A 57,671-nucleotide genomic window follows, 5' to 3' on the forward strand; every position below is an offset into this window, starting at 1 on the left:
CGCTTCTGCTCCGCCATCCATGGCTCTAAGCACCCAACCAAAAGGCTAGGTGCTCACAAACTCCAACCTCAAACCTTGTCGTAAAGTTTGGAGCCAGACTCCACGAACTCCCGTGACTTGGCCTCCATGCCGGCGTCAATTGCTGAAACTTCGTCAATGCCCTGCTCTGCTGCGTAATCCCTCACTTCCTGCGAGATTTTCATGGAACAGAACTTCGGCCCGCACATGGAGCAGAAGTGGGCCACTTTGGCGGATTCCTTGGGCAAGGTTTCGTCGTGGTAGGCGCGGGCGGTGTCCGGGTCCAGGCCGAGGTTGAACTGGTCTTCCCAGCGGAACTCGAAGCGGGCTTTGGACAGCGCGTTGTCGCGGATCTGGGCGCCTGGGTGGCCTTTGGCGAGATCGGCAGCGTGGGCGGCGATTTTGTAGGTGATGATGCCGGTTTTCACGTCGTCTTTATTGGGCAGGCCCAGATGCTCTTTCGGGGTGACGTAGCAGAGCATGGCGCAGCCATACCAGCCGATCATCGCCGCGCCGATGCCGGAGGTGATGTGGTCATAGCCCGGGGCAATATCCGTGGTCAGCGGGCCGAGGGTGTAGAACGGGGCCTCGTCGCAGCATTCCAGCTGCTTGTCCATGTTCTCCTTGATCAAGTGCATGGGCACGTGGCCGGGGCCTTCGATCATGCACTGGACGTCGTGTTTCCAGGCGATCTTGGTGAGCTCTCCCAGGGTTTCCAACTCGCCAAATTGTGCCGCGTCGTTGGCATCGGCAATCGATCCCGGGCGCAGGCCGTCGCCAAGGCTGAAGGAGACATCGTAGGCCTTCATGATTTCGCAGATGTCTTCGAAATGCTCATACAGGAAGCTTTCCTTGTGGTGCGCCAGGCACCACTTGGCCATGATGGAGCCACCCCGGGAGACGATGCCGGTAGTGCGTTTGGCAGTGAGTGGCACGTGGTGTAATCGAACACCGGCGTGGATGGTGAAGTAATCCACGCCCTGCTCTGCCTGTTCAATTAACGTATCCCGGAAGATTTCCCAGGTCAGGTCTTCCGCCACGCCGCCCACTTTCTCCAGGGCCTGATAAATGGGCACCGTGCCGATGGGCACCGGGGAGTTGCGGATAATCCACTCGCGGGTTTCGTGGATGTTCTTGCCGGTGGACAGGTCCATCACCGTGTCGGAACCCCAGCGGATGCCCCAGGTCAGTTTTTCCACTTCATCTTCGATGGACGAGGTCACCGCCGAGTTGCCGATGTTGCCGTTGATTTTCACCAAAAAGTTGCGACCGATGATCATCGGCTCGGTTTCCGGGTGGTTGATGTTGGCGGGAATGATGGCTCGGCCGCGGGCCACTTCGTCCCGAACAAACTCGGGGGTGATTTCTGGCGGCAGGTTGGCACCGAAGGACTGGCCGGGGTGCTGTTCCGCCAGCAAGCCGTTGACCCGGGCTTCCTGCAGTTTCATGTTTTCCCGGATGGCAACGTATTCCATCTCCGGCGTAATAATGCCCTGGCGAGCATAGTGCATCTGGGATACGTTTCTTCCGGGCTTGGCGCGCAGTGGCTTTCGCTCGTCCATAAACCGCAGGGGATCAAGCTGAGGGTCTTTCATGCGGCGGCGGGTGAATTCGGAGGTGTAGCCGTCCAGTTGCTCTACATCGCCTCGCTCGGCAATCCAGACGGCACGAACCGGCGGCAAGCCCTTACGCAGATCAATAGTGGCTTCCGGGTCTGTGTAGGGCCCGGAGGTGTCGTACACCACCACTGGCGGGTTCTTTTCGCCACCCATTTCAGTGGGGGTGTCGCCCACGGTAATTTCCCGCATTGGCACCCGCAGATCAGGTCGGCTACCCTGCACGTATATTTTTCGTGAGCTTGGTAATGGTTTGATTGCTGCGGAGTCTACTTTTGCGGAGTCGCTGAGGTATGCTGGTAAGTCCGTCATGAAATGCTCCCGGTTGCTCTTGTGGTATCGGGTCGCGTATGACGGAGTTGCGACAAATTGCCCTACAGGCATAGTGTCGCGGTTCATCTGGTCTTAATCCCTACGCCGATATTATCCGGATCAGGTCGCGGGTTCTGCGTTGCAATCTCAGCCGATTGCCGGTTTCCGGCAGATCAGCACCCCGTCAAGACGCGATTCTGAATTCGTTTGTCCACAAAATGCGTGGACTTAGCAAGTCTAGAGACGGGAACGATTATTGTCCATAATGGTCAACCAATACCTTTGGGTCATTGCCGGGCAGATTCCCGGAGTCAGTATTTCAGGAGAACCAATGAAAAAACGTTTACTTCCAGGATTGATCACCCTGCTCGCAGCCCAGCCTGCGCTTGCTCTGGATCTGATGGAAACCTACGAGAAAGCCCTGTCTTATGACTCCGGCATTGCCTCTGCCATGGCACAGTTCCAGGCCCAGCAGGCAACCAGCGATGTCAGCAAGAGCGCCCTGCTGCCCAAAATCTCGGCGGTTGGGTCAGCAAGCTACACACGTTTCGAGCCCAGGAATATACCCGGGGGGGCAAACGCCGATGAGCTGACGCGGCAACTCTTCTCGGGAGACAGTTATCGAACCTACCGCTACGGCGTCGAGCTGACCCAGCCACTGTTCCGGGCTCAAGACTGGTTCAGCTACGAAGCCAGCCAGTTCCAGACCGAGGCGGCCGAGGCCCAGTACAACCTGGCCCAGCAACAACTGATTCTGGATGTGGCAACCGCCTACTTCGATGTCCTGCGCACCAAGGACACCGTCACAACCGCAAAAGCGACTGAAACGGCCATCCAGCGCCAGTACGAACAGGCCCGGGAACGGTTTGACGTGGGGCTCATTGCCGTCACCGAAGTCTATGAAGCGCGTGCCAGCTACGACGATGCCAGGAGCCAGCGCATCGCCGCCGACAACGACCTGAATGTGGCCAGGGAACAACTGGCCCGGTTAACCGGAGAATATCCGGACGCCATGGAAAATCTCAGGCAGAATTTTCCGCTCGGGCGCCCGGAGCCCATGGATCCGACTTCGTGGGAAGCAACCGCGGTGGAGCAAAACTGGTCTATTCAGGCGGCCCTGAGGCAACTCAATGCCAGCGAAGCCAGCCTGAAAGCGGCAAAGTCCGGTCATTTGCCAACCCTTGAGCTGAGCGCCTCCTACCAGGAAACCAGTCTGGAGAACGCCCTTTTTACCCAGCAGGAGCGCAGCCAGTCCGTTGCCTCACTGTCACTGACCATCCCGCTCTACACGGGCGGCGGCACCCAGGCCGGCGTGCGCCAGCAGCGCTCACTGGTCACCGTGGCCGAACAGGATCTGAACACCACACGCCGAGATGTACAGGTGAACACCCGCAGCCTGTTCCTGACCGTTAACAACAACGTGGAAACCGCATCCGCCCTTGAGCAAACCATCATCTCCCGCCGCAGTGCACTGGATGCAACCCGCGCCGGCTATGATGTAGGTACACGGAACATTGTGGAAGTGCTGGATGCCGAACGCGCTTACTACGTGGCGCTGCGGGATTACGCCAACGCCCGGTATGACTACGTGATCAACACCCTGCAACTGAAGCAGGCGGCAGGCACCCTGAGCCCGCAGGACCTGATTGATCTGAACAACTGGCTCAGCGAAGGCGCCCGGGGCATTGAAGCCCTGGCCGAAGAAGGAAAAACACTGGACGACCCGATGCAGTAAGCGGGCTAACCGTGCTGAATTCCGGGTGCCAGCGCGGCACCCGGAGTTACAACCGCTCCGTAATACCCTCCACGACCTTATCCAGCGCACCCCGGTTCTTGTTGACTACCGCCAATGCCCGCTCACCGTATGCCTTCAGCGCCTCCGGATCGTCTATCAGTGAACAGATCGCCCGCGCCAGCTCATCCGCATTTTCGACCAGCTGGACACCCTGATCATCCAGTAAGCGCTGATAGATTGTCTCGAAATTAAACACATGAGTGCCGGAGAATACCGGAACGCCCCAGGCCGCAGGCTCCAGCGGATTGTGCCCTCCCTGCTCGATCAGTGAGCCGCCCACGAAGGCGAGGTCACTGGCTCCGTAAAGCATCATCAGCTCTCCCATGGTGTCGCCAAGATACACCTCCGCACCAGCGGGAGATGCTCCTGTTGACCGGCGAACCACGGAAAAGCCCCGCTCCTGCGCCAGGCCGGCCACCGTATCAAACCGCTCCGGATGCCGGGGCACAATGATGAGTAAGGCATCCGGGTGCTGGGCCAGAATCTGGCGATGAGCCGCCAGCAATTGCTCGTCTTCTCCCGTGTGGGTGCTGCCGGCAATCCAGACGGGGCGCTCACCCAGGGATTTCCGGAAGCTGACGGAGGCCGCACGGACATCATCAGGAATGTCCACATCGAATTTTACGCTGCCGGTAACTTCCACATTGCCCGGGGCCACTCCGATACGACGAAACCGCTCCGCGTCTTTTTCGGCCTGCGCGGCCACCCAGCTGATGCTTTTGATAATAGGTGCTGCCACGCCCCGAACCCGTTCATACCCCCGGGCAGATCGTTCAGACAGGCGGGCATTGATCAGAAAAACAGGCACCCGACGGTGTCGGCACTGGCGGATCATATTGGGCCAGATTTCCGTTTCCATGATCACCAGGATGCGGGGGTTAACACGATTCAGGAAGCGCCGAATACCTCCTGGCGTGTCGTAAGGAGCATAGGCATAGGCTACTCTGTCACCAAACATCTTCCGGGCCTGGGCCAGCCCGGTATCGGTCATGGCTGTCATCAGAATGGTCGCGCCCAAATTGCGGGCCAACAGGCGCCGCACCATGGGGCCGGCGGCAATGGTTTCACCGACCGAAACCGCATGCACCCAGATCACCGGGCCGTGCAGTTGGGGCGCCAGCCCAAGGCGATGTTGCCAGTCTTGCCGCAACGCCGGCGCCTTGCGGCCTTGCCACCAGAGCCGGACAAGGATAAACGGCAGGGCGAGCCGGATCAGCAGGGAATAGATAAACTGGAACACGCAGGACTCCCGGCAAAACAGTGCGTTATCATAGGGATAAATTTGCTGTGGACGGGCATCTTGCCCCCCGGTAAAACGTTTGTCGATGCAGGATTCACGATTTTGAAAAAGAAGTACCGCAAACTCCCCAGAAACACCGACTACTCAGCTTACCGTCATCCCCGCTGGTGGCCAACCTGGCTGGGCATTGCGGTGATGTGGCTGGCTGCGCAGTTACCCATTCGTTTTCAGTGGTGGCTGGGAAAGATGATCGGCCTGGTTGCCTGGAAACTGGCGAAGAGCCGGCGACATATTACCGAAACCAACATCCGGCTGTGTTTTCCTGAGCTGAACAAGCACCAACAGGACGCACTGGTGCGCAATGCCTTTATCGCCAACGGTATTGGTGTGATGGAACTGGGCATTGCCTGGTTCCGAAACCCGGCCAAACTTACCGGCATCACGCAGGTGCATGGTGTGGAGCATCTTGAGAAGGCACTGGAAGGCGGCCACGGCGTGCTGCTTCTGGGCGGCCATTACAGCACGCTGGACCTGGGGGGCAGCCTGGTTACCGAGTTTATTGAAGCGGACGTGATGCAGCGGGACCACAACAACCCGCTGATGAACGCGGTGATGACCCGTGCCCGGGGCCGGCGCTATGGCACGGTGCTGGGCGCCAAGGACCTGCGCGGCTTGTTCAAGTGCCTGAAGCAGAATCACGCGGTGTGGTACGCCACCGACCAGGATTACGGCCGCAAAGACATCGTTTTTGCCCCTTTCTTCGGCATTCCGGCCGGCAGCATTACCGCCACGTCCCGGATTGTGGAGCGCAGCAAATGCAAGGTAGTGCCGTTCAGCCACTTCCGCCGCGAAGACAAACCGGGCTACGACATCTATTTCCAGCCGGCGCTGGAAAATTTCCCGACCGGCGATGACCTGCAAGATGCTACACGCATCAACGCCATTATCGAACAGGAAATCCGCAAGGCGCCGGATCAGTACCTTTGGATGCACCGCCGCTTCAAAACCCGGCCGGACAAAGACGACCCCGGCTTCTACGGCCGCAAACGCAAGAAAAAAGGCTAGTCCCTTGGAAGACGATGCGCAGGCGCCGGTCATCTGGCTGATTACCGACAACAAACCCGGCCACCGCAACCAGTTGCGAGGCCTTGCCGGGCGTTTGCGCGCACTAACGGGCGCAAAGCTGTATTGGTTAAACGCTGCGGATTACACCGTGCCGCTCTGGCGGGCTTTGCTCGGGCTCGCTCCCACTCTGGACAAGGCCTTGCCCCAACCTGACCTGATTGTTGCGGCGGGTTCCGGCACTCACCGGCTGCTACTGGCCCTGCGCCGGTACCGCAAGGCAAAAACACTGGTACTGATGAAACCAGCCTTTCCCCTTAACTGGGTAGATGGCGCCATCATTCCCGCCCACGACGACGTAAAACCTTCAAAAACCGTGCTGAACACGGAGGGCGTCATCAATGCAATCACGCCGCTGTCCGAACTGACCGGCAAGCCGAACGCACTCATACTCGTCGGTGGTCCCTCGGAGCACTTTGACTGGAACAACGACACAATCACCTCGCAGATCAGCGACCTGATTGCCCGATACCCCCGGTGGCACTGGACCATCAGCGATTCCCGGCGCACACCGGAGGCTCTTTACCGGCGACTGACGGAACTTCAAAGTGAAACCATCTCGGTTGTTCACCACAGCCAGACCTGCGACGACTGGCTGAAATACCAACTGGCAGATTCCCGGGCTGTCTGGGTAACGCCAGACAGCATGTCCATGGTGTGTGAAGCCGCCACCTCTGGCGTTCCTACCGGCATTTTCGACCTGCCCCCCCAGGCGGGTAGCCGGGTGGTTAATGGCATTAGCCGTTTAGCCAGGCTCGGGCTGGTCGCCCACTGGAGCGACCATGCCAGCGTAATGGCAGAACACCAGCCACAACACCCGAGGCTATGGGAAGCCGATAGGGCAGCGCGCTGGATCATCGATCGATTTCCGCGCCTTCTCGAGCCCAGACAAAACAAGGAGCAACGACCGTGAAAATACTGCAGGCCTTGCCCGCCTTGTACAGCGGTGGCGTGGAACGTGGCACCGTAGAGTTTGCGGCAGAACTGGTCAAACGCGGCCATCAGTCATTCGTGGTCTCCAACGGTGGACCAATGGCCGAACAGGTTCGCGGCCAGGGCTCGACTCATATCCACATGCCCATTCACCGTAAAACACCCGCCTCGTTCGGGCAGGTTTTGCCGATGCGCAAACTGCTACAAGAGCTCAAGCCAGATATCGTGCACGTGCGCTCAAGGATGCCCGCATGGATTGTCCACCTGGCCCTGAAAACACTACCGCAACATGAGCGCCCAGCCATTGTCTCCACCTTTCACGGTATGTATTCCGTAAACCCCTACAGCGCCATCATGGCCAGGGCAGACCAGGTGATAGCGGTTTCCAATTGTGTCCGGGACTACGTACTGGAAAACTTTCCTGTTCCGGAAAACAAACTGACAGTAATCCAGCGCGGCGTAAACATCGACGCCTTCCGCAACCGCGCCATCAACGACCAGTGGCTTGATATCCTGCTATCGCGGTTTCCACAACTGGCTGGCAAGAAGATCATCATGATGCCCGGCCGGATTTCCCGCTGGAAAGGCCAGCTGCATTTCATGGAAGCCATGGCCAGAATCGTGCGCCAACGGCCGGACTGTCACGGCATCATCGTTGGCGGCGCAGAGCCCGGTAAGGAAAGGTTTCTGCAAGAACTGGAAAAAGAACGCAGCCGTCTGGACCTGACCGACAAGGTCACCTTCCTGGGCCAGCGCAACGACATGACCAACCTGTACCTTCTGGCCGACGTGGTGTGCCACATGTCCACCAAGCCCGAGCCGTTCGGGCGGACAGTAACCGAGGCCCTGGCGTCCGGCACACCGGTGGTGGCCTACAACCGTGGCGGCGCCGCAGAAACCCTGCAGGCCTGCTTTCGGGAAGGGCTGGTTACACCAGATGATACCGGGGCGTTTGCCAGTGCCGTGCTGGGACTGCTGGATAAGCCCCGGCCGGAGATTGAGTTGCCGGAGCGGTTTTTGTTGCGGGCGCAGACGGAGGGGACTTTGGGGGTTTATGAGAAGGCGCTTCGGGAGCGCCCAAGTTGAGAATCGCATTGCTGCTGGCTACGCCCGGTAGCGGCTGGGGCGGCATGGAAAAACACTGCACCGAACTTGCACAAGAGCTTGTGGAACTGGGGCATGACGTCCACGTTCTGGCCCATAGCAACTATCAGGACAAGTTCCCTGAGCCAGTCCGCTTTCACCCCTGCCCTATGACCCTGGGGCGAAGAAACCCATGGCTTCGCTGGAAGCTCCGGCGCACGTTGCAGCATATCCGCCCAACCATCGTGCATGCCCATGGCAATAAGGCAGCCACCCTGGCCGCACTCACAAAACGGCCTCACTGGCAAACGATCGGCACGGTTCACGGCACGAAATCCAACGTCCGCCCGTTTACCTCACTCGATAAAGTCATTGCGGTGAGCCAGGCTATCTATGATCAGATTCAGCATCCCAGAAAGTATCTGATCTACAACGGGGTAAAACAACCAGACAGCTCCCCGGTCACTTTTCCCCTCAAGGGCTTCATCAAGGTTGTTGCTGCAGGACGACTCGAGCCAGTAAAGGGATTCGACAAACTCATCCAAGCCTGGGAGAGAGTCTGCTACATCACTCCTGAGGCGCACCTGACAATCTTTGGGGACGGAAGCCTCAAAGGGCAGCTGAACGAGCTGGTGAAATCACATGGACTCATCAACTCAGTAACCCTCGCAGGCTTCCATACCGATATCGGGAGCATCCTTCAGAGCGCAGATCTTCTGGTGATAAGTTCTGAACGCGAAGGTTTCCCGTACATCCTGGCAGAAACGCTTGTGGCTGGCTGCCCTGTAATCTCAACCCCAGTGTCAGGGTGCAGGGAACTGCTACCAGATACCGCTCTTGCAAGCGACAACACCACCGAAGCCATCGCGGAACTTCTATCCAGCGCCATCGAGAATATCGATGCATTGAGGGAGAGTCAGGAAGAGCTCTTCCGGTACGCGAACACACACCTGACATCCGGCGCAATGGCCGGATCTACGGTTGCGGCGTATCAGGCCTGAAGGATGACTGTTTTAACCCCGCCATAACCCGCGCTGCGACCAACTCGTGCCCGAATGCGGAAAGATGCGTTCCATCATCCATCAGCGCTCTACACCGGGCAGACCAAAGATCCTCGTACGCATCCGCGTAAACTGCATTCGATCTATCCTCAGCGATTTGGCGCAAAGCATCGTTGTACTGTTTGATTCGGGGGTTACGAGGCTCGTCGAGATTTGGAGAAGTCGCCACCAGCACAAACACTGTATCCGGAGCCGAGCTGACTACTTTCTGAATATTGCGGACATATTCCGGCAAGGGAACCTGTTCCACCGCTCCAAACCTGTCCTGAATCTGCCACTTGCGCGCCCACTTCTTGAACTTTTTCACTATCTTCCTGGCAATCTTTCGCCGGAGGCTATCCGGATAATAAAGTACGTAGGGTGCCCCTTTGAAGGTCAGCCAGGAGTCGACCAATCCGTATTGAATAAAGGCTACTGAATAGTTTGAAGCCGGATAATCCTCGTTGTAAAACAACAGCTCGCGGGTTGTGCTCATGGTATGCCCGCAGTTTTTGAGCTGCAGGGACAGGGTATCGCAGACGATTTCCGGCCAAAGCTTTACCGGGGTATCTTTCAGCCCCTCAGTATTGCAATCACCATAAGCTACCGCCCTTTTCATAAGATTTTTCCTGTTCGAACCACATGCCCAAGCCAAGCATGCATAATACGCACATCAAATCACCAACGTTGCATCAGAATGGTCACTCTCAATCTTAACAACTGTAAGCCGTTTGCTCAGGGCTATAACCGCTACTGCTTCCAACACCCGAACAACCCGGACAGGTGCGTGAAGGTTATCCGGCCAGAGAACATCAAAGCCCGTTATCGCCGTCAATCTCCGGTAAAACGAGTTCTCGGTACAGCACGACTGAACGATAACACCCAGGAGCTCAAAGCCCACGGGCAACCTGCCATCCGCCAGCTACTGCGGGTGAGCAAAGAAAGCATCGTGTGGTCTCACCTGCCCCGATTCTACGGCAGTGTTGAAACCACGTTGGGCACCGCCAATGAGAGCGAGATTATTCGATGCGCTGACGGTTCCGTAGCCCCGACGCTGGAATCACTGATTCGTGGCAACAAGGTAACTCCTGAGCTTCAGGAAGCAATCAGCCGGTTTGAAGCCTGGCTGGCAGATACCCGTATTCTCACGCGCAACCTTCTGCCCCACAACCTGGTCGTCACCGACCGCTCCGGCCAATCGGAGCTCTTTCTGGTAGATGGCCTCGGTGCGCCGACCATTCCACAGGCTTTGGCAGGGTTGCCCGGGTGGAGCGAACGTTACATCACCAGAAAAATTGCCCGTTTCCACACAAGATTGGCCTGGGAGCAAGATAATCGAGGTTTATCCTGGGAAGATTTCCAACGCTTAAGATAAAACCACGCCGCGCCCCATGGTAAGATAACGGGCACTTTTATCTGCAGAACTGGCAACTTTCACAACCCGGAGTGCGCACATGATTCACCCCGTCATTATGGCCGGAGGCACCGGCTCACGCCTTTGGCCTCTGTCCAGGCAACTGAACCCGAAACAGTTCCTGAAACTGACGGACGAGCGGCTGTCCATGCTGCAACTCACAGTCGCCCGGCTGGACGGTATGGAATCGGCCGATCCACTGCTGATCTGCAACGAAGATCACCGCTTTCTGGCGGCCGAACAAATGCGCCAGTCCGGCTACAAAGATGCTCGCATTATCCTGGAACCCTGCGGCCGCAACACCGCCCCGGCCATTGCCCTGGCCGCCCTGCAGCTGGTGAAGAACATCGACGAAGGCCAGAACCCGCTGATGCTGGTTTTGGCTGCCGACCACCTGATCAAAGACACCGCAGCTTTCCAGAATGGCATCCAGAAGGCTATTCCCCTGGCCCAGCAGGGCAAACTGGTGACCTTCGGTATTGTGCCGGGCCATGCGGAAACGGGTTATGGCTACATCCAGCAAGGGCCGGAGTTGGCAGAAGACAGCTTCAGCGTGAGTCGGTTTGTGGAAAAACCTGACCAGAAAACGGCCGAAGGCTACCTGGCCTCCGGCAACTATCTGTGGAACAGCGGTATGTTCCTGTTCGGAGCCCGCAGCTACCTGAAGGAATTGCAAAAGCATCGCCCCGATATCCTCGCTATCTGCCAGGCTGCGCTGGACGATGCCAGTGAAGACCTGCACTTCACCCGTGTGAACGAGAGTGTCTTCGCCGAATGCCCGGAAGACTCCATCGACTACGCCGTCATGGAAAAAACCAACAACGCCGCCGTGGTAGCTCTGGACGCAGGCTGGAGTGATATCGGCTCCTGGTCTGCCCTGTGGGAAGTGAGTGACAAAGACGCCAATGGCAACTGTTTCTCCGGCGACGTGATCGCCCACAACACTGAAAGCACTCTGGTGCGAGCAGACAACCGCCTGGTGGCGACCGTGGGCGTGAAAGACCTGGTGATCATCGAAACCAAAGACGCCCTGCTGGTTGCCCACAAAGACCAGGTTCAGGACGTGAAGAAAATCGTGGAAGCCATCAAGAACGATGGCCGGCACGAACACATGAACCACCGGGAAGTCTACCGCCCCTGGGGAGTGTACGACTCCATCGATAACGGCAACCGTTACCAGGTCAAACGGATTACCGTAAAGCCCGGCGCCAAGCTTTCCGTGCAGATGCACCACCATCGCGCTGAGCACTGGATTGTAGTGAGCGGCACCGCCAGGGTCACCAATGGTGAAAAGACCTATCTGGTTACAGAAAACCAGTCTACCTACATTCCGGTTGGCCAGGTCCACTCCCTGGAGAATCCTGGTGTGATTGATCTGGAGCTGATTGAAGTTCAATCTGGCTCGTATCTGGGCGAAGACGACATTGTGCGCTATGAGGACGTTTACGGCCGGTCATGAGCAAGCTTAAGTATTTTCTGATTGCCGGTTTGTTGCGAATTGCCGGCTCGCTGCCTTTGGGCCTGGCCCAGTTTATTGGCAAGTGGCTTGGACTGCTTGCCTGGAAGATACGTGGGAAATCGCGAAAAGTGACCGACACCAATATCCGGATCTGTTTGCCGGAGTTATCGTCGGAGCAACAGCGCGAGTTATCAAAGGACTCCATGGCACATACCGGCATGACAGCAGCGGAAATCCCCCTGATGTGGGAGTGGCCCGTGGATAAGTGCCTGGGGCTGATCCGCGAAACAAAAGGATTGGAGCTGGTCGATCGGGCACTTGCATCCGGTAAGGGCTTGATTCTTCTGGCACCACACCTCGGCAATTGGGAACTTGCGGGACTGTTTTTCTCCTCCCGCTACAAAATGGCAGCGCTTTACAGCCCTCCGAATATCAAGGAATTTGAAAAATACATGATCCGTGTACGTGGCCGCCTGGGTTCGGAGCTGGTACGCGGAGACCGCAAAGGGCTCATGCGCCTTATGGGCATACTCAAGGAAGGTGGCGTAGCCGGCATTCTTCCGGATCAATCGCCTCGAGGCAAAACCAATGCCTATGCCCCGTTCTTCGGCATGGAAGTGCGCACCATGACGCTAGTAAACAAGCTCATCCAAAAAACTGGTGCCAATGTGCTAGTCACCTTTGCTGAGCGCCTGCCCGACAAAAAAGGCTTCCGAATAATTGTTACGGAAGCCGTCTCAGGTAACGGTGACGACGACCCAGTGGTTGCAGCAACCGCACTCAATCAGTCCGTGGAAAAAGTGGTCCGCATGGCGCCCGCTCAGTATCAGTGGGAGTACAAGCGCCTGAGGCATCGGCCGCCGGGAGAAATCAATCCATACTATCCGGACCGTGTCTGTTAGCTTTTATCCTCTGGAAAAATGGTCCCTGCTTAATAAATTTGATGGAATCCCGAATGATGCACCGAGTTCAAGCCATTCTCTCTACCCTGTTGATGATAGGCTTGGGTGGCGCCCTTTTTTCTTCGAGCATCCTGGCCGGCGCAACCGCACTGCTAGCCCTCGCAGGAATCATACTGGTCGCTCGCAAATCTCTGGAGCAACATGGTTGGATAGTACCGAAAGAGCTCAGACTGATGCATTTTGCATTCTGGTTTTTCGTGCTGGTGAGTTTCTGCTCATGGGTCTTCGAAGGATTCAGTTATGAGGGAGGGAAAAACCTTGGAACACATGCCAGGCTGATATTGTTCTGGCCATTGCTCCTAGCCATCTCCTACTCCGGGATCAAGGCTCGCGGGATATTCACCAGTCTCGCACTGATCTCCATATCAGTGATTATTCTGTTCCTGATACCCTTGGTAGCAGGCAGCGGCACCTTGGAGAAACTTCTTGCCACTCGGTTTGGCGGGGGTGTGAACCCCATCAGCTTTGGCAACATCGCGCTACTCGGAGGCATGCTCACTCTTACCGGAGGACTATTCTTTGCCCGAAACAAACAGTATGTGCTTGCCATCCTAGTGTCCTTCATAGGTGTAACCGCGGTAGTTTTATCAATGTTTTCGGAAACACGAAGTAATCTGGTGGCCCTTCCGGTTCTTTTACTGCTTTTGCTGCCACTGCTCTCAAAAAAGCTCCGGATTGCAGGCGCAATTGCAATTATAGTCATCACTGTTGCCGCAGTAATAACTAGTGAAAGAATGTCCCAGTCGGTTGAAAGCCTCGTGGCTGCAGGAAGCTTTGACAGATCTATGGAAATCCGAATTGAGGCATGGGAACTCGCGTGGGACATCTTCCGAGCAGAACCGTTTTCCGGAGCCGGGCTCGGTGGCTATACGCGAGGTGCTGAAGCAGCAGTGGCGACTGGAGATATCCCCCCCGTTATTGGCATTTGCTGTACCGGACACGCTCACAATGACATTCTAAGTGCCGCAGCAACCAGAGGGATCCCGGGGATCCTGAGTTGGGCCTTCCTGATATTCATTCCACTCTCAGTGTTTGGCCGTCACATTTTTAATATGCATGCGCCGACCGCACACATTGCGGTCGCAGGTTCGATGGTAACTACAGGATATCTGTTATTCGGGCTGACGGAGGCAACATTTGAACGCAGTCTTTTTCTGACTTTCTACCTGCTGGTTATCGGCGGGTTAGCTTCGGCGCTGTTTACGGAACTGAGAGCCTCTTGCTACCGGGAACGCAAAGTCCGGGTTTCTGCTACCGTCATCACCAAGAACGAGGAAGACCATATAGCTGACTGCTTGCAATCCGCCCGCCTGGTGGCTGATGAGATCATTGTTCTTGACAGTGGCAGCTCTGACCGGACAGCGGAGATTGCCAGACAATACGCCGATATTGTCGAAGTTACCGACTGGCCCGGTTTCGGAATTCAGAAGCAGCGGGCCCTGGAGAGGGCAACTGGCGACTGGGTACTTTCCCTGGATGCGGACGAGCGGATCACACCCGAGCTTGCCCGGGAAATCAACCATCATCTTGCCGATCCCGATGCCGACGCCTACAAACTGCCCTGGGCCGTAACCATCTATGGCAAACGACTGGATTTCGGACGCAGTGGGCGAGCACCTTTGCGCCTGTTTCGTCGCGAGGGAGTGCGTTTCTCCGATGCCCTCGTTCACGAACGAATCCTGATTCCGGAAGGTCGTAAAATCAGAACGCTAAGAGGACGGCTGACCCATTACACCCACCGGGATTTCGGCCATTCCCTGGAAAAGAGCGCAAAGTACGCCTGGCTCGGTTCGCAGGAGAAACATCGAAGAGGAAAGAAAACCCGCACCATGATCTATCCCACCTTGCGCGGTTTGATGACCTTTATCCAGGTCTATTTCATCCGGTTCGGCTTTCTGGATGGTGCTGTCGGCTACCTGACGGCGGTCACCTATGCCCAGGTGACCTTCAACAAATATGCAGGGTTGTGGACATTAGGTCGTCCGGCGCAAGACAACCGGAACACCGAATAGCGACTGCGAAAACCAACCCCGGCATCAGAGCCGGGTTGTCTCTACCCCTATGCCCCGAAACATACTCTGGATCTCACTGTAAAACGGGAGTTTTGCCGCAAGAACCGCATCATCGATCTGATAGACGGAGAGCTCCGGAAAAATCTTCTTTAGCGTAAACAGGGCTGTCGAAGTAAAACTGTAGAAGGCTATGTATGGCTCCCGGGACAGCGACACCTCAACTTCAATGGGCCAACGAGGAGAAGATCTCAGCTCAACAGGAAATTCCGTCAAAGTGTGTTCCAGCTCCCGGCGCCGCTCTTTACGGTGCATAAAATAGACAATCCGAGCATCCGGGTGCCGTTCGACCACATGAGCCAGCTGAGATCGCATTTGCTTTAAACGGTCTTCCCCCCCGAACGGCTGACCAATAAATCCCACGAGAGGAATTCCCTCCTTCCCCTCCGTTCGCGGCGGGAAGATCTGACGAAATACAGGGAGATCGTGAGTCTCAACATCCACTTTCCTGGAGCTCTCCAGAGGAAAACAGGTGAAGAAACTTACCCTGTCAGGAACAAAGCCCTGCAGATCAACTCCAAGCCTTGCCAGTAGCCTCCACTTGCCCTCGGTGATCCTGGAGGCGAGACCCTCACTATGAATTGCATGGTAGTACCTGACGGTTGCAAGGCCATCGTCAACGAAGATCAGCTGCTTCCACGCCAGCCCCAGGTAAAAAGCTTCGTGAATCCAGCTGGACTTATTCCCGATGAACAATCGATCGATCCGGTGGCCTGACAGTTTCCGGAACGCAGATCTCAGGCGCAGGTAGAAAGTACTTTTCTTCAAGTAGATTGTCTGGATATCGTTGAGGCGCAACCTTTCCAGCAGGAAAGCCATCTGGTTTTCGGTTACCTTGTTGTCAGGCCTGGCGATAATCAACAGACAGGATGAGGCCTCACATTCATATCGGGCACGGGCTTCAGCACAACTGATAAGCTGCAACGGTGTGCTGGCAACGAAAACGTTCAGATTCATTCACTCCTTCGCGTTTTTTTCAGTTCCTTCCTCAACCGTCGCCTGACCTTTAGCTTTCGAACCAGATTCATTGGCTTTCGTTCCAACCCTGACTGCTGGTTCACGAGGAAATCCTCTACCGCATCCAATACACGAGAACTGGACCTGCCATCCCGGTAACTGTGCAGTTCCTCACCGAGCGAGCGAGTTGCCGCCATCAGGTCTTCCGGATACGTCAACGCCTTTTCCAGTGCCGCTTCAACGTCGTCTACCCTGTCCACGTCGATCAGGTAGGGGCCAGGCATTTTGGTCCTGAACGTCACTACGGGGCGGTCGAGGAACATGAATTCGAACATGATGGAAGAAGTGTCACAAAGCATGACATCTGCCTCTGGCAATATCGGCAGCAAATCCTCATCACTCTCAACAAATCTCAGATTTTCTCCTGCCAGCTCCCGGTACCGCTCCACAACTTCCGGATCCATTTTCGGATGCAGGGTCACGATAAAGTTCCAACGCCCACTGCGCGAAAGCTCACCGATCTTTTCCACCAGATCCGGCGCTGAAGTCACAGAGCGGCTGAATGTTGAAGCATAAAAAACAACCGGTAGTTCGCCGGGGTGTCTTACTCGGGGACCCTGGACAGCCGCGGACAACAGCGGATCCAGTTTGGGCCAACCAGTATGGGCTACTGCAAAGTGCCGATACTTATCTGCCAGCTCCCGGAATTTGGCGGTATCCTTCTCTGCGTGGGTACAGTAGAGGTCAAACCAGCCACGAATCCGATAATGATCACTCTCATCCTCACTGCTGTGCCCGCGTTTATTCCTCGCCATGCCATGGAATACTTCAACTTTGATTCCAGGAAAAAAGTACGGCACCCAGTCGCCAGGCACGAAGGTTGCATCCGCCTTGTATTCCATCACCTCCTTCACGGTTTTCAGGTGTCGCTCATCAGGTCTGAGAGGGTTAGCAGTACACCCCGCGACAAACCACGCGGCCTCATGGCCACGATGCCGGATCTCCTCCTGAAGGGGCCGGAGAATTGAGTACGAATAAGGCTGATTTACGAAAAAAAGAAAACGACGCATTCAGTCTCTGCCCATTAAGGATTGATAGAGCTCGCCGGTCTCGCGAACGGTTTGCGAGGTGTGGAATCGTGTCGCGATCCGTTCTTTCGCGGCCTTACCCATCCGGTCCAGAAGATCACGGTCCCGATAAAGCTGCGCGATGGCCTCCGACAACGCAGAGGCGTCTTTCTGCGGCACAACCAGCCCACTCACACCGTTTTCGACCAGTTCGGGCATTCCGCCCACCCGGGTGACTACCGGAGCCACACCATATGCCATGGCCTCGATGACTGCCCTGGGGAGCCCTTCACGTTCAGTGGAAGGCAACACGAAAACATCACTGGCCGCTGCAATGCCCGGCGCATCCTGTCGATACCCTGTGAAATGGATTCGCTCCGGGTGCTTCGTGCCGGCAATCTGAAACTTGAGCTCTTCATTATTGATAACGTCCCCCACCAGAAGAAGATGGACCTCGACATCTTCCGGCAGCTCATCAACCGCTCTGACAAGCACGTCAAATCCTTTCCGGGGCCGATCCCGGCCAGTACAGCAAACCACAAAGGCACCCTCTGGCACTCCGAACTGGCTCAGGTCTGTGGGAGAGTCCTGATACCACGCCAGATCATGGCCTTTGTAAATTCGTTGAAGCTTATTTGGCGGAACACGCATCGAGAGTAACCGAACGTCTTCGGTCAAATGCTGCTTGATGGCATCTGCCACGCACACGATCTTGCTGACCCTCGGGTGCAGGAAGGTGATCCAGGACTCGGGATTGAGAAAACTGATATTCCCGATCACTCCACGATAGGCAACGACCCGAATATTTGTTCCTTTTGAGGCTCGCAGCCCACATGCAAGCGCCCTGGGGTTAAAGGCATGGATGATGTCATAGTGCTTGCGGGCTAACTGCGCCCGGATTGCAGCAGTACCTTCTTTGTCGAAGCGGCTTTTCAAAGCCATAGACTGGGCAACGAGACCCTCATCTACCAACCGCTGATAGTTTCGCCCTTTGGGGTTGCACATAACATCCACATCAAAGCCGGCGTTTCTCAAACCGATGAACAGCTCGGTTTCAGGGCGGTCACAGGAATCTGTCAGACACAAAATGGCTGGCAGTACTCGGTTTTGCTGCTGATCGCTCAAGAGGATTGACTCCCGTTATATCCGTTCATAAATGAATCCCACACCGACTCCAGGACCGAATTGCCCGCTACCTTCCGGATCGAACGAGCGAAACGTTCGTGATTGCCAGCCTTCCATTTCTCTCCCGCCTTGACCGGCATGATACGCCCCTTGTCAAAATCAATCAGGAAGTAGCTGCGGCCTCTTACCAGAACATTGAAACAGTTCAAGTCGGCGTGGTTTACGCCAGCATCATGAAAACGGCGAACTGTTGCGCCGAGGTCTTTCCAGTCGGCAAGATCCAGCACTGGGATCAATTCAGCCAGGGGAGTGGTATTTTCCAACCGTTCAATGATAATGGCTGCTTTATATAAGAAGCCCGAGACCTTCCGATACCACGCTGCAACCGGCCGGGGCGCTGGCAGCCCCATAGCGACCAGGCGATCAAGCAGAAGAAACTCGGCGACCGAGCGTACATCCTGCTCACGAGTGAATACATAACTCTGCTCGGAAATTCGTGCGACAAGGCCCCCTCGCCGATATTCACGCAGCACTACATGCCCACGACCGGTATCGATAAACCAGGCTCCACCTCGCCCTCCACTGCTTACCGGTTGCGCACTTGCCCCCCAGTGTTCGGGGCTGAACCAGTCGAAGGTTACCCGTTTCTCATAGTCTGGATGCACCAAAAGCACCGAGCCTTCTTCCCGCAAACAGATTTCGGATTCAGCCATGATCACCCGGATATCAGAACAGACACGACAACACTCGGCCCGGGTACGCTTGGAGACCTTCACCGGCGAGTACGATAGAATGCGTCCTAGTTTACCAATGAATGCCCTCGCAGCTCTACAAACCTTATGCCCGGACGACAAACGGACTGTTAATTGATGAAATCCATCTGCATCCTCCGCCTATCCGCCATCGGCGATGTAACCCACGTCATCCCCGTGGTATTGAGCCTTCAGGAGCAGTTACCCGGCGTCAAAATCACCTGGGTGATAGGCAAGATCGAAGCGAAGTTGGTTGGCGACCTGCCCGGCGTTGAGTTCATCATCTTTGACAAAAAGGCTGGCCGAGAGGGCTATGCGCAGCTTCGCAGGCAGATGAAAGGCCGCAAGTTCGATGCCTTGCTGCACATGCAGGTTGCCTTCCGCGCCAACCTTGCAGCTGCCTGTATTCCGGCGAAGCTGAAAATCGGCTACGACAAGGCTCGCAGCAAAGACCTCCACAGCCTGTTTATCAATCGGCGCATCGCGCCCGCACCGCATCAGCATGTCAGGGACTGCCTGGCAAGCTTTCTCGAACCACTGGGGCTCAAGGCCGCGCCTCCCCGCTGGAAGATTCCGCTATCGGACTCTGACCACGAATTTGCTCGCGCCCATCTGGCCAAGGACAGGAAGAACCTGGTCATCAGCCCCTGCGCCAGCCATACCCTGCGCAACTGGCCGGCGGAACGGTATGCCCGGCTGGCCGACCATGCGATAGAAGCCCATGGCATGAAGGTGATTCTGGTAGGCAGCCCGGCGCCGTTCGAGGCCGAGTATTGTGCTGCCATTGAGAACACCATGAAGCACATGGCCCACAATATCTGCGGGCAAGACACCCTGAAACAGCTGACCGCCCTGATGACCCATGCCGACCTGGTCGTCGCACCCGATACCGGCCCTGCGCACATTGCCAGCGCGGTGGGAACGGATGTGCTCGGTCTGTTTGCCGCCAGTAACCCGTACCGTTCCGGGCCGTACAATTCACTGAAATGGTGCGTGAACCGCTATCCGGAAGCGCTGAAGAAGTTCACCGGCAAGTCGGTGGAGGAAGCCCGCTGGGGCGCGAAGGCGGAGTTTGAAGGAGCGATGGAGATGGTGTCCGTAGCGGATGCCACAGAAATGCTGGATCGGTGGATGCAGGAAAAGGATTGATTTAGCCACGGAATACACGGAAAAACACCGAAAAATGCCTAACTGACTTCCGTGTTTTCCGTGGCTAACAGTTTTACTTCCGCGCGGTGTAATCCTGGTAAGACTTCTCTTCCACAAAGCGAGAGCCCAGCGCCAGGTTCACTTCTTTCTTGATCGCCGCTCGCTTGTCGTTGGTTACGTAAACGGCACGAGCCAGTTCGATAAAGCGCGGGCCGAAGTCCTGATCGGCTTCCTGGTCCCGGATATCGTCCTCGATCACCCAGAGCTCCTCGTTGACCGCTTTGAGCTGCTTGCGCAGTTCAGCAATATCATCAGCCTTGGCACCAATGGCTTCGTCCCAGGTTTTGCTGAGTTCATCCAGCTCCAGGCGTACGTTCTTTACTTTCTCTTCGTCCTTGATGCGCTCGGATTTGATTTCAAGGATGGTGATCTTGTCCAGCACTTCACCGAAGGATACGGGAACCTTGATTACGTCTGCCATTGTCTCGTCCTGCTTGCTCGTGGATTCTATATAACAAAGCCGCCGGGGCCTGTGCAGCGCCGACGGCTAAGGTTGCATTACCAGCCGGTATCAGTTTTTAACGTGGGTCAGCCACGCCTGATGTTCCGCCAGCTTACCCTTCACCGCATCAAAATACATACTCTGCAGCTTCTCGGTAATCGGGCCACGCTTGCCTTCGCCAATCTGACGTCCGTCCAGTTCACGGATCGGCAGAACTTCAGCGGCGGTGCCGGTGAAGAAGGCTTCTTCGGCGATGTACACTTCGTCGCGAGTGATGCGGCGTTCTTTCACCACCAGGCCCAGGTCTTTGGCGAAGTCGATGATGGTGGCGCGGGTGATGCCGGCCAAACAGGAAGTCAGTTCCGGGGTGTGCAGCTCACCGTTGCGAACGATGAAGATGTTTTCGCCGGAACCTTCCGCCACGTAGCCTTCGTTGTCCAGCAACAGGGCTTCTTCGGCGCCGCCGGAGATGGCTTCGTTAAGGGCCAGCATGGAGTTGATGTAGTTGCCGTTGGCCTTCGCCTTGCACATGGTGATGTTCACGTGGTGGCGGGTGTATGAGGAGGTGCGCACCTTGATGCCCAGCTCCTTGGCCTCTGGCGACATGTAAGACGGCCAGCTCCAAGCGGCAACCATTACGTGCACCTGCAGGTTGTCGGCGCGCAGGCCCATGCCTTCGGAACCCAGGAATACCATCGGGCGCAGGTAGGCTTCGTCCAGGTTGTTCTCACGAACCGCAGCGCGCTGGGCTTCATTGATCACGTCTTTGCTGAACGGCATTTTCATGTTCAGGATGTGGGCGGAGTTGAACAACCGGTCGGTGTGTTCTTTCAGCCGGAAAATTGCCGGGCCATTCGCGGTGTTGTACGCCCGCACGCCTTCAAAGCAGCCAAGGCCGTAATGCAGGGTGTGAGTGAGTACATGGGTTTTGGCTTCTCGCCAGGGAACCATTTCACCATCCAGCCAGATAAGGCCATCGCGATCAGCCATCGACATTTCTACAGTGCTCCTGAATAAGCAGTTTTCGGGGATCCAGCATTCTAGCAGGAAAGCCGGACAGAAATAAATTTAGCTTGCTACTGAATCATCACTTTTTTCCACATACTTTGGATGTAGTCACGCTCTTCCTGAAAGGCACTACCCTCCACCTGGCTGTTCAGGTTTTGCAGCGCCCTGCGGTGAATGGTCGAACGCAGGGTGATGTACACTGCCCGCAACTTCTCTGTGTCCTCTACCGGCAACACACCGGCACGGCCCAGCTCCTCCATCTGGCGGATATTGTCGCTCCACTGGGTCAGCTCCGGGTGTTCGGCACTCCAGGCCAGCATCAGGTACTGCACCATGAATTCGATATCCACAATACCACCGGCATCGTGTTTGATGTGAAACACCTCATTCCGCCGGATTTCCGGCGTGCCGAGGCTGCTGCGCATTTTCTCCCGCATCTCCACCACCTCCTGGCGCAGGGCGGTTTTATCCCTTGGCGCGCACAGAATCTGGTGGCGAATATCCTCGAAGGCTTGAAGGGTATCCGGGCAGCCGGCAACGCCACGGGCCCGGGCCAGGGCCTGGTGCTCCCAGGTCCAGGCATCGTTCTGCTGGTATTTCTCAAAGGCCTGCAGGGTACTCACCAGCAAGCCGGAGTTACCGGACGGGCGCAACCGCATATCCACTTCATAAAGCTGGCCTGAGGGCGTCTGGGTGCTGAGAATGTGCACAATGCGCTGGCCCAGGCGGGTGTAGAACACCGCGTTGTCGATGGGCTTGTCACCATCGGTGGCCAGTTGCGGATCGGCCTGATGCACAAACACCAGATCCAGGTCCGAGGTATACCCAAGCTCAATGCCACCCAATTTGCCGTAACCGATGATGGCGAAGTCTGTGTCACACGCCGAACCATCGGCCCGCCGCGGATAACCATGGCGGCTGACCAGGTTGGAGAAAGCCACGTCCACCACATGGTCCAGCACCACTTCGGCAATCCAGGTCAGGTAATCGCTCACCTTCATCAGAGGCAAGGTGCCCTTCAGCTCAGAAGCCGCCACCCGAAGCACATGGGCCTTCTTGAAGTAACGCAGGGCCTCCATCTGCTCTTCCAGGTCTTCGTAGGGAATACGCAGCATCTGCTGGCGCAGGTCGTCCTGCAGCTCTTCCTTGGCAGGCGGGCTGTACAGGCTTTCGGCATTCAGCAGTTCGTCCAGCAGCAGCGGGGTTTCTGCCAGCAGGCGGGCAATCCAGGGGCTGTCGCTACACAGGCGCACCAGCTGCGTAAGCGCGCCGGGGTTTTCCACCAGCAGCACCATGTAGGCGGTGCGGCGCAAAATGGCCTCGACCAGCTGCAATACCCGGTCGAGGGTTTCCGACGCATTCTCAACATCCATCAACGCGTTCAGCAATAACGGCATGAACTGGTTCAGCCGTTTGCGGCCCTGGGTTTGCAGGGTCTGCACGGTTCGGCTGTCCCGCAGGCTCGCCAGGCGCTTGTAACTGTCTTCCGGGTTTTCGAAACCTTTCTCCGCCAGCCATTCCACCGCAGCGGGCTCTTCCATTTCCGCCAGCCAGAGTTCGTAACAGCCGTCATCCATACCGTTTTCGGAATCGCCTTCCTCGTCTTCAGTCGCGATGATGTTGGCGAAGTGCCGGGCAACGCGATTGCGATGTTCATCCAGCGCATGCTGGAAGGCGGCCCAATCATCAAACTCCATAATGCGGGCAACCCGGGCCCGGGATAGCTCATCGTCCGGCAGAACCTGGGTCTGCTTGTCTTCCATACCCTGCAAGGCATGCTCCAGGTTGCGCAGAAACACGTAGGCTTCACGCAGCTCCTTCACAACGGCGGATGGCAGCAGCTCCAGCTCTTCCAGTTCCCTGAGGATGTTCAGCAGCTCCCGCTGTTGCAGCTCCCGGTCACGCCCGCCACGGATCAGCTGAAACGCCTGGACCACAAACTCGATCTCGCGGATACCGCCGCTGCCCAGCTTTATGTTGTTCTCCAACCCCTTGCGGCGCACTTCCCGGCTGATCATTTCTTTCATGCTACGAAGTGACTCGAACGCACTGAAATCAATGTATTTTCGGTAAACAAAGGGCTTGAGGCTCGCCATCAGCACCTCACCGGCACGCCGGTCGCCAGCCACAACGCGGGCCTTGACCATGGCGTAACGTTCCCAATCGCGCCCCTGATCCTGGTAATAGGTTTCCAGAGCGGCAAAGCTAAGAGCGAGCGCGCCACTCTGGCCGTAGGGCCGCAGGCGCATGTCCACCCGGAACACAAAACCATCCGCCGTAATCTGGTCCAGCGCCTGAATCAGTCGCTGGCCAAGGCGGATGAAAAACTGCTGGTTATCCAGGGCCCGTCGGCCACCTTCGGTTTCCCCCTTGGAGGGAAAGGCAAAGATCAGGTCGATATCCGAGGAAACATTCAGCTCCCGACCGCCGAGCTTGCCCATACCCAGCACCACCATTTTCTGGGGCACGTGGGCACCGGTCACCGGGTCACGACCCATGGGGGTACCGAATTCCTCACAGGTCTTTTCATAAAGCCAGCTGAGAGCGCCATCAATGGCCACGTCGGCAAAGGCGCTGGTGGCCAGCATGGTTTCGTTCAGATCTGCCCAGTTCATCAGGTCACGCCAGATAATGCGGAACTGGATTTCCCGACGGTACTGGCGAAGGGCTGCATGCAGCGATGGCTCTGAATCAACGATTGCCAGGAAATCGCCCCAGCGCTGTTTCAGCCACGCTTCTGTGGTGGGTTCGGTCAGCGGGCGGGCCTTAACGGCCGCCTGAACCTGCTCCGGATAACGTTCCAGCGTCTGGGCCAGAAACACACTGCGGGCGCAGGCCTCGGCAACATCCGCCGGCGACAGCTCCGCTGGTAACGAACCCATAGGCTCAGACATAACGCAAACCCCTGTCTCTCTGATATATTTCCGGTACTGTATAACGAACTTGCCACGGACTGAACAGGCAGCCCCACTCCATGATGCGCAATCGTCGCCCGCTGAACCCGGAACACTCGCAGCCACACCTGCCGATGGGTGGCCTGATCCGGAAACGGATCAAGCGCCTTTTCCTCGCCCTTGGCGCACTGGTTTCCGCGCAGATATTGATTCTCTGGGCTGCGGAGCCTTTGAGCTTTTTCGAAGCCGCGTGGCTCACAATGACCACACTGGTCACCGTAGGCTATGGTGACTACGCGCCGGTAACCGCCATCGGTCGCATCAGTACCGTGGTGCTGATGTTTGTAACTGCCATCACCCTGCTCACACTGATTGTCAGCGACTATATTGAATACCGGTTCTACCGCCGTGAACGAATCCTCTCCGGACGCTGGATTTACAACATGAAAGACCACATCGTAATCATCAACACCCCACGCACCGGTGGCGAACAATACTTCATGCGCTTCGCCACCCAGATTCGGTCGATACCGGAGTACCACACGGTGCCGATCATGCTTCTGACCCGACAGTTTCCCGGCGGCCTGCCGGCAGAGCTTCGGGATTGCGGCATGGTGCACTTCCACGGTGCAGGCAATGATCCGGAAGCGCTGAAATCCGTCCACGCCGGCAGTGCCAGGCACGTGATTGTGCTCGCGGCCGACGAGTCCGATCCTTTCTCCGACAGCCTGACCTTCGATATCGCCCACCGGCTGGCAGAGTCCAACCTTGGCGGCAAAACCACCGTGGAATGCGTGAGTGATGCCAACCGGGATCGCTTCAAGGCCCTGGGGGTGAGAACCATCATACGGCCGGTTCGAACCTATCCGGAAATCATGGTGCGCGCCGTGGTGGCGCCAGGTTCAGAGAAAGTGCTGGAAGACATGTTCAACTACGAGCGTGACCACCCACACCGCTACGACCTGGAACTGGATGATCTTACCTGGGCGGATATTGTCAGCGCTCTGGTTCGCCACGGAATAGGAACTGCTCTGGCCTACATTGATCACGACAACGAGGTAATCTGCCACCCGGATACCAACGCCGAAGTTGAGGGCAAGGGGCTGATTGTTCTGGTTCGCTCCAGCGAGACGCCGGAGGTGTCAGTGGTAGAGGAAGCGCTTGACCGGTATCGGGAGTTTCTCAAGCAGTGGCGCGCCATGCATGAGCAAAACGAGAAAGCCGTCACCGAGAAGCCTGAAGAAAATCCTTCAGCCGGCGGCAGCGAGCGCTAACTGCAACTGGCCGAACTCAGGAAACTGCTCAACCAGGCTCGCCACGGCAATACCGTCTTCCAGTGCCCTGGCTACCGGCCTCCACACCGGCACTAGCCCGACCGCTTCCGCCTGCCGCTCAATCTCCGCAAGCGTGCTGGCGGGCAGACGCATCGTATCACCGGTTAACCAGGCCAGACTCAGGTAATGCAGAAAGGATAGCGAGCTGAACCCTGAAGCTGGCAATGCCAGGGACGGGCGGTAGATTCCGGCAAGGTAGTAGCCCTGCTCGGCTTTGCTCACAAGGTTAAGAAATACCGGAACGGCTTGTGCGAGCGCGCGGGCATTTTCAAGCAGCGCTGCCGGCTCGCCCGCTTTCAGCTCAAATTCCACTTCATACAGGGGCCTTGCCTGCTTTCCGCCTACCACTTCGCCTGAGTCCAGAGCGACCTCAATGACGGACTCTGCTTGCTCGAGCATGATAATGCGCCGCTGGAAGTTGGTCTCGAAAACCAGTTCCAGTTCGCCAAGGTCGACCTCAGATCTCAACGGAGTCTGTTCCAGAAGCTCAAGATCCAGATCCGGCCCCGGCAGATCCCACTCCCACTCCTGGCGGCGATGGGCTCCGTTTACGAACTCGCCCTGGGTTTTCAAGGTCTGGATGTAGCGACCACCGGCCTGACGGACTCGCAACGCGGCACGGGCCTGATTCAACGCAGCATTCGGGGTGTCATAGTAACGATTGACCAGTGTTTTAACCGGACCTTCGCTTGCACCCGGTTGACCTTTGAGCCACTCGAAGGCCCGGGACTGTGCGGATTCCGATAGGGTCAGCTTTACTTCAAGTTCCGTGGCCACTGGAGTGCTCCTGATGATTTCTTTTCCTGCCAAAACAGAAAAGCCGGTGACAGAGTCACCGGCTTTATAACTACTAGATTAGCAAAACCACAAGCCGGCTCAAACATTTCCTTATCTACCGCCCTTTTGTGAGGCGCCAGATACAACTCTGTCACATTTCTGTGCACTAACCCTTTTTGCCGGTTTCCAGCATGAACGTGACAGGGCCGTCATTCACCAGGGCCACCTTCATATCTGCCCCGAATTGCCCCTCACCCACACGGTCCTCACCCAGCTCAGCGCGCGCCTGTGCAATAAAGTTCTGATACAGGGAATTGGCCATATCCGGCGCAGCCGCCAGCGAGAACCCCGGGCGGGTACCGGAGCCGGTATCGGCGGCAAGTGTGAACTGGGGAACAATCAGCAGGGATCCGCCGGAGTCCTGAACATTAACGTTCATCCGGCCCTGCTCGTCGGGGAATACCCGGTAAGAGAGGATTTTTCGGCACAAGTCCCTGGCCTCATTCTGTGCGTCGTCCTTTTCTACACCCAGCAATAACAGAAGCCCCGGCCCGATGGCCGAAATCTTTTCGCCATCCACCGTTACACTGGCTTCGGAAACGCGCTGGATCAGTCCTTTCATTCCATCCCTTGGCAAGACTAGCACAGGGCTAAAAATCAGCAACGCGCAAGAGTGTATAGGGCCATCGGCGGGGCCGCAAGCCCTTGAAGGCCAATAATAAGTCTATGCTCAACCGGCGCTGGGCAGGCTTTTCGCCACTACCTCTTCTACGCCCCGCAACAGCGCATCCACAATAGCCGGCTCGGATGCGGAATGGCCGGCATCCCGGATAATATGCAGCTCGGCTTCCGGCCAGGCCTGGTGCAGAGCCAGGGCATTATCCAGCGGGCACACCATGTCGTAACGGCCGTGCACAATTACCCCGGGGATATCCGCCAACCGACCCGCGTCCCGCACAATCTGATCCGGTTCCAGAAAGGCGTTGTTCATGAAGTAGTGGCACTCAATACGTGCCAGGGCTATGGCGACATGGGGGTGGCCGAAATGCCCCACCACCTTGGGGTTCGGATGCAGGGTGGCACAGCGGCCTTCCCAGATCGACCAGGCCTTGGCCGCCTGTATCTGCTCCAGTTCATTGGCGCTGGTGAGCCGGCGATAAAAGGCGGTCACCATGTCATGACGCTCGTATTCAGGAATCGGCGCCAGAAAATCCTGCCAGTAATCCGGAAACACCCGGCTCGCACCTTCCTGATAAAACCACTGAATATCTCGCGGCCGGCACAGGAAAATGCCCCGCAACACCAGCCCGAGAACCCGCTCCGGATAGGCTTCGGCATACACCAGGCTGAGCGTGGAGCCCCAGCTGCCACCAAACAGCAACCAGCGGTCAATGCCCAGAAACTGGCGAATGGTTTCCATGTCCTGCACGAGGGTGTCGGTGCTGTTGCCTTCCAACTCCGCCAGCGGCGTGGAACGGCCAGCGCCGCGCTGGTCCATCAGGATAATCCGGAAGCGCTCGGCATCGAAGAATCGCCGATGGTAATCCTCACACCCACCACCCGGGCCACCGTGGACCACAAGCACAGGAATGCCATCCGGATTGCCGGATTCTTCCAGGTACAACTCATGGGGTTCGTCCACCGCAAGGCGGTGACGGGCGTAGGGGTCGATGTCGGGGTAGAGGTTCAGCATGACGAACTCCGTTTCAGGGATAACGGCAGTCTAGCTGAGTTGGGTGGAGACAATAAAGGAGGGATTGGTTTGCCACGAAATCCACGAAAGGACACGAAAGAAACTCAAAAGAAAAAGATTATTTTTTTTGCCACGGACACTCACGGAATTACACGGACAACTGCCAAAAGCATTTTTGTCCGTGAGGGTCAGTGAGTGTCCGTGGCCAATCAGTTTCTTTCTTTCGTGTTCTTTCGTGGATTTCGTGGCAAAAAGTCTTTTACTTCTTACCCGCGCGCTTACGCTCGTTCTCGGTCAGAAGCTTCTTGCGCAGACGGATCGACTTGGGCGTGACTTCTACCAGCTCGTCGTCGTCAATGAACTCCAGCGCCTGCTCCAGGGTGAACTTGATGGGCGGCACCAGGCCGATCACTTCGTCTTTACCGGAGGCACGCATGTTGTCCAGCTTCTTGCCCTTGGTGGGGTTAACCACCAGGTCGTTGTCGCGGCTGTGGATACCACACAGCTGGCCTTCGTAGATTTCCTGGCCCGGGTCCAGGAACAGCTTGCCCCGGCTCTGCAGGGTTTCCAGCGAGTAGGTCAGCGCAGTACCGGTCGCCATGGAAACGATAACGCCGTTCTGGCGGCTGGTTACGTCACCCATTTTCACCGGGCCGTAGTGGCTGAAGGTGGAAGTCAGGATGCCGGTACCGGAGGTCATGGTCAGGAAGGTGTTCCGGAAACCGATCAGGCCGCGGGCCGGAATGGTGTATTCCAGGCGGATTCGGCCCTTGCCGTCCGGGATCATGTTGGTCATGTCACCCTTACGCAGACCCATCTGTTCCATGATCGCACCCTGGTGCTGCTCTTCGATGTCGATGATCACGTTTTCGTACGGCTCTTCCTTCTGACCGTTTACTTCCTTGACCACCACTTCCGGGCGGCCTACGGCCAGCTCGAAGTTTTCGCGGCGCATGTTCTCGATCAGAACCGACAGGTGCAGCTCACCACGGCCAGACACCTTGAACTTGTCCGCTGAATCGCCTTCTTCAACACGCAGTGCCACGTTGTGCAGCAGTTCTTTTTCCAGGCGCTCTTTGATGTTACGGCTGGTTACGTACTTGCCTTCTTTACCGGCAAACGGCGAATCGTTTACCTGGAAGGTCATGGATACGGTGGGCTCGTCAACGGTCAGCGCCGGCAGGGCTTCTACGTTAGAGGGATCACACAGGGTGTCGGAAATGAACAGCTGGTCCAGGCCACTTACGCACACAATGTCGCCAGCCTGGGCTTCTTCAACTTCCACACGCTGCAGGCCGGAGTGGCCCATGATCTTCAGAATACGGCCGTTGCGCTTCTTGCCGTCGGCACCGAGAGCCACCACCGGAGTGTTGGTCTTCACTTTACCGCGCATGATACGGCCGATACCGATCACACCCAGGAAGCTGTTGTAGTCCAGCTGGGAGATCTGCATCTGGAACGGGCCGTCCATGTCAACAGAAGGCGCAGGCACGTGGTCAACAATCGCCTGGAACACGGCGTCCATATTGTCCTGGAGGTCTTCATGGTCCATACCGGCAATGCCGTTCAGGGCGCTGGCGTAAACAATCGGGAAGTCCAGCTGCTCGTCGGTGGCACCCAGGTTATCGAACAGGTCAAATACCTGGTCTACAACCCAGTCCGGGCGCGCACCCGGGCGGTCGATCTTGTTCACAACCACAATCGGACGCAGGCCCGCTGCGAAAGCTTTCTGGGTAACAAAGCGGGTTTGCGGCATGGGGCCGTCGATGGAATCCACCACCAGCAGCACACTGTCTACCATGCTCATTACCCGCTCAACTTCGCCACCGAAGTCAGCGTGGCCCGGGGTGTCTACGATGTTGATATCGTAGTCCTTCCATTTCAGCGCGGTGTTTTTTGCCAGAATGGTAATGCCACGCTCTTTTTCCTGGTCGTTGGAGTCCATAACGCGCTCGTTTTCGAGCTCTTTACGGTCCAGGGTGCCAGACTGGCGCAGCAACTGGTCAACCAGGGTGGTTTTACCGTGGTCGACGTGGGCAATGATGGCGACGTTTCTAAGCTTATCAATCACAACGGGTATCCTGCAGAAATTAGCGGCGCGCAGTATATCGAAAAGTCCATGTCGATAATATGAAGAATAGTGCCTAATATGTAACCAACCCTTCCGGCGCACTGATATCAGGCAATCCACCGGTTTTCGCACCAAAGTGGTGCGCTATTCTGGTGCAATTCCAGGCCGGCCACCGTACACTTTTGCACACACAACGCACCAAAGCCTTGCCACTGCGCTGTTGTGGCGCAGTTACACAAAACTGGCAAGGCACTTGCTTAGTGAGGAGCAGCCGTAATTGAAAGGTAAGGGCCAAAGGCTTCTGGTAAGCTGCCTTCACCTGCAAGAGATCGGGCCTCAGCACACTGAACGATCCGGCACAACGAACACGAAATCACTACGGAGCATGCACAATGTCCAAGACGATTGATTTGATCAAAGAACACGAAGTCAAATGGGTTGACCTGCGCTTCACCGACAGCCGCGGTAAAGAACAGCACGTTACACTGCCTGCCACTGAAGTAGACGAAGACTTTTTTGCCGACGGCAAGATGTTCGACGGCTCTTCTATTTCTGGCTGGAAAGGCATCAACGAGTCCGACATGATCCTGATGCCGGTTGATGAAACCTCCGTGCTGGATCCGTTCACCGAAGAAACCACCGTTAACATTACCTGCGACATCGTGGAACCCACCACCATGCAGGGTTACGAGCGTGACCCCCGCTCAGTTGCCCGTCGCGCAGAGGAATACCTGAAGTCTACCGGCATTGCCGACGGCGCTCTGTTCGGCCCGGAGCCGGAGTTCTTCATCTTTGATTCCGTTAAGTGGAAGACCGACATGCAGGGCTCCATGTACGAGCTCTACTCTGAAGAAGCCGCCTGGGTATCCGGCGAAGACTTCGACCGCAACAACATCGGCCACCGCCCGGGCGTGAAAGGCGGCTACTTCCCGGTTCCGCCGGTAGACAGCCTGCACGACCTGCGTGGCGCCATGTGTGCGGCGATGGAAAGCATGGGCCTGACCATCGAAGTGCACCACCACGAAGTGGGCACGGCCGGCCAGTGTGAAATCGGCGTTGGCCCGAACACCCTGACCCGCAAGGCAGACGAAGTTCAGATTCTGAAGTACTGCGTGCACAACGTAGCCCACGCCTACGGCAAAACCGCCACCTTCATGCCCAAGCCGGTAGTGGGTGACAACGGTTCTGGCATGCACGTACACATGTCCCTGAACAAAGACGGCAAAAACCTGTTCGCAGGTGACAGCTATGCCGGCCTGAGCGAAATGGCCCTGTACTACATCGGCGGCATCATCAAGCACTCCAAGGCCATCAACGCCTTCACCAACCCGGCCACCAACAGCTACAAGCGCCTGGTACCCGGCTTTGAAGCCCCGGTCATGCTGGCCTACTCTGCCCGTAACCGTTCCGCTTCCATCCGGATTCCGTACGTAAGCAGCCCGAAGGCGCGCCGTATCGAAGTGCGCTTCCCGGACCCGGCAGCCAACCCGTACCTGGCCTTCGCCGCCCTGATGATGGCCGGCCTGGACGGCATCCAGAACAAGATCCACCCTGGCGATGCCATGGACAAGGACTTGTACGACCTGCCGAAGGAAGAAGCCATGAACATCCCGCAGGTAGCCACTACCCTGCAGGAGGCGCTCGATTGCCTGGCAGAAGACCACGAGTTCCTGACCCGCGGCGGCGTGTTCACCGAAGACATGATTGCCGGCTACATCGACCTGAAGCGTGGCGAAGTTGAGCGTATCAACATGACCACTCACCCGGTTGAATTCGAACTGTATTACTCCTGCTAAGCCCCTGCACCAATTTGGTGCGGCCCGGTAGCAACAAGCCCCGCCCCGTGCGGGGCTTTTTTATAGCTGGCTTTGTGAGGCCCTTAACGATATGTAACCCAAGCAAGCCCGCCAGCCGTTGAAAACCCCGCCAACGGCGCCGATAATCGAGGCAGTTGATCAATGCAGGCCTTTATTATGAAAACACCTCTCGCCCTTGTAACCGGATTCTGTTTACTGGCCGCCGCCGGCGCCCACGCAGAGGTGTACCGGCATGTGGATGCCCAGGGCAACGTCACCTTCTCAGACGAGCCGATGCAGGGCAGCGAAACCGTTAAAGTAAAACCGGTGACCACCATCACCCTGCCCAAACCGGAAGTGGTGCGGGAAACCGACCAGCTTCGGCAAGAAGTCCAGAAGGAAGGCGCCAACTACGACAGCCTCACTTTTGTGCACCCGCAAAATGACCAGGCCTTCCACAGCGGCAGTGGCGACGTCACCTTTGAAGTGCGCAGCACCCCCGGCCTCCAGCGTGGCCACAAATACGAAATCACCCTCGACGGCCAGCCCGTAGGCCAGAGCTCCTCCGGCTCGGTAACTGTGAACAACATTGATCGCGGCACCCACCAGGCCGGAGTGCATATTGTGGACGACCAGGGCGTTCAGGTGAAAACCGGCCCCGGTATCAGCTTTACCGTTCATCGCCCGTCTGTTCTGCGCCGATAACACATCAGCGGTAGCACCCGGAATCAGTTGCACCAATTTAGTGCATACGCACCACATTAACGCCATACTCTGGGCAGCGAAGGGGCAAATCGCCGGCTGCCTGTAGCCTTTCCCGAACCATCTGCACCAGGCCACAGCACCGCCATGCCCCACAGGCCGGCCCACGCCCGGCCGTTGCCCATTTTTTTCTGTCAGCCAGAAAAACTGGTTCGGATTTTGCAAATCCGGGGTACACGCATGAAACGAAAACGGAAGCCGAGCATGACGTTGCAGCCGCCCGCCACCCCGGACAGTGGATACAAAAGCATTCTGGACAGCCTGAGCACCTCCCTTCTGGTGCTGGGCGAAGACCTCACTATCCGTTACCTGAACCCGGCGGCCGAGAATCTGTTTGAAACCAGCCTGACCCGCACCCGGGGCCTGCCCCTGGGCGACCTGTTGATCGACTCCAGCGACGCCCTGAAGACCCTGTACGCAGCCCTCAACAACGGACAGTCCTACACCCGCCGCGAGGCCGAGTTCGCCCTGCTGACAGGCTCACGCTTCACCGTAGACTATTCGGTAACCCCGGTCAGCGTAGACCCGACCGAGCTGGTGATCGAAATCCAGCCGAAAGACCGGATGCTGCGCATCAGCCGGGAAGAAGACATCATCTCCCAGCAGGAAACCACCCGCATCCTGGTGCGCGGCATGGCCCACGAAATCAAGAACCCGCTGGGGGGCATTCGAGGTGCGGCGCAACTGCTGGACCGGGAACTGAACAGCGAAGACCAGCGCGAATACACCCAGGTGATCATTAACGAAGCCGACCGCCTGCGCAGCCTGGTAGACCGCATGCTGGGCCCTAACAAGGCCCTGCAAATGGCCAGCACCAACATCCACGAAGTACTGGAACGGGTACGCACCCTGATTGAAGCCGAAAGCAAGGGCCGGGTGCGCCTGAAGCGGGATTACGACCCCAGCATTCCGGAATTCACCGGCGACAAGGAACAGCTGATCCAGGCCTTCCTGAACATCGCCCGCAACGCCATGGAAGCCGCCTTCGAAAACCAGGTAGACAGCCACAGCGGCGACATGCCCACCATCACCTTCCGCACACGGGCCCTGCGCCAGTTCACCATCGGCCACCGACGCCACCGCCTGGTGTGCCGGGTAGACATTATCGACAACGGCCCGGGTATACCGCCGGAACTGCTGCAGAACGTCTTCTACCCCATGATCAGTGGCCGGGCGTCCGGCACGGGCCTGGGGCTTTCCATTACCCAAAGCATCATCGGCCAGCATCGCGGGCTGGTGGAATGCGAGAGTGAACCGGGAAGAACCGACTTCATCATCTTCCTGCCTCTGGAGGACAACCAATGAGCCGAACGGGAAACGTCTGGATCATAGACGACGACAAAAGCATCCGCTGGGTACTGGACCGTGCCCTTACCCAGGCCGGCCTGCACCCCCGCGTATTCGACAGCGGTGAAAGCATCATGATGCGCCTGGAGCACGAACAACCGGATGCCATCATCAGCGACATCCGCATGCCCGGCGTAGACGGCATTACCCTGCTGTCCAGGATCGTGAAGAAGCACCCGGACCTGCCCGTTATCATCATGACCGCCCACTCCGACCTGGACAGCGCGGTGACCAGCTACCAGACCGGTGCCTTCGAATACCTGCCCAAACCCTTTGATGTGGATGAAGCCGTGGCCCTGGTTAAGCGGGCCATCGCCCACAGCCACGAGAAAAAGGCCGCGGCGGAACCACAGATGGAGTCGGTTCAGAAAAACCTGGAAATCATCGGCGAAGCACCCGCCATGCAGGAGGTGTTCCGGGCCATCGGCCGGCTCTCCAACTCCAACATTACCGTGCTGATCAACGGCGAGAGTGGCACCGGTAAAGAACTGGTGGCCCAGGCCCTGCACAACCACAGCCCCCGGGCCCACAACCCGTTCATCGCCCTGAACATGGCCGCCATTCCCAAAGACCTGATTGAATCGGAACTGTTCGGCCACGAAAAAGGCGCCTTCACCGGCGCCGGCGCCACCCGCCAGGGCCGGTTTGAGCAGGCCAACGGCGGCACCCTGTTTCTGGACGAAATCGGCGACATGCCCGCCGACACCCAGACCCGACTGCTGCGAGTACTGGCCGATGGCGAGTTCTACCGGGTAGGCGGCACCACCCCCATCAAAGTGGATGTGCGCATCATCGCCGCCACACACCAGGATCTGGAAAAACTGGTGCAGGCCGGCAGCTTCCGCGAAGACTTGTTCCACCGCCTGAACGTAATTCGCGTACACCTGCCCAAACTGGCTGAACGCCGAGAAGACATCCCCAAACTGATGCAGCACTTCCTGAAACGGGCCGCCAAGGAACTGTCGGTAGAAGCGAAAATACTGCGGCCAGACGCTGAAGAATACCTGACCACCCTGCCCTGGCCCGGCAACGTGCGCCAACTGGAAAACACCTGCCGCTGGCTGACCGTAATGGCCAGTGGCCGGGAAATCCACGTAGACGACCTGCCCCCGGAACTCCTGCACCAGGCGGAAAGTGAGCACAGCGCCACTGGCCAGACCTGGCAGGAAGGCCTGAAAAACTGGGCGGAACAGGAACTGAAACGCGGCAAGAAATCGATCCTGGACACCGCCGTGCCGGAGTTCGAGAAGATCATGATCGAGGTGGCCCTGAAGCACACCGGCGGGCGCCGCCGGGATGCCTCCGTGCTGCTTGGCTGGGGCAGGAATACGCTGACCCGGAAGATCAATGAGCTGAAAATCGATTCTGCTGAGGACTCGGAAGACTAAGCAGCCGTCAATCCTGGGCGACGGACGCCGCTGGCTGCGTGCAGATTTGAACCAGCCCGGCATCAATGGCGAAGAAGACCAGCTTCGCCATCGACTCGATTCCAAGGCTGCTCTTAATGGCGGTCACCGTATTGGCCACGGTTTTCTTTTCGATTGCCAGGGCATGGGCAATTTCATCGTTGCTTAACCCGCGAGCCAGCATGGAAAACACTTCAAACTGCCGGCGCGTCAGTTGCTGCAGCTTTGAGGACTCAGATGCTTGATCATTGAAAGACGACTTCATGATCAGATCGTATTCAACAAAGATTTCACCTTCAGCAACTCGCTGGACCGCCTTGATCAGAGTGTCAGTATCGCAGGACTTGGTGATGTATCCCATGGCGCCTACCTGGAGGGCGCGCTTAACGATGGGGACTTCGTTGTACATGCTGAAAAACAGGATGCGAGCATCTTTCTGATCCTCCAGAATTCGGGCCGCGGACTCAATACCGCTGATGCCGGGCAGTCCGACATCCATGATGATCAGGTCCGGCTGATGCACTCGGCAGTACTCACAAGCCTCTTCACCGGAGGCAGCCTCGACGACCTCACACGGCTCCAGGGCCATCGATAACAGGCTCACATACCCCTGCCGTACCACCGCATGGTCATCCGCAATCAGAATTTTCATTTTGAGCTCATTTATTGTTGGTGTTTGCCAAACCAGATTATCACAACGGTCTCCAATATCTGCTCACCCAAGCCTATACGAAAAAGGCTCCGGCTGCCTGGCAACCGGAGCATCGGAAGAAAAATGCCGGGAAAAGGAAGGAAACCCGGCCAAGCGATATGACTAACCGAGGGTCATATCAAAACCTCACTGTTGCGCCAGCAACAACCGTTCTCGGAGCGCCGGGGCGGATGCCGTCCTGCACATCCGAGATATACAGCTTGTCTGACAGGTTGCGCCCCTGAACCCACAAGGTTGCATCCGTGGTGGTTGGCAACTTGTAGCTTGCCCGTGCCGAGAACAGGGTACGGCTCGGCACCTTGCCCGCCTCGCCGTCGGAGGTCAGCTCACGGGTATTTTCGATATCACTGTAGAAGGACCCCAGATGGCTGACAGTGGCGCTCAAGTGCCAGCCGGCCATGTGATCCATCCCAACGGTGAAGCTGCCTGCCCGGGTCGGGATTTCAGGTACCCGATTGTCGTCCAGGGGTCCGGTGGTGAAACGGGCATCGGTGTAATTCAGCGCAGCTTCGGCGAACAGGTTGTAATCCGCCAGATAGAAGGCAGAGGAATCGATTCTGGCGCCGACATCGACGCCGATAATGCGCGAATCCGCTGCGTTTACAAACAACGCATCGCCGAATTCGTCCACATCATCACGAATCAACGTGTCCTTGATGCGATTGTGGAACACAGCTGCATCGAGGCTGACGCCTTTGATTGCGCTGGTACGGACACCCAACTGGCTGTTCACGCCGGTTTCCGGGGTGAGCGGAAACTCATCCGAGCGAGCCGAGGCAGGCGCATAACCGCGATGGATGCCGGCGTAGATCTCTGATTGCGCAAACCCTGTGTAAAGCAGGCTGATCCCAGGCAGGAACAATGAGTTGGAATCCTTTTCCCGAACACCTTCGTCACTGCTACCAGGGCGAAACACCGTGTCTTTGTATTGGTTGTAGGTTTCATAACGAAGGCCCGGGGTCACCGTCCAATCACCAAAGCTCATGCTATTCTGGATATATCCGGAAACCGCCTCGGCATCGTATTCCACCAGGCGCCCGTCACGGGTGTAACCGTCCTCGCCAGAGACCGCCAACAAACGGCCGCGGTTGCCCTCATCCAGCTTCTCACCCGGCAGGCCAACAGGGCGGCGGTCCTCAAAGTTATGGTTTTCGTAGCGTACGCCGGTCTGGATACGATGGGTCAGCCCAAGCGCTTCAATGTTGGCCCACTCCAGTCGGCTCTCAACCCCCAGGTTCTCATAACGGCGATCCCGGCCTTCCATCACGCCGCCGTCTGCAGGTGCCGTGCCGCGAGTCTGGAAACGCGGGCGGTCCAGGTCTGTAAAGAAGACTTTACTGGACACGCTGACATCGTCCGTCACCTGCAGGTTATGGGTCAGGTCGTACTTCAGGTAGTTCACCGAAATGTTGTTATCTTCGCGCCCCTCATCGAAACGGCTCTTGTTGCGGGGCGCGTCACGATACTCCTGCAGAGAAAGATTCGCTTCGTCGTAACCATCGCTGCGCTCACGCAAGTAGGTCACAGACGCCGCCAGCTGGTTGCGTTCATTAACCTGCCATTCCAGGCCAGTGTAGAAATCGTCGTACTGCTGCTCTTCCACATCAAAGGTTCCGTCAGCACGCTTGCCGGTGTAGGAGAACACCATGCCGACATCGCCTTCAGTGCGGCGATGGTGAATATGCTGCTGGATGGTGTCCTGGTTGCCCACGCCCACTTCGATGACGGTTTCCGGCACCGGGGTAGGTTTCAGGTTACGGAAATTGACGATGCCGTTGTTGTTCAGAGGGCCGTGGACAATCTGCCCTGCGCCCTTGTAGACCTCAACGCGCTCCAGGCGCTCCAGCGGCGGGGTGTAATGCGCACCGGAATCGAGATATGCACTGTTGTTGATCGGCGTGCCGTCTTCGAGCAAGAGCACCTTACGGGAACGACGCGGCGGTGCACCGCGAACACCAATACCGGAGCGCCGGCCGAGGACATCATCATCAATGGTGCGCACGCCCGGCACAAAGTCCAGGGCATCATGCAGGGTGTAGGGCTTATACACATCGATCTGGTCACGGGTCAGCACGCTCGCGGCACCCGGCATGCCCTCAACAGACGTGGGCACCAGGCTACGCACATCCAGTGCCGGCAGATACACTGCCTCGCCTGTCTGCTGGGCCATCACAATGCCCGGAACGGAAGCCAGAACGGCGAAACGCACCGCGCGGATTATTGGTTTCAACATCAAACTCATCGTATTCCCCTTAGCACAGGTTTTTATTGCTGTTGGGGTAACCTTAGAGTGGGGAGCGATTCGGGAGAACTGAACGATGGAACCTGAGGAGGCCTACTTTGGGTCGGGACATTTTCCCGTTAAAGCCGGGCGTTACCGCAGGGAGAAGGCGACGGGCAAGGTCACCGTCAACTCGGGCCGGCCATAATCCGCAGGCACTCCGGGTAACGGTACCGCCCTGGACAACATATCCCGCACCTCGTCATCCAGGGGGCGAAAGCCCGCACTCTTTACCACCCGGGAGTCTGCCACCTGGCCTTGCCGGTTAACCGTAAAGGTCACCTCGACCACACCTTCCCGACGCATGCGGCGAGCCGAATCGGGGTAACGTTTATAGCGGTTCAGGTGGCCCAGTAACGCTTGCAGATAACGGGCTTCATCGTTCACCACACCACCGGTATCTGCCTGTGTCGCGGGGGTTGCCGAGGCATCTTCGGCGGGGGCCAAGTTAGGCTCTGCGGTGGGTGCCGGGTCGGCGCCACTGATTTCGGGCACCTCCTGCTCCTCTACGTCCCTATCGGGTTCTGACGTTATCGATACTGGCTCGACAGGCTCCGGCTCTGGCTCTGGCGTTGGTTGTGGCTTGAGCTCTGGTTCTGGCAGGGGTTCTGGCTTTGTTTCTGGCGACGGCGCGGGCATGGGGGCCTGCAAGGAATCAGGCTTCTGCAGGGGCTCCTCTTTCGGGGTGGTCTGTACCGGCTCCGGATCAGTATCAGAAGGATTTTCAGCAGGCGACATGTCAGCACTCGCCAGCGTCACAAAAACACCATCGGCCCCTTCATCTGCGGCCACATCCAGCACCGGCTGGTGCGCCAATACACCCTGCACGACCAGGAAGGCTCCGGCATGAAACGCCAGTGCACAGAGCGCACCCGCAAACAGATACCGACGCTTCAAGCCCATCACGGGCTCCGCCGCGTGGACAGGTGCACCGATTCAAACCCTGCTTCCGACACCCAGGCCAACACCGGCTGCCATTGCTCTGCCGTTAACGTCTGATCAATCTTGACCAGCACCGGGGATTGGGAGCGCGCCGCTCCCTCCACACCCCAGCCATCCGCCAATGCCCTCGAGAGCTCGTCGTGCTGGACCGGGGTGCCATTGAGAAAAACCTCACCACCTTCCGTCATCAGAATCTCGACCTGCGCTGACACCTCCGGTTCGCCGGAGTCCATGGCTGGCGGAACAAACGGCAAACCATCAGACGCCCGAATCTGACCGGCCAGCATGAAGAAGATCAGCATCAGAAAGACCACGTTGATCAGCGGTATCAGATGATCGTCATTACTGGCCGCCGGAGCGCTGCCACGTTTGATGTTCATTCTGCCGCCCCAGTGTTCACCGAGACGCTGGCTGCACCCAATCCCCCTACCTTATCGAGCAACCAGACCACCTGTTGTATTGAACTCGCTGGATGGGGTGTGAGGATCACGGTTCGGTCGCCTCCTGCGAGCAGGTCTCTCAGCTGCCTGTCATCCAGAAACACGAGCGGCTCATCCGGCAGGATTGGTCGGCCATCCGGTGCCATCCCCAGCATCAATGGTGGCTCACCGGAGACCTCTGAGCCCTCGCCCGTCGACATCGTCAAGTCGAGACTCTGCCACTGGATAAACGAGGAGGTCAGCATGAAAAACAGCAGTAGAATGAACACCACATCAATCAGTGGTGTCAGACCAATCAGCTTTCGGGAGGGTGCCGCAGGGCGATCAAGCTGCATGGCCCCGCCGCTCATCACTGGCGTTAAGAGGATTAGCCGCCGGCTCAGACACATTCACCGCGCCGAAAGTATTGCCAACCAAGGGCCCGGTAAACACCGCGGTCAGCGCATCTTCCATCTCATCCACCAGGCGATCCGTTTTACGCTCAAGGTAGCTGTGCAACATGACCACGGGAATGGCCACAATCAGGCCCGCAGCCGTGGTCAGCAGCGCCTGCCAGATCCCTCCCGACAGCACCGACGGGTCCACCTGGTTACCCGCCGCTTCCATCTGCTGGAACGCCAGAATCATCCCCATTACCGTACCCAGAAGGCCCAGCAACGGGCTTAATGTGGCAATGACTTCCAGCGGCTTCAGATAGCTCTTGAACGACGCCAAGTGCCGGGACGCCTGCCGGGCCAGCTCCTCCCGAACCAGCGGCGCGTCACCATGGCGCATCACCGAGGCCATGGCACTGGCCACCAATGCTGGCACCGGCTGCTGGCTGGCCATCAAGAGACTGTGGGCGTCACGCACTTGGCCATCCCGCCACAAAGACAGACTGTCCGAAACTTTTGTTTTGGATTGCCAGGTGGCCAAAAACAACTGCAGCGATTTGCCAACAATCAACGTGACGGCAACCATGGAGAATACCAACAAGATCGCCACCACCGGCCCGCCAATACCCAGCAATTCCACCAACCCGGGCGTCAACACACCCATTTCCACCAACGGATTCAACCACTCAGACATCACGTCACCCAATTCCGCGCAAATGGCACTGATTCAACCTGAGCGTGACACAATGCCAGGACCGCCTGAACCGCCCTTTGGTCGCCGCTTCCCCAACTTTGGTCGTACTACGGAAAGACGCTAGGTGTCCCGACCTGTCCGTTGATACTGTCGAGACGTGTGGATGAAGAGAACAACGCGATGAAATTCTGGATAACGATACGTGTGGCTGGCATCACACTGCCCTTTCAAGCTCACAGTGAAGGCGACCTGACCTGCCCGGTAGCCGGGCATCAGGAGGCAGGAATGACCGGCAGCATACGCATCTATTGATGACGCCGGGGGCTTAGTTAGCAGGCACTTCCCGCCAGTAGATGATGCGGTCGTTGCCTCGGTAGACGCCGAAGGTGGCCCAGGCATAGGGGTTGACCAGGCTATCCGAGTTGTCTGCGTCCCAGAAGTCTTTTAGCCAATCATTGCCTGTATCCAGATCCACCCGAATCCCACTCGCGTTGGGAGACTCAGTTCCGGAAGGGCTAGGAGCTGACAGCTTCAATCTGTAATCGGCCGCCCCGGAAATTACAGGGCGACCGTCTTCCAGAGCAAGCTCGGCTTCAGCCACCTCAACTACGCCAGTCTGGCCAGTGGCAAAGGCAGAGCCATCAAAATCCACCGATGTGTTTTCAGGCAAGTCGTAGAACCAGCAGTTTTCGTCCTCGTGTATCCGGAACCCACCACTGGCGTACACCTCCGCCCGCAGGGGAATGACTAAATCCAGATTCTCGGGACCGTAGGCATTGTCCAAAACGATACGCCCATAGCGGATTTCAAACTCTGCTTCCGGCGTGAAGGCCTGTGGCAAATCTTCCGCAGGGTTCCGGACCGTTACCCCATCGGCATCGGCCAAACCATCAAGGCTGAAAGCCAACTGAGGGCCGTAAGCATCAACCCTGGCGTTACGGGTTTTGGGATACCAAAACTCATCGTCTGAAGCGAAGCGATAGATCAGATCACCGCCCACTGCTGGCGAGAGTATGGCCGGAGCGAGGATTGCGTCAGCCTCCATCGGGGTGCCATCAACCCCGGTCGCGCTTTCGTCTTCGACGGGAAACTCCGCGAAAACAAGATCCTCAATGCCCAGCCGCTGAAAAGCTGTGCCCGCATAGTTTTCTGTTGTTACCCCGTTGCGGTTCTTTGGGGTAAGAATGAGCTCTGGAGGCATATCCCAACCAAATGGCTCGCCGGTGTATACCCAGCTACGCTCTCCACTGCAGGAGGTTCTGTCTGACGACACGGGCTCGCTGCTGAACCGCCCAGGGTCGATGGTGATCTCGAACCATGCCGGAATAAACCGGCCAACATAGGGAACAACGGGACCCGCTACATTTTCGGTGCCCAGGTAAGCGCCACTACTGAGGGACGGTCGCAGGGCAAAGGTTCCAACCTCTGGCCAGGAAAACTCTCCGCAAGCCATGCCGCCCAGAGGCTCCACACAGGATTCCCCAAACGAACCCAGCTCACCTTCCAACACGGCAAGATTGGGCAATGAAAAACCGGCGGCCTGTTCAACGGTAAGAGTGACGCCTTCGGCAGGCTGCTCCCGGCCAAAATTGGGCGTGCGCTCGCCCAGGGCGTTCAGGGCCAGGACTTCCACGCCAAACGCATCACCGGCGGATCTGAACACGTTGGCGTCGGTCACATCCGGGTTTTGGGGGTTGTCGGGGATGCTTATTTCAAAGCGATCCGGCCGGGCAATGAAACTGTCCGCGCCTTCCATAAAGAGGCCCTCTTCATCTCCCGCGCCATTGAAGCTCGCCTGCAAACTTATCGCGCCAACATCTCGATAACGAAGCGGGAAACTGGACGCACCCGATCCATCAAAAATGAGCTCCAACGTGTTGCCAGACAACTCGACACCGGAACTTTCTGGCAACGTCGTCCCCGTCGCCGGATTCTGGTACCCAAAATTGAGCTCAACGCTTCGTTGCCCGGTGAATGCAGGAACACACTGCCCCGGACTGTCCTCTCCCTCCTTGACTGCGAGGATTGAGGCTTGAAGTTCCTCACCTGATACATGGTTCGGTATGTTGAGGATAAAACCTGAGTCTGAAAATAAGATCTCACAATTGCTTTCGATGGCGGCGTCATCAGCAAAACACCTTACCGGAGGTGAGCCAGCCGCATTAATCGTCGATGCCTCGACCCCTAATGAAACCGGACCGGGCTTTGTCGAGCGAAGACCAAGGTTATTCGCTTCACCCACAAAACTTATATTATTTCCGGATAGCCAACCGCTCGCGGGAGCGAGCGCAATTGTCAAAGGCTCACTGAACAGCTCCGTACAGTCCGCATTACTGCAGGCTCGAACCCTTAACGCTGACGCTGGGGTGCAGGTCAAGGCCGTTGAGGGGTGATAGATCCTGAAGTGATGAAGGGCCACTCCAGGCTCTTCATTTGTACAGGCACCACCGAAATCCATCCGAGCGATCATTTGTCTTTCGAAAGTGACATCCGAGTTCGCGAGCCCCGAAATGCTTCCTTCAGCCGCTATAGCGCCAACCAAAACCGGATTCTGGTTAAATTCCACATCACCGGTGACATACACAATTGCGTTGAGGTTTGCATTGTTCTTGAACTCAAGATTTCCATCGACAATCAGCAATAAATTACTCGGGTCTCCGCCTGCATTCATCGAGAAATTATTCCCGCTTATTATCAGGTCCCCATCCACAATTACCCTGGCCGAACCGTCTACAGAGAAGTTAATATTGTTTTGGTTTTGCGCAAACTCACGAGGTGGGTAAACATGATTACCGGCAGGTATGACAGAGTTTCCGGGCCAGGGCGTCCGGACTCTTGGCCCAAAAACATCCAGATCCAGACGATCCTGCCGGTCAAGGTTTCCGTTGATTCCGGTATCAGATGAATAGATTACCGAGCATAACTGGATTGGCATCCACGATATACGAATCTGGCCATGCCCCCCCCTGCCGGGAATTGCACCAAACCAACCAACGCCAGCAGCCCCACCCCCGCCTCCCGGGGTCTCGCCGGGCTCACCATTACCGCCAAAGATCAGTAGCGCGGTTCCTCCCTCAGAACCACCGCCACCCCCGTCGAATGGTGCCGCAGCGCCCGTACCATCAAAAGCCGACGTGCCGTCAGCTGAACTACCAGCGGATGAACCGCCCCCGCCTCCCCTGACAGGTATACCAAACAAACCTGTGGCGCCTGCCGCTCCGTTGCCACCACGGTAGAGCCCGGCGGTACTGCCAGCAGCACCCGCGCGAATAGTGCTATTTCTGCCGCTTGATCCTCCACCCGCCGACAACTCTCCCGGAGATGAAAACCAACTCGTGCCACCAGGCAGTTCACTGGTTGGAGCCGCGCCTTCACCAACAACGAAAGGCACGCGATCACCAGGACTGACAGAAAATGCTCCAACAGAATACGCACCGCCACCGCCTCCTCCTAGGCCAACCCCTCCTCCGCTGCCGCCTGCGCCCCAGACTTGAACAGTAATTCGGCTGACCGCGGATGGAACCTCAAACTGACCGGCACCGGGTTCGGTATAAACAATGGATTCCTGCGCCAATAATGCGCCTGGCGCGGCCAGCAAAATTAAAATCAAGCCGATCCAAGATCTCAGCGAGCAAGATAGAGACGTCATCTCATCCTCACCTCTACTGAACGCTCCGCCACATCAGCTCCCGCTCCACAAGCACCTTTGCTTACTATCAGAATTGAGCCTGTCATCCCCCCAACCTCAGAACATGAAAGCTCACTGAAACAGGCCGCAAGACCTCCTGTCTCAAAATCCACTGTGTCGATGGGCGCCGCTCCGCATGATAAAGGGGAACTGTCACTTTGAGAGAGGAGTTCTGCCAACGCCACCTGCGCCCCACTCTCCGCCGCCAAAAACGCCCTTTGGGATTGAATCTGAAAGCTGACCGCCTTGCCAGAGCTTTCCTGTAATTGCGCCATGCCGATCACCAGCAAGGCCAACACGGTGATGACAAAAATCGCAACGGGAAGACCTGCGCCGTTTTGCTTGTAAAGGAATTGGTCACGGTACATTTCGGATCTGCACCTCCTGGCTCACTCGGGTGGTTTCGTCACCGTCCCGGTCTGACAGTTCAAATTCAAAGTTCACCACGGCAGCGCGGCGCAGTGATGGTGGTGTTACTCGCAGATTGAACGAACCACCGACCAGGTTGGCACTCATCACTTCCCGGGTTCCGCTGCCTCCACTCAGCGCAGCTGCCGAAGGCTGGGAACCGCCTGGCGTGTAGTCACTGAAGCGATAAAGCCATGGCCCGATCTGGCAGATGCTGACGGGCGAGGCAATGGCATACAGGCGTTTTTGCGGGGAGCGTTCGCGAAAGCGATGGCTGGAGGAAAGTCCAATGGTTGTATCGCTGGCATCAACCTCATTGATGGACGGTGAAACCGGCCCCGGATCAGACGTGCCATAAAGATCAGACTGGGCCGAGCCGTAACCGTATACCACCAGCCGGGCGCCAGCGGGGACTGCTCGCCCGAAGGGCACAATGCTCACTTCCTCAAAATCAGGGCCTGTTGTGAGAGACTCATAGGTTGTACCGGCAATGACCGGCAGCCACTCTAAACATTGGCCGTTCTCGCGAACGGACAGGGGAAACGCTTCGCGCACCTCCCGGGTGATTTGCTCACTGATCACCACGCCTTGCAGAGCACGCTGTTGCCGCTCACTGACATCAAGGGCTCCACGAGTGGACAGGGCAACAAACTGCACCGAGATGGTGGCCACAATGCCCAACAGCACGATGACCATCACCAGCTCGACCAGGGTGAACCCCTGTTGCCGGCGCATCAGAAATTCCCCCGGTAGGCGCTGAACAGGTAGGCATTGCCGGACGGGTCGGTAACGGTGATATCGATGCGTTTGGCTTCATGATTGCTCAGGCCCACTTCGGTGCCGGCACAGGCCACCGAAATAGACACCTGAAAATTGTTGTAGCCCGATAACGATTCCTTCTCGCTGTTCTCGGGCGGCGCGTTATTCAGAGTGTGATAATCGTCCACATCGTTGAACGTGCGCCGTGTTTCGCCATCCGGCCCAAGGTTGTTGCAATCCGCGTCGCCGGCATCCACCGCTCCGCCGCCCACAGGGGAATCATGGGCAAAGGATTTGGAGAGGATTTCGTCCATGTAGAGTTGCGACAATGCCACCGCACGGGTCTGATTCAAGGGATCAGCGCTTCGGCCGGTGATCAAGGCAAAGGCACCCACTACGCCGGCGATGGCAATGCTGATAATAACAATGGTCATCACCAGCTCCACAAGAGTTGCGCCCTGCTGGCGTACACCGCGTCGCCGGCAAGACCTCATGAACAAGGCCCCTGATACACGGCGCCAAGGGAGCTCAGGCAAAGGGTAAAGTCACTGTCGCCTGAGATCTGGAATTGGAGACTTTTCTCCCTGAAAGGGCCAGCCAGGCGCCCCATCGGGTCAAAGTTGATGGTAAACCCGCCGCCAGGAATCGCAGTTAGTCCGGATTGACCGGCTACCTGATACGCCACACTGGCGCCCTCACGGCGGATGGAAAACAGGGAATCCGCCGCCTCGAACTCAAAAGCATTCGAGGTTTGGCGGATGGTTACAGAAGTAGAGGGGTTGCCCGCCAGCGCTGCTTGTTGGGCAAGCAGCGTGGCGGAGGCTAGTTGTTGGGTGGCTAGGAGCGGGGAGAAGGCACTACCTCTGGCGAAGAGCCCTATGCCAAGTGCCGAGAGCACGCCAACAAGAACAATAACCGTAACCAACTCTACGAGCGTGAACCCGGAGGAAATCGGAAAGGTCGCTCTCATCATACTTCTCCTGCGCTCCAAATGACCGAAAACCTGTCTTATCGAGCTCACATTACACTGCAATTTCTACGCGATCTCAGCAGCCGCCAGCAGGAACTGTGACTGCCGATACGGCGCCATCTGCTTCGGTGTATTCGAAGAAACAGTTCCCGAGGGTAACAGTAAGGGTTCCTGCAGTCGTGGTGTTGTCTAATGTGTAATCGTTGGCATCAAGCTGGGCAGCCTCGATAATTCCATCGTTTGTCGAGGGATCAGCTTCCGGATAACCGGCAGCGGTCATATCTATAACGGTACCTTCGAGGGTCACCGTAGCTGGATTACCTCCCGCGAGCCAAGCAGAGTGAGCAATTGCAGATGCTGACTTAACAGCCCCTTGTGCTCCCTTAATACTTGCTTCCCTGGCATCCCCACCCAAATCCGCAAACCGCGGCAAAGCAAACGCCGCCAGAATACCCAAAATCACAATCACCATGACCAGTTCGATCAGGGTGAAGCCTTTCTCTTTTCTGTTCGGAATCATATTTCTCATAGGATTTCTCCGTTAGATTGATTAACTAGGTCTTACGTAAAAATTACTGGTTTTCAGTGGTTTCGATGTCACCGGTAGACGCATCATAAGTGATGTTCTTTTCATCAGCTGTACCCGCAAGGCCATCTACCTGGTAGGTATAGGTGCACAAAGAGCCAGCTGCAGTAACAACATAATCAGGTGCAGTACCAGTAATAGTCGGTGCATTGGATTGCAGAACACCTTCCCACACCTGCTCACAGCGGCTGGGGTTCATGACAGCGGTTCCGTCAGCTGCTCCGGTATAGCCACCGGTGTAGGCTACCGGCCAGCCGCGGCTGGAAACGTTCAGGTCGCCGTCACCGAAGCCTTCGAGGGTGTCGGTCGCTGCTGTAAGGCCATTCGCAACCCACTGAGCCTTTGCCAAGGCCACACCCGCAGCCAATGCACCCGCTGTGGCTTTGACGTTCGAGCTATGCGCCTCTTCCGAAAGCTGCGCAAACCGCGGCAACGCAAACGCTGCCAGAATAGCCAGGATGGCGATCACCACCACCAGTTCAATCAGGGTAAAACCTTTGTTCCGTTGCTTAGCGCTCATTTAATTCTCCTCAGAGTGTTAAAGCTTATTAATAGTTGTCTCACGTATCCGTTTGACCATTCCCTACTGACTTACGCTTACTTGATGGTCGTCAATTTCCATCAGTTTCAGGCCAGTAGCCCGCTTGTTTTTGTTATTTCCCTGAGTGGCCGGTACGGCGTAGTCCACCTGTACCTGCCATATAAACGGTGCGCCGGGCTCCCTTCGGCGACCTTCCAGCAGCAGGGGCTGGCCGGGTTGGTAAACCAGCCATTGCTGCTGTGGGTTGAAGCACCAGCCCCGTTTGTCCGGGGCCAGTTCGTTGCAACTCGTTTCAACTTGCGCCCCTCTGCCAAAATCCAGCAGGGGCAGCGGGTTCAGGCCGGCCAGCTGCTCCAGGGTTTCACCCCGGGCCAGTATGGCTTCGGCACCGCGCACCACCAGGGCGCTGCGCACCTGGTTCAGCATCAGCCGGGCGCTTTGCTGTTCGGCCCGGTACTGGGTTTGTTCTATGGCGTCCAGCAAAAACCACATGGCAATGGCCAGTACGCTGAACGCTACCAGTGCCCGGAAGCGGCGGTGGTTGTCTGCCGCTGTCCGGCCGGCCGGGCCTGCCAAGGCTTATCCCCGCCCCATGGCGGCGGACCCCAAATCCCATATTGGCAGGAATACGCCGAGCGCCAGAATAAGTACCAATACGCCCATCACCACAATCAGTATCGGCTCGATGGATTCCGCCAGCCGCTTCAGGCCGTAGTCCACGTCTTCGTCGTAGAAATCGGCCACGTTGTTGAGCATGTCGTCTACCGAACCGGTTTCTTCACCTACCGCAATCATCTGCAGAATCAGCGGGTTGAACATACCGCTGCTGCGGGCGGTGCGCAGCAGGCTGTCGCCCCGTTCAATGCCCTGGCGCATGTCTTTGAAGTGGCTGGCCAGCCAGGCGTTGTCGGTGGCATCGGCCACCACGCTCAGGGCGCTGGTTACCGGCATGCCGGCCCGCAGCATGGTGGCGAAGTTGCGGGCGAAGCGGCTCAGGGTAATCAGCTGCAGCAGCGGGCCGATCACTGGTAATTTCAGCTTGTACCTGTCCCACACCAGCCGGCCTTTTTCTGTTTGCACCCACTGGCGCAGCAAGACGGCGGTGGCCGCCGTGGCAAACAGCATCACGTACCAATAGTTCAGCAGGAAGTTGGAGGTGCCCACCAGAACCTGGGTGAGCAGCGGCAGGTCTGCCCCCATGCGTTCAAACACGTTGGCAAACTTGGGGATCACCAGGAAGTTCACCACCATCAGGGCCGCCAGCAGGGCCACGATCACAAAGATGGGATAACGCAGGGCCTGTTTTACCCGGCGCTTGGTGTCCCGTTCCAGTTCCAGGATTTCCGACAGGCGTTTGAAGGCATCGTCCAGCAGGCCGGTATTTTCGCCTACGTGAATCATGGCCACGAACAGGTCGGAGAAAACTTCCGGATGGGCCTGCATGGCGGTGGCCATGGTGGTACCGCCTTCCAGCCGGTTGCACACATCTTCCAGCACCTCTGCCAGTGCCGGCGAGCGGGTGGTTTCCGCCAGCCCGCGCAGGGTGCGGATCAAGGGGATGCCGGCCTTGGTGAGTGCGTGCATTTGCCGGCAGAACACGATCAGTTCATCCAGGGTGACCTTGTCAGCAAAGATGTTCAGGTTCAGTTTGCCAAGGAAGGCGCCCTTCTTTTCCTGCTGTTCCCGGATAGCCAGCGGGGTAATACCGCGGCGCATGAGTTCGCTGGCCGCGGCCTCGGCACTGGCGGCGGTGAGCAAACCCTGCTGGACAGCGCCACGGCTGTCTTTGCCCCGGTAACTGAACTGCATCAGCTGGCACCCTCACTGGTTGCCGCTACCCGGGCGACTTCCTGCAGGGAGGTTACGCCCTGCAAGGCGTAGTCCATGGCACACTGGCCCAGTGGCCGGAATAGCGGGCTGCGCCGGGCGGCCCTGGTGAAGTCGCTGACATCCTGGCGGCGCAGGGCATCGAGCATGTCTTCGTCCATTTCCAGCATTTCATAGACGCCCACCCGGCCCCGGTAACCGGTGTTGCTGCACTGGTAGCAGCCACGGCCTTTTACGAAGCCCGCTTCCATATCCAGCGGGTCCAGGTCGAACGACTGCAGCCAGATCTGCTCCTGCTGGCTGGGTTCGTAGGTTTCCTTGCAGTTGTCGCACACCCGGCGCACCAGCCGCTGGGCCACCACGCCCAGCAGGGAGCTGGCTACCAGGAAGGGTTCGGCACCCATGTCGATCAGGCGCATGGCGCTGCTGATGGAATCGTTGGTGTGCAGGGTGGACAGCACCAGGTGGCCGGTCATGGCGGCGCGCAGGCCGATCTCGGCGGTTTCCTGGTCTCGCATTTCGCCCACCAGGATGATGTCCGGGTCCTGGCGCAGGGCCGAACGCAGGATGCTGGAGAATTCCAGGCCGATTTTCGGGTTTACCTGCACCTGGGTAATACGCGGCAAGCGGTATTCCACCGGGTCTTCGGCGGTGATGATTTTCACTTCCGCGTTGTTCAGTTCGCTCAGGGCACCGTACAGGGTGGTGGTCTTACCGCTACCGGTGGGGCCGGTAACCAGTACCAGGCCATGGGGCCTTTTGATCAGTTTGCGGAAGCGTTCCAGCAGCTTGGGCGGCATGCCGGTGCTTTCCAGGTTCAGCAGGCCTTCGCTCTGGTCCAGCAAGCGCATCACCACCGATTCGCCGTACTGCACCGGCATGGTGGATACCCGCACATCAATGCTGCGGCCTTTCACCCGTACGTTGAAGCGGCCATCCTGGGGCAGGCGTTTTTCGGAGATGTTCAGGCCGGCCATCAGTTTCAGGCGCAGTACCAGCGCGGCGTTTACGCGCTTTTCTTTCATCACCTGTTCCTGCAGCACGCCGTCGATGCGCTGGCGAATACGCACCACCGATTCATCCGGCTCGATATGGATATCGGAGCTGCGGGCTTGTACCGCGTCTTCGAACAGGGTGCGCAGGAGTTTAACCACCGGTGCATCGGCGCTTTCGGATTCGGCTGAAAGCGCGGCCAGGTCGAAGGCGTCGTCACCCAGTTCGTCTTCCAGTTCTTCGGCCAGGGAGGCGATTTCATCGGTACGGCGGTACACCAGGTCCAGCGTATTCAGCAGTTCGCTTTCGCGCACCACGGCCTGGCGTACCGGCTGTTTCAGTACGCGCACCAGTTCGTCGTAGGCGAAGATATCCAGCGGGTCGGCCATACCTACCAACAGTTCGCCCCCCTGTTCCGCCAGCACAATGGCGCGGAACCGGCGCGCCATGGCTTCCGGCAGCCGTTTAACAAGTTCGCCGTTGAACTGGTAGTGGCGCAGTTGCACGAAGGGCACGTTCAGCTGGCGCGACAGGATGTTCAGCAGGGTGTCTTCGTCCAGGTAACCCAGTTCAATCAGGGTACGGCCGAGCTTGCGGCCGGTGCTTTTCTGCTCGCGCAGGGCCACCGACAGCTGTTCTTCGGTAATAACCTCGTTCTGGACCAGCAGGTCACCGATCCGGATTTTCTTTTTCGGTTCCGTACTCATGATCCCGCCTGTAATGCATTCAGTCGCTGCCGGGCGTAGTCCGCCAGCGAGGGCGACAAGCCCGGTAAGGTCGCCGCCTGGGCATAGGCCTGCACCGCACTGCGGGTGCGGCCGCCGGTTTCCAGTGCAATGGCCAGGCCCAGCCACCAGGCGCCACGGCTGTCGTCGTAGGCAATCAGTTCAGACCAGTGGCCGGCAGACTCTTCCGCCTCGCCCGCTTGCTGTAACAAGGTGGCTAACGTCACCCGGTATTCAATGCCGTCGGCAACCGGTGGTACACGGCTTTGCAGAGTGGCCACGGCTGTATCCAGGTTCCCCTGCTCCAGCAAGGCCCTTGCCCGCAGCAGGCGCAGGCCTGCGTATTCGCCTGCCAAACTTTGCGGCAACCATTCCAGCGCTCGGCCAGCCATGCCCTGTACCAGCATTTCCCGGGCGAAGATTTCCCGGCTGTTGGGCGCCGGCTGGCTTTCGGTTACCCGTACGAGCATGTTTTCTGCGGCCACGTTGTCGCCACTGGCCAGCAGCCGTTGCAGTTCGCGGCTGGTGCGCAGGTCGATGGCTTGCGGGGTTTCCCGGGACTGTTTTACCTGGGCGACCTGGGCTGGCTTTTCAGCTGCAACTGCGACCTCTTGTTGTGGCTCTGGCCGAACCTCCGGTTGGGGTTCTGCCTGCGGTGCCGGAGCGGCGGCTACCGGTTCCGGCTGTTTCGGGGCCTCGGCAACCACCTGCACCGCAGGCTCCGGTTTAGGCGCTGCTACGGTAACAGGCTCGGCGATTGTTGCCGCCGGCTCAGGAGCGGCAACCGGCTCCGGCTCTGCAGGCTTGATCGGCTGCGGCTGCGGCTGCACCGGCTCGCTTTGCGCCACCGTTTCAGTGGCTTCAACCGTTGGCTCGGCGCTGTTTTTGGCAAGCAGCCACCAGGCTACGCCGGCCGCCAGCAAAGCCAGCACGAGCAGCACAATCAACACCGGCACGGCCCTGGAGCCGCCTGTGGCCGGTGCGGTCTGGCCGGTGTAGGCCGCAGATACCTGTGGTTTGTTCTGGCGCTGTTCGGCCTGGCGCAGGGCGTCGTTCAGAAGGCTCATAACCAGCCCCCCAGCCAGCCCACGGCACGGGCACTTTCGGTGTCCCGAACCGCCTGCAATACGTGTTTGCGGGCAACCTGCCGGTCACCTTGTCCCCAGGCTGCCAGCAGGGCTTTATGGGCGAGGATGTTCACCAGCCGAGGAATGCCGCCAGAGGCCCGCCAAAGTACTTTCAACGCGCCGGCGGTGAACAGGTCTGCACCGTTATGGCCGGCCTGGGCCAGGCGGTGGCGCAGGTACTGGCCAACAGCGTCACGGCTCAGGGGCTGCAGGCGGGTCTGGAAGGTGATGCGCTGGCGCAACTGGCGCAGGCTGTCTTTGGCCAGCATGGTGTCCAGTTCCGGCTGACCGAACAGTACCACCTGCAGCAGGCGGGTACTTTCGGTTTCCAGGTTGGTCAGCAGGCGCAGGGCTTCAATGGTTGCCTCAGGCATGGCCTGGGCTTCATCAATCACCAATACCGCCGGCCGTTGTTCCATCGCCAGTTCAATCAGGCGCTGGTTCAGGGCTTTCAGGACCTGGTGCATATTGGCACACCGGCTGACATCCACACCCAGCTCTTCCGCCACCGCTTCGTACAGGGTTTCCGGGGGCAGGCCCGGATTGGGTACGTAGGCGGTGCAGGCGTCTTTATCCAGTTCGTTCAGCAACAGGCGGCACAGCAGGGTTTTGCCGGTGCCCACCTCGCCGGTTACCTTGATGAAGCCCTCACGCTCGCGCAGGGCCACCAGCAGCAATTCCAGTGCTTCGGAATGGCTGGGCGCCCGCAGGAAATAGCGGGTGTTGGGCGTCAATGCAAACGGTGCCTCCTGCAGTCCGAAATGGCTCTGGTACATCAGCGCGGAGCACCCTCGGGTTGCGGCTTCACAGATTCAGACGATTCCAGCAACTCCCGCAGCACGTTCATGCGTTCCCGGCTGGCCCTTACATCCGCCTGCATCTGGCTGGCGTTGGCCACCACCGGGCGCAGCAGGATCACCAGCTCGCTCTTGCGGGATTCAAACCGGCGCTGTTTGAACAGCTCGCCCAGCAGCGGGATTTCGCTGAAGAAAGGTACGGCAGCGTTGTCGTCTTCGCTGGAGCTCTGAATCAGGCCGCCGATCACGACAATCTGGCCACTCTCGGCGCGGATGACGCTGTCGGTTTCCCGCACGGTACTGCGGGCCAGCGGCAGGGTGACATCCCGTTCACCAATGGTGATGATTTTTTCCTGGTCCGCCACTTCGCTGACCGACGGGTGTACATGCAGGGTAATGGCGCCATCTTCGGATATCTGCGGGGTAACGTCCAGGGAGATACCGGAGAAGAAGGGCGTCAGTTCCACCGAGGTGGAGGTGCTGTCGGTGGCGGTAACGGCCGAGTTGTTGTCGTCAAAGTCAATGTCGGTCACGAAGAACTCGTCGGTACCCACCTTGATCACAGCTTTCTGGTTGTTGATGGTGGATATGCGGGGGCTGGACAGGATTTGTACGTTGCCCTGCTCTCCCAGTAACTGGATAAGGCCGGTGAAATCGCCCGCACTGACGGTGGCAGAGAACAGGCCACCGATATCCGGTGAGCGAAGCGCCTGGCCACCGAGCGACTGAGAGGTGAAGTAGTTGGCACGGCCGGCAGAGCTTTGGACATCCGCCCAGCTAATGCCCTGCTGGTATCCCTCGTTCAGGGTTACTTCCAGAATCTTGGCTTCCAGTACCACCTGGCGCTGCATGATCAGCTCGGTGCGGCGCAGATAGTCTTCCACCATGCGCAGATCTTCAGAGCCTGCGCGCACCATCACCAGGCCGGCACCGGGGTTTACCACCACCTGGCCACCGTCCCGGCCAACAATCATCGCCAGCGCATTCTGGATATCCTGCCAGAAGTCGGATTCGGTCTGGGTGGAAATGGTGGTGCCCACCAGGTTACGGGTTTCGCCGGAACTGCTGTTGTCACTGGAGCCGCTGTCGTTATTGCTGCGGGCACTGCTGACCTGGCCGGAGCTGACCCGGGTTTCCGAGCCGCCCTTGCGCTTGAAGTGCAGGTAATCAATCGGGAACAGGCGGGTCTGTACTTCATCTGCCGCCACCCGGAACAGGCGGCCATTGCGGGTAATGTCCAGGCCGTAGAGGTCTGCGGCGATGTCCATCACTTCCGGCACGGTGACATCGCCCAGGCGCAGGCTGATGCTTGCGGTAACACCAGGGTGAACCACTACGTTGTAGCGGGTGCCTTCCACCAGCGCCGCAAAGAAACTGGCGGCGGGAATGCCGGATGCGTCTACATCAAAGCGTTCGTCCTGCTGCTGGCTGCTGCTCAGGGGTGGCAACAGCTGGCTGCTGATGTCGGCGGGCAAGGCGCCCGGCGCAGTGCCAACCTGGCCAGCACCCGCACCTTGCTGTTCGGCCCGGGCCAGTGTGCTGTCGATCTCGCCGGCCACTTCGGTAGAGGTGGCGGCGGAAGTACGCATCAGCGGGTTGTTGCTACAGGCGGCCAGCGTAAGCGCCAGCATGGCTGCAGCTATGGGTCTGATCGTGGTCATTGTCATCCGGTTGCCTGTCATTGGGTTATCCGCACCTGCGGCAGCGTTGGCGGATACAGCACTCTGGGCTGGCCCCTGTCGGTTACTTCTACCTTGTCGCGGTGAATCCGGCGAACCCGGATACCATCGTGGTCATCACCTTCCCGCAAGGCTACGCCGTTAATCACCGCCACACGGCGCTGGCTGCCAAGCAGGATAGAGCCCAGCTCGATATCCCTTGGCGCTACGCTCTGTACCGACGCCGCGCGGGCATCGGGGGGCCGGGTCGGGTCTTGCAGGGCATGGGCCCCGGCACTTGCAAACAGGGCCAGCACCATCGCCAGCCCGAAAATTGCTGATCTCATCTCACACTCCCAGCCAGGCGGCTTCCAGGCTCAGGGTTCTTACCCGGATACGGGCCTCACCCTTGGGCCAGCTGCCGGCGTCATAAATCAGCTGCAGCCAGCCGATGCGGTCGTCCATAGACTCCAGCCGCTCAAGGTAGTTCAATACGTTCAGGTAGCCGCCTGAGATTGTCAGTTCCACATCGTGGGCATACAGCAAAGGCTCAGGCGCCCTGGCCTCGCCGTCACCTGGCGCAGCGCTCTGCTCCCCGTATACCGGCTGCGGCGCCAGCAGGCTCAGGGATTCCAGCGTCAGCCCCTGCTGGGCTGCCAGCATGTTCCGCAGCAATGCCACCATATCCCGGGGTGCGATCAGCTGACCGGTGGTTTCGGTAATCTGTTGGTCCAGTCGCTCAAGGCGGTTTTGCCGGGCGGCCAGGCGCTCCCGCAGTTCTGCAGACGGGTCACGCTCCAGTTGACTGCTGAGGGTTTGCTGCTGGCTGAGCAGGTTGTCCCGGTTAGCAGAGAGGGTCTGGACACGATTGTTCAGCTGCTGCTTCTGCGCTTCTACCGGAGCCACAAACAGCTCCCAGCCAAGCACCAGCACCAGTACGCACAGGGTTACCGCAATCAGGCCCCGTTCACGAACCGGGCGTTCGTTGTACCAGGCTGCGCCCGCAGCCAGCTGTTCGGAGAGCTTACTCACTGGCACCTCCGTTATGTTCTGTGGCCATGCGGAACTCCACCCAGCCAGTATTCTCTTCTTCGTCCGGGCGGCTCAGCTGGAAATGCCGGAAGGTTTCGCCGGCAAATACCGGTTCGTTACCCAGCTGTTCCAGGTAACCGGGCACCAGCTCCGGCGAACGTGTGCGACCTTCCAGCTTCAGAGACGCAGGAGAGGACTCCAGGGTGATGCCGGTAAGCCACAAGTTCTCCGGAATCTGGCGCGCCAGGGCGGCCATACGGCCCGAGAAACCCGTCTGGTGATTGCCTGCCAGCCCCTCCACCCGCTCGAGCAAACGCTGCCGGCGTGAGATGGTATCGGTCACCCGTTCCAGCGCCAGCTCCAGTTCCGGGTCTGGCCGCTGCTGTTCAACCTGCGCCGACAGGGTTTCCACCGCCTGCTGCAATTGAGTTGTTTGCCGTTCGATGGCATCCGCCTGCCCGGCCAGCTGCCGGTTCTGCCAGTTGCCGTAGGCCATGGCGGCCAGTACCAAAACCGCAACCAGCACCACAAGTACCACGCAAGTGCCGGCGCTCAGGCGCTGCCGGACCGGCCGGAGTTCCGGCACATAAAGGTTGACCTGTTGCTTCATGTACCGCTTCTCCCGGATGGCAGGCCGGCACTCCAGGCCAGCAGACAACGGCTGTCCAGGTCAGAGCTCATGGCGAACTCTGCCCAGTCGGGCGTTTCTACCGCAGAGCCCAGGGAAGATGCGAGCATGGACGACAAGGGCAACACCGCATCCTTCGCCACCAACCGGATGCCGGAGGGTGGCACCTGCCCCAGCTGGCTTTCGAAGTAATCCAGTGAACGCTGGATTTCCAGCGCCAGGGATTGCACGGCATTATCCTGCCGGCCGGCATCCTGCAAATCATCGTAGGACAACTCAAGCCGGCGGGACAGATACAGGGTTTCGCCCCGGCAGATCACCATCTGGCCGTACCGGTTGCGAAGGTGCACCAGGGTAACGCCCCGACCGGCAGAATCCAGCGCGGCCGCAAAGTTGCGCAGTGCCAGCTCGGCGATGTCGATGCGCTCAAGCTCCATCCCGGCATCGTGCACCAGGTTGATCAGCTCCTGCACCAGGGATTTACGGGCCGCCACCAGGTTCACCAGGGGCCGGCGACCACGGGAAGCGTCTTCCGGAAATTCGAAGACGTCTGAAACCGCATCTGACGGGCTGAAGTCCAGAAAGTCTTTCAGCTTCCACTTCAGGGCATCCGCCAGTTCGGTATCGTCCACCCCTTCCGGGCGGTCCACCTGAAACACCTGGTACTGGTCCATGGGCAACACCAGGGTAACCGGCACTTTGCGCCAGCCCTGTTCAGAGACCAGCCCGGCCAGGGTCGCACTGCGCTGGGCCGGCATGCACTCGGCAAAGCCGGCCTTCTGGCCA

At 58.0% G+C, this 57,671-nt stretch carries 52 protein-coding genes and 1 riboswitch (1 of these 53 only partly in view); of the genes, 15 read left to right on the plus strand and 37 right to left on the minus strand.

The window, feature by feature from the left end; all coding sequences use genetic code 11:
- Positions 1-68 precede the first annotated feature (68 nt).
- Positions 69-1,946, minus strand: coding sequence for a phosphomethylpyrimidine synthase ThiC (gene thiC, locus B2589_RS04740; RefSeq protein WP_286815769.1), 1,878 nt, complete (start codon positions 1,944-1,946; stop codon positions 69-71).
- A gap of 80 nt (positions 1,947-2,026) precedes the next feature.
- Positions 2,027-2,140: riboswitch (TPP riboswitch) on the minus strand.
- Between the two features lie 137 nt (positions 2,141-2,277).
- Here thiC and B2589_RS04745 point away from each other — a divergent pair.
- Positions 2,278-3,681, plus strand: coding sequence for a TolC family outer membrane protein (locus tag B2589_RS04745; RefSeq protein ID WP_286815770.1), 1,404 nt, complete (start codon positions 2,278-2,280; stop codon positions 3,679-3,681).
- A gap of 46 nt (positions 3,682-3,727) precedes the next feature.
- On the opposite strand, the gene waaA is transcribed toward B2589_RS04745, so the two are convergent.
- Positions 3,728-4,981: a lipid IV(A) 3-deoxy-D-manno-octulosonic acid transferase gene (waaA, locus tag B2589_RS04750; protein WP_286815772.1), complete on the minus strand. Its 1,254-nt coding sequence runs from the start codon at positions 4,979-4,981 to the stop codon at positions 3,728-3,730.
- A 102-nt stretch (positions 4,982-5,083) separates the two neighbouring features.
- Here waaA and lpxL point away from each other — a divergent pair, with 102 nt between their 5' ends.
- Genes lpxL through B2589_RS04770 form a run of 4 tightly spaced genes read left to right on the plus strand, consistent with a single transcriptional unit; the run spans position 5,084 to position 9,120 of the window.
- Positions 5,084-6,046 (plus strand): LpxL/LpxP family Kdo(2)-lipid IV(A) lauroyl/palmitoleoyl acyltransferase, encoded by a 963-nt coding sequence (gene lpxL / locus B2589_RS04755; RefSeq protein WP_199452536.1) that lies wholly within the window; start codon positions 5,084-5,086, stop codon positions 6,044-6,046.
- Positions 6,047-6,050: 4 nt separating this feature from the next.
- Positions 6,051-7,016 carry a mitochondrial fission ELM1 family protein gene (locus B2589_RS04760; protein ID WP_286815773.1) on the plus strand — a complete coding sequence of 322 codons (966 nt, stop codon included), beginning with the start codon at positions 6,051-6,053 and terminating at the stop codon, positions 7,014-7,016.
- Positions 7,013-8,122 (plus strand): glycosyltransferase family 4 protein, encoded by a 1,110-nt coding sequence (locus B2589_RS04765; protein ID WP_286815774.1) that lies wholly within the window; start codon positions 7,013-7,015, stop codon positions 8,120-8,122. Before B2589_RS04760 ends, B2589_RS04765 begins: the two co-directional genes overlap by 4 nt.
- Complete coding sequence (locus tag B2589_RS04770) at positions 8,119-9,120, plus strand: glycosyltransferase (RefSeq protein WP_286815775.1); 1,002 nt, start codon at positions 8,119-8,121, stop codon at positions 9,118-9,120. The genes B2589_RS04765 and B2589_RS04770 overlap by 4 nt, the downstream gene beginning before the upstream one ends.
- Here B2589_RS04770 and B2589_RS04775 read toward each other — a convergent pair.
- A complete protein-coding gene (locus tag B2589_RS04775) occupies positions 9,095-9,778 on the minus strand; it encodes an SGNH/GDSL hydrolase family protein (protein WP_286815777.1) in 684 nt (227 codons plus the stop codon). The genes B2589_RS04770 and B2589_RS04775 overlap by 26 nt on opposite strands.
- 78 nt (positions 9,779-9,856) lie before the next feature.
- On the opposite strand from B2589_RS04775, the gene B2589_RS04780 reads away from it, so the two are divergent.
- The 4 genes from B2589_RS04780 to B2589_RS04795 all read left to right on the plus strand — a co-directional run bounded on the left by B2589_RS04780 (position 9,857) and on the right by B2589_RS04795 (position 15,006).
- On the plus strand, positions 9,857-10,534 hold the full coding sequence (locus B2589_RS04780) for a YrbL family protein (RefSeq protein WP_286815778.1): 678 nt from the start codon (positions 9,857-9,859) through the stop codon (positions 10,532-10,534).
- Positions 10,535-10,613: 79 nt separating this feature from the next.
- Positions 10,614-12,032 (plus strand): mannose-1-phosphate guanylyltransferase/mannose-6-phosphate isomerase, encoded by a 1,419-nt coding sequence (locus B2589_RS04785; protein ID WP_286815779.1) that lies wholly within the window; start codon positions 10,614-10,616, stop codon positions 12,030-12,032.
- Positions 12,029-12,934 carry a lysophospholipid acyltransferase family protein gene (locus tag B2589_RS04790; RefSeq protein WP_286815780.1) on the plus strand — a complete coding sequence of 302 codons (906 nt, stop codon included), beginning with the start codon at positions 12,029-12,031 and terminating at the stop codon, positions 12,932-12,934. The genes B2589_RS04785 and B2589_RS04790 overlap by 4 nt, the downstream gene beginning before the upstream one ends.
- A gap of 53 nt (positions 12,935-12,987) precedes the next feature.
- A complete protein-coding gene (locus B2589_RS04795; protein WP_286815782.1) occupies positions 12,988-15,006 on the plus strand; it encodes an O-antigen ligase family protein in 2,019 nt (672 codons plus the stop codon).
- Between the two features lie 24 nt (positions 15,007-15,030).
- Here B2589_RS04795 and B2589_RS04800 read toward each other — a convergent pair whose 3' ends face one another.
- From B2589_RS04800 to B2589_RS04815, 4 genes are read right to left on the minus strand one after another with little or no spacing between them, the layout of a single operon-like run.
- On the minus strand, positions 15,031-16,020 hold the full coding sequence (locus B2589_RS04800; RefSeq protein WP_286815783.1) for a hypothetical protein: 990 nt from the start codon (positions 16,018-16,020) through the stop codon (positions 15,031-15,033).
- Positions 16,017-17,090 carry a CDP-glycerol glycerophosphotransferase family protein gene (locus B2589_RS04805; protein WP_286815784.1) on the minus strand — a complete coding sequence of 358 codons (1,074 nt, stop codon included), beginning with the start codon at positions 17,088-17,090 and terminating at the stop codon, positions 16,017-16,019. Before B2589_RS04805 ends, B2589_RS04800 begins: the two co-directional genes overlap by 4 nt.
- The gene (locus tag B2589_RS04810) at positions 17,091-18,212 is read right to left on the minus strand and encodes a glycosyltransferase family 4 protein (RefSeq protein ID WP_286815785.1); all 1,122 of its coding nucleotides are present in this window, start codon (positions 18,210-18,212) and stop codon (positions 17,091-17,093) included. It lies immediately after the preceding gene.
- Positions 18,209-18,925: a 3-deoxy-D-manno-octulosonic acid kinase gene (locus B2589_RS04815; RefSeq protein ID WP_286815786.1), complete on the minus strand. Its 717-nt coding sequence runs from the start codon at positions 18,923-18,925 to the stop codon at positions 18,209-18,211. The genes B2589_RS04810 and B2589_RS04815 overlap by 4 nt, the downstream gene beginning before the upstream one ends.
- Before the next feature lie 156 nt (positions 18,926-19,081).
- On the opposite strand from B2589_RS04815, the gene B2589_RS04820 reads away from it, so the two are divergent.
- Positions 19,082-20,113: a glycosyltransferase family 9 protein gene (locus tag B2589_RS04820; RefSeq protein WP_286815787.1), complete on the plus strand. Its 1,032-nt coding sequence runs from the start codon at positions 19,082-19,084 to the stop codon at positions 20,111-20,113.
- Positions 20,114-20,186: 73 nt separating this feature from the next.
- Here B2589_RS04820 and B2589_RS04825 read toward each other — a convergent pair whose 3' ends face one another.
- The 3 genes from B2589_RS04825 to glnE form a co-directional block, all read right to left on the minus strand.
- Positions 20,187-20,594, minus strand: a complete 408-nt coding sequence (locus tag B2589_RS04825; RefSeq protein ID WP_286815788.1) for a DUF6165 family protein — start codon at positions 20,592-20,594, stop codon at positions 20,187-20,189.
- Between the two features lie 90 nt (positions 20,595-20,684).
- Entirely contained in the window at positions 20,685-21,611 is a 927-nt protein-coding gene (locus B2589_RS04830; RefSeq protein WP_286815789.1) for a branched-chain amino acid transaminase, read from the minus strand.
- A gap of 80 nt (positions 21,612-21,691) precedes the next feature.
- Positions 21,692-24,517, minus strand: coding sequence for a bifunctional [glutamate--ammonia ligase]-adenylyl-L-tyrosine phosphorylase/[glutamate--ammonia-ligase] adenylyltransferase (gene glnE / locus B2589_RS04835; protein WP_286815790.1), 2,826 nt, complete (start codon positions 24,515-24,517; stop codon positions 21,692-21,694).
- An 80-nt stretch (positions 24,518-24,597) separates the two neighbouring features.
- Here glnE and B2589_RS04840 point away from each other — a divergent pair, with 80 nt between their 5' ends.
- Complete coding sequence (locus B2589_RS04840) at positions 24,598-25,791, plus strand: potassium channel family protein (protein ID WP_286815791.1); 1,194 nt, start codon at positions 24,598-24,600, stop codon at positions 25,789-25,791.
- On the opposite strand, the gene B2589_RS04845 is transcribed toward B2589_RS04840, so the two are convergent.
- From B2589_RS04845 to typA, 4 genes are all read right to left on the minus strand, one after another.
- A complete protein-coding gene (locus B2589_RS04845) occupies positions 25,768-26,628 on the minus strand; it encodes a CYTH domain-containing protein (RefSeq protein WP_199456756.1) in 861 nt (286 codons plus the stop codon). The genes B2589_RS04840 and B2589_RS04845 overlap by 24 nt on opposite strands.
- A gap of 166 nt (positions 26,629-26,794) precedes the next feature.
- Positions 26,795-27,250 (minus strand): D-aminoacyl-tRNA deacylase, encoded by a 456-nt coding sequence (dtd, locus tag B2589_RS04850; RefSeq protein WP_286815792.1) that lies wholly within the window; start codon positions 27,248-27,250, stop codon positions 26,795-26,797.
- 108 nt (positions 27,251-27,358) lie between these two features.
- Positions 27,359-28,321 carry a prolyl aminopeptidase gene (pip, locus tag B2589_RS04855; RefSeq protein WP_286815793.1) on the minus strand — a complete coding sequence of 321 codons (963 nt, stop codon included), beginning with the start codon at positions 28,319-28,321 and terminating at the stop codon, positions 27,359-27,361.
- Positions 28,322-28,580: 259 nt separating this feature from the next.
- A complete protein-coding gene (typA, locus tag B2589_RS04860) occupies positions 28,581-30,392 on the minus strand; it encodes a translational GTPase TypA (RefSeq protein ID WP_022989932.1) in 1,812 nt (603 codons plus the stop codon).
- Between the two features lie 392 nt (positions 30,393-30,784).
- Between typA and glnA the strand changes: the two genes are divergently transcribed.
- From glnA to ntrC, 4 genes are all read left to right on the plus strand, one after another.
- Positions 30,785-32,188: a glutamate--ammonia ligase gene (gene glnA, locus B2589_RS04865; protein ID WP_058341484.1), complete on the plus strand. Its 1,404-nt coding sequence runs from the start codon at positions 30,785-30,787 to the stop codon at positions 32,186-32,188.
- A gap of 177 nt (positions 32,189-32,365) precedes the next feature.
- Positions 32,366-32,893, plus strand: coding sequence for a DUF4124 domain-containing protein (locus B2589_RS04870; RefSeq protein WP_022989934.1), 528 nt, complete (start codon positions 32,366-32,368; stop codon positions 32,891-32,893).
- Positions 32,894-33,154: 261 nt separating this feature from the next.
- Positions 33,155-34,255: a nitrogen regulation protein NR(II) gene (glnL, locus tag B2589_RS04875; RefSeq protein WP_286815794.1), complete on the plus strand. Its 1,101-nt coding sequence runs from the start codon at positions 33,155-33,157 to the stop codon at positions 34,253-34,255.
- The gene (gene ntrC, locus B2589_RS04880) at positions 34,252-35,685 is read left to right on the plus strand and encodes a nitrogen regulation protein NR(I) (RefSeq protein WP_286815795.1); all 1,434 of its coding nucleotides are present in this window, start codon (positions 34,252-34,254) and stop codon (positions 35,683-35,685) included. Before glnL ends, ntrC begins: the two co-directional genes overlap by 4 nt.
- A 7-nt stretch (positions 35,686-35,692) precedes the next feature.
- Here the strand turns inward: ntrC and B2589_RS04885 are convergent, their stop codons facing one another.
- The 23 genes from B2589_RS04885 to B2589_RS04995 form a co-directional block, all read right to left on the minus strand.
- Positions 35,693-36,355, minus strand: a complete 663-nt coding sequence (locus B2589_RS04885) for a response regulator transcription factor (RefSeq protein WP_286815796.1) — start codon at positions 36,353-36,355, stop codon at positions 35,693-35,695.
- Between the two features lie 178 nt (positions 36,356-36,533).
- Positions 36,534-38,648, minus strand: a complete 2,115-nt coding sequence (locus B2589_RS04890; protein WP_286815797.1) for a TonB-dependent receptor family protein — start codon at positions 38,646-38,648, stop codon at positions 36,534-36,536.
- Positions 38,649-38,789: 141 nt separating this feature from the next.
- A complete protein-coding gene (locus B2589_RS04895) occupies positions 38,790-39,599 on the minus strand; it encodes an energy transducer TonB (protein WP_286815798.1) in 810 nt (269 codons plus the stop codon).
- Positions 39,599-40,018 (minus strand): ExbD/TolR family protein, encoded by a 420-nt coding sequence (locus B2589_RS04900; protein ID WP_286815799.1) that lies wholly within the window; start codon positions 40,016-40,018, stop codon positions 39,599-39,601. Before B2589_RS04900 ends, B2589_RS04895 begins: the two co-directional genes overlap by 1 nt.
- On the minus strand, positions 40,015-40,413 hold the full coding sequence (locus tag B2589_RS04905; protein WP_286815800.1) for an ExbD/TolR family protein: 399 nt from the start codon (positions 40,411-40,413) through the stop codon (positions 40,015-40,017). Before B2589_RS04905 ends, B2589_RS04900 begins: the two co-directional genes overlap by 4 nt.
- Positions 40,403-41,146 (minus strand): MotA/TolQ/ExbB proton channel family protein, encoded by a 744-nt coding sequence (locus B2589_RS04910; protein ID WP_286815801.1) that lies wholly within the window; start codon positions 41,144-41,146, stop codon positions 40,403-40,405. The genes B2589_RS04905 and B2589_RS04910 overlap by 11 nt, the downstream gene beginning before the upstream one ends.
- A gap of 325 nt (positions 41,147-41,471) precedes the next feature.
- Positions 41,472-44,795 (minus strand): DUF6701 domain-containing protein, encoded by a 3,324-nt coding sequence (locus B2589_RS04915; RefSeq protein ID WP_286815802.1) that lies wholly within the window; start codon positions 44,793-44,795, stop codon positions 41,472-41,474.
- On the minus strand, positions 44,792-45,202 hold the full coding sequence (locus tag B2589_RS04920; RefSeq protein WP_286815803.1) for a hypothetical protein: 411 nt from the start codon (positions 45,200-45,202) through the stop codon (positions 44,792-44,794). The genes B2589_RS04915 and B2589_RS04920 overlap by 4 nt, the downstream gene beginning before the upstream one ends.
- Positions 45,192-45,977, minus strand: a complete 786-nt coding sequence (locus tag B2589_RS04925; protein ID WP_286815804.1) for a type II secretion system protein — start codon at positions 45,975-45,977, stop codon at positions 45,192-45,194. The genes B2589_RS04920 and B2589_RS04925 overlap by 11 nt, the downstream gene beginning before the upstream one ends.
- Positions 45,977-46,495 carry a type IV pilus modification PilV family protein gene (locus B2589_RS04930; RefSeq protein ID WP_286815805.1) on the minus strand — a complete coding sequence of 173 codons (519 nt, stop codon included), beginning with the start codon at positions 46,493-46,495 and terminating at the stop codon, positions 45,977-45,979. The genes B2589_RS04925 and B2589_RS04930 overlap by 1 nt, the downstream gene beginning before the upstream one ends.
- Positions 46,492-46,974 (minus strand): pilus assembly FimT family protein, encoded by a 483-nt coding sequence (locus B2589_RS04935; RefSeq protein WP_286815806.1) that lies wholly within the window; start codon positions 46,972-46,974, stop codon positions 46,492-46,494. The genes B2589_RS04930 and B2589_RS04935 overlap by 4 nt, the downstream gene beginning before the upstream one ends.
- Positions 46,975-47,047: 73 nt before the next feature.
- Positions 47,048-47,500, minus strand: a complete 453-nt coding sequence (locus B2589_RS04940; RefSeq protein WP_286815807.1) for a type II secretion system protein — start codon at positions 47,498-47,500, stop codon at positions 47,048-47,050.
- A gap of 43 nt (positions 47,501-47,543) precedes the next feature.
- Positions 47,544-48,077 carry a prepilin-type N-terminal cleavage/methylation domain-containing protein gene (locus tag B2589_RS04945; RefSeq protein WP_286815808.1) on the minus strand — a complete coding sequence of 178 codons (534 nt, stop codon included), beginning with the start codon at positions 48,075-48,077 and terminating at the stop codon, positions 47,544-47,546.
- A gap of 63 nt (positions 48,078-48,140) precedes the next feature.
- Positions 48,141-48,674: a hypothetical protein gene (locus B2589_RS04950; RefSeq protein ID WP_286815809.1), complete on the minus strand. Its 534-nt coding sequence runs from the start codon at positions 48,672-48,674 to the stop codon at positions 48,141-48,143.
- A 3-nt stretch (positions 48,675-48,677) separates the two neighbouring features.
- Positions 48,678-49,907, minus strand: a complete 1,230-nt coding sequence (locus B2589_RS04955) for a type II secretion system F family protein (protein ID WP_286815810.1) — start codon at positions 49,905-49,907, stop codon at positions 48,678-48,680.
- Positions 49,907-51,625, minus strand: coding sequence for a GspE/PulE family protein (locus tag B2589_RS04960; protein WP_286815811.1), 1,719 nt, complete (start codon positions 51,623-51,625; stop codon positions 49,907-49,909). Before B2589_RS04960 ends, B2589_RS04955 begins: the two co-directional genes overlap by 1 nt.
- A complete protein-coding gene (locus tag B2589_RS04965) occupies positions 51,622-52,710 on the minus strand; it encodes an MSHA biogenesis protein MshN (protein ID WP_286815812.1) in 1,089 nt (362 codons plus the stop codon). Before B2589_RS04965 ends, B2589_RS04960 begins: the two co-directional genes overlap by 4 nt.
- Entirely contained in the window at positions 52,707-53,546 is an 840-nt protein-coding gene (locus B2589_RS04970; RefSeq protein ID WP_058341468.1) for an ExeA family protein, read from the minus strand. The genes B2589_RS04965 and B2589_RS04970 overlap by 4 nt, the downstream gene beginning before the upstream one ends.
- A complete protein-coding gene (gene mshL, locus B2589_RS04975; RefSeq protein ID WP_286815813.1) occupies positions 53,546-55,228 on the minus strand; it encodes a pilus (MSHA type) biogenesis protein MshL in 1,683 nt (560 codons plus the stop codon). Before mshL ends, B2589_RS04970 begins: the two co-directional genes overlap by 1 nt.
- 17 nt (positions 55,229-55,245) lie before the next feature.
- On the minus strand, positions 55,246-55,572 hold the full coding sequence (locus B2589_RS04980; protein WP_286815814.1) for a hypothetical protein: 327 nt from the start codon (positions 55,570-55,572) through the stop codon (positions 55,246-55,248).
- 1 nt (position 55,573) lies between these two features.
- Positions 55,574-56,257 (minus strand): MSHA biogenesis protein MshJ, encoded by a 684-nt coding sequence (locus B2589_RS04985; RefSeq protein WP_286815815.1) that lies wholly within the window; start codon positions 56,255-56,257, stop codon positions 55,574-55,576.
- Positions 56,250-56,867 (minus strand): PilN domain-containing protein, encoded by a 618-nt coding sequence (locus tag B2589_RS04990; protein ID WP_286815816.1) that lies wholly within the window; start codon positions 56,865-56,867, stop codon positions 56,250-56,252. The genes B2589_RS04985 and B2589_RS04990 overlap by 8 nt, the downstream gene beginning before the upstream one ends.
- Positions 56,864-57,671: the 3' portion of a biogenesis protein MshI gene (locus B2589_RS04995; protein WP_286815817.1), read on the minus strand. Its footprint extends 122 nt past the window's final position; only the last 808 of its 930 coding nucleotides appear in the window; the start codon falls outside the window, past its right edge; the stop codon is at positions 56,864-56,866. Before B2589_RS04995 ends, B2589_RS04990 begins: the two co-directional genes overlap by 4 nt.

The organism is Marinobacter sp. UBA3607, from assembly GCF_002375525.1.
Classification (GTDB): domain Bacteria; phylum Pseudomonadota; class Gammaproteobacteria; order Pseudomonadales; family Oleiphilaceae; genus Marinobacter; species Marinobacter vinifirmus.

Excerpts from the sequence above, each read along its gene's own strand:
- B2589_RS04785 (WP_286815779.1), top strand. The coding sequence starts at position 10,614 with ATGATTCACCCCGTCATTATGGCCGGAGGCACCGGCTCACGCCTTTGG.
- B2589_RS04980 (WP_286815814.1), bottom strand. The coding sequence starts at position 55,572 with ATGAGATCAGCAATTTTCGGGCTGGCGATGGTGCTGGCCCTGTTTGCA.
- glnE (WP_286815790.1), bottom strand. The coding sequence starts at position 24,517 with ATGTCTGAGCCTATGGGTTCGTTACCAGCGGAGCTGTCGCCGGCGGAT.
- B2589_RS04960 (WP_286815811.1), bottom strand. The coding sequence starts at position 51,625 with ATGAGTACGGAACCGAAAAAGAAAATCCGGATCGGTGACCTGCTGGTC.
- B2589_RS04805 (WP_286815784.1), bottom strand. The coding sequence starts at position 17,090 with ATGCGTCGTTTTCTTTTTTTCGTAAATCAGCCTTATTCGTACTCAATT.
- ntrC (WP_286815795.1), top strand. The coding sequence starts at position 34,252 with ATGAGCCGAACGGGAAACGTCTGGATCATAGACGACGACAAAAGCATC.
- B2589_RS04895 (WP_286815798.1), bottom strand. The coding sequence starts at position 39,599 with ATGGGCTTGAAGCGTCGGTATCTGTTTGCGGGTGCGCTCTGTGCACTG.
- pip (WP_286815793.1), bottom strand. The coding sequence starts at position 28,321 with ATGCTGAACCTCTACCCCGACATCGACCCCTACGCCCGTCACCGCCTT.
- B2589_RS04780 (WP_286815778.1), top strand. The coding sequence starts at position 9,857 with ATGGTCACTCTCAATCTTAACAACTGTAAGCCGTTTGCTCAGGGCTAT.
- B2589_RS04965 (WP_286815812.1), bottom strand. The coding sequence starts at position 52,710 with ATGAGCCTTCTGAACGACGCCCTGCGCCAGGCCGAACAGCGCCAGAAC.
- B2589_RS04910 (WP_286815801.1), bottom strand. The coding sequence starts at position 41,146 with ATGTCTGAGTGGTTGAATCCGTTGGTGGAAATGGGTGTGTTGACGCCC.
- B2589_RS04925 (WP_286815804.1), bottom strand. The coding sequence starts at position 45,977 with ATGCGCCGGCAACAGGGGTTCACCCTGGTCGAGCTGGTGATGGTCATC.
- B2589_RS04930 (WP_286815805.1), bottom strand. The coding sequence starts at position 46,495 with ATGAGGTCTTGCCGGCGACGCGGTGTACGCCAGCAGGGCGCAACTCTT.
- B2589_RS04920 (WP_286815803.1), bottom strand. The coding sequence starts at position 45,202 with ATGTACCGTGACCAATTCCTTTACAAGCAAAACGGCGCAGGTCTTCCC.
- B2589_RS04790 (WP_286815780.1), top strand. The coding sequence starts at position 12,029 with ATGAGCAAGCTTAAGTATTTTCTGATTGCCGGTTTGTTGCGAATTGCC.
- B2589_RS04955 (WP_286815810.1), bottom strand. The coding sequence starts at position 49,907 with ATGCAGTTCAGTTACCGGGGCAAAGACAGCCGTGGCGCTGTCCAGCAG.
- dtd (WP_286815792.1), bottom strand. The coding sequence starts at position 27,250 with ATGAAAGGACTGATCCAGCGCGTTTCCGAAGCCAGTGTAACGGTGGAT.
- B2589_RS04915 (WP_286815802.1), bottom strand. The coding sequence starts at position 44,795 with ATGACGTCTCTATCTTGCTCGCTGAGATCTTGGATCGGCTTGATTTTA.
- B2589_RS04795 (WP_286815782.1), top strand. The coding sequence starts at position 12,988 with ATGATGCACCGAGTTCAAGCCATTCTCTCTACCCTGTTGATGATAGGC.
- B2589_RS04815 (WP_286815786.1), bottom strand. The coding sequence starts at position 18,925 with ATGGCTGAATCCGAAATCTGTTTGCGGGAAGAAGGCTCGGTGCTTTTG.
- B2589_RS04990 (WP_286815816.1), bottom strand. The coding sequence starts at position 56,867 with ATGAAGCAACAGGTCAACCTTTATGTGCCGGAACTCCGGCCGGTCCGG.
- B2589_RS04840 (WP_286815791.1), top strand. The coding sequence starts at position 24,598 with ATGATGCGCAATCGTCGCCCGCTGAACCCGGAACACTCGCAGCCACAC.
- B2589_RS04745 (WP_286815770.1), top strand. The coding sequence starts at position 2,278 with ATGAAAAAACGTTTACTTCCAGGATTGATCACCCTGCTCGCAGCCCAG.
- B2589_RS04900 (WP_286815799.1), bottom strand. The coding sequence starts at position 40,018 with ATGAACATCAAACGTGGCAGCGCTCCGGCGGCCAGTAATGACGATCAT.
- glnL (WP_286815794.1), top strand. The coding sequence starts at position 33,155 with ATGACGTTGCAGCCGCCCGCCACCCCGGACAGTGGATACAAAAGCATT.
- B2589_RS04775 (WP_286815777.1), bottom strand. The coding sequence starts at position 9,778 with ATGAAAAGGGCGGTAGCTTATGGTGATTGCAATACTGAGGGGCTGAAA.
- glnA (WP_058341484.1), top strand. The coding sequence starts at position 30,785 with ATGTCCAAGACGATTGATTTGATCAAAGAACACGAAGTCAAATGGGTT.
- B2589_RS04945 (WP_286815808.1), bottom strand. The coding sequence starts at position 48,077 with ATGAGCGCTAAGCAACGGAACAAAGGTTTTACCCTGATTGAACTGGTG.
- B2589_RS04800 (WP_286815783.1), bottom strand. The coding sequence starts at position 16,020 with ATGAATCTGAACGTTTTCGTTGCCAGCACACCGTTGCAGCTTATCAGT.
- B2589_RS04820 (WP_286815787.1), top strand. The coding sequence starts at position 19,082 with ATGAAATCCATCTGCATCCTCCGCCTATCCGCCATCGGCGATGTAACC.
- B2589_RS04940 (WP_286815807.1), bottom strand. The coding sequence starts at position 47,500 with ATGAGAAATATGATTCCGAACAGAAAAGAGAAAGGCTTCACCCTGATC.
- B2589_RS04830 (WP_286815789.1), bottom strand. The coding sequence starts at position 21,611 with ATGTCGATGGCTGATCGCGATGGCCTTATCTGGCTGGATGGTGAAATG.
- B2589_RS04905 (WP_286815800.1), bottom strand. The coding sequence starts at position 40,413 with ATGCAGCTTGATCGCCCTGCGGCACCCTCCCGAAAGCTGATTGGTCTG.
- mshL (WP_286815813.1), bottom strand. The coding sequence starts at position 55,228 with ATGACCACGATCAGACCCATAGCTGCAGCCATGCTGGCGCTTACGCTG.
- B2589_RS04870 (WP_022989934.1), top strand. The coding sequence starts at position 32,366 with ATGAAAACACCTCTCGCCCTTGTAACCGGATTCTGTTTACTGGCCGCC.
- B2589_RS04885 (WP_286815796.1), bottom strand. The coding sequence starts at position 36,355 with ATGAAAATTCTGATTGCGGATGACCATGCGGTGGTACGGCAGGGGTAT.
- thiC (WP_286815769.1), bottom strand. The coding sequence starts at position 1,946 with ATGACGGACTTACCAGCATACCTCAGCGACTCCGCAAAAGTAGACTCC.
- B2589_RS04935 (WP_286815806.1), bottom strand. The coding sequence starts at position 46,974 with ATGATGAGAGCGACCTTTCCGATTTCCTCCGGGTTCACGCTCGTAGAG.
- B2589_RS04825 (WP_286815788.1), bottom strand. The coding sequence starts at position 20,594 with ATGGCAGACGTAATCAAGGTTCCCGTATCCTTCGGTGAAGTGCTGGAC.
- B2589_RS04970 (WP_058341468.1), bottom strand. The coding sequence starts at position 53,546 with ATGTACCAGAGCCATTTCGGACTGCAGGAGGCACCGTTTGCATTGACG.
- B2589_RS04890 (WP_286815797.1), bottom strand. The coding sequence starts at position 38,648 with ATGTTGAAACCAATAATCCGCGCGGTGCGTTTCGCCGTTCTGGCTTCC.